Source organism: Janthinobacterium sp. GW460-12-1-14-LB5 (assembly GCF_059423585.1).
The window spans coordinates 169652-220177 of the sequence record NZ_JBWKYD010000010.1; the positions used below are offsets into that span (position 1 = coordinate 169652).

Consider the following 50526-nt stretch of genomic DNA (forward strand, 5'->3'; position numbering starts at 1 on the left):
ACCAGGTCTGACATGGAGCCTCCGATGGAAATCAAAGCCTGATGATAGCAGTGGCGCGCAGCCTTGGGCGCTGCCGTGATGGCCGGCCGCTATTGTCAATTTGCATAATGGCAATAAAGTGATATAGTTGACAAGCAATCCGGGCGAAGCAACCTGGCCAGCAATGTTTATTGATCCTTTTCTGCCGTGCCGCGTTGGTTCCGCCGGACGCCGCGCGCAGTCCTTTTGAAAGCCGTACCATGTCCAGCCAGTATCACGACGCATCGCCCCGCTTTTCCCTGCCTCCGCCGCCGGTCACCCAGACGCCGCTGGAATTCATGCCCACGCACGACCTGTCCTTCTGGGACAGCGACGTGTCGCCAGGCTGCACGGTGTCGCTCGATGCCGCCATGTCGTTCAAGGACGGTTATCCGTCCCTGCGCGTGGATTTGCCGGCAGGGTTGCCTGCCGGTACGGTCGTGCGCGTGGGCACCTCGGGCGCCGAGGGCAAAGGCCAGCCGCGCATTCCCTTCGGCTGGGACTTGCGGCGCTTTTCCTTTGCCTTGCGCTCGACCAATGCCGCCATCATGCAGATCGGCGGCATGATTTACCTGGGCGATAGCGAATGGAGTAATTACTGGTATGGCGCCCTGAATGCCTTGCATTACGGCGGCTCGGCCGGCGCGGACACGGTGATGTTCATCGACAACGAGTGGTGGGTGCCCAAGCTGGACGCGCCGCTTGATTGCGAAGGCGTGCCGACGGCAGCGACCCTGTCGCGCGGCAAATTTACGGTGCAGCTGTCGGCAGCCACCACGCAGCCGGAAACGATCTGGCTGGGCATGTTTGCGGCATTGCCGAAGCGTAAAATGCCCACCGTGATCCTGTCCTTTGACGACGGCTTCGCTTCCTGGGATACGTATCTGATGGAGCGGCTGAAGTACTATGGCTTGCCCGCCTCGTTTGCTATCGTCACGTCCCTGCTGGATACGCCCGATTACATGTCGGCAGAACGCATGAAGCTGCGCTTCGACGACCCGTCGCGCCTGTTCGACTTCATCCTGCACCAGAGCGTGCACGACAATGTTGTGGTGCAGGGTTCCGCCAACTATGTGACGGCGCTGCAGGTGGGCCGCGACCAGATGCGCACGGCCGGCATCGGCGGCGATGGGCCATCGCACCATGCCTGGGTCGAATCGCTGTGGACCGATACGGCCATTGATGCCATGCGCGCCGCCGGCTTCCTGTCGGCCCGCGCCGCCGGCTATACGGCGGAGAGCGGCTTTGACCAGGTATTTTTCACCGGCAAGGACAAGGCCGCTTTCATCCTGAACACGGCTGCCGTGAGTCTGACGAACGACGTCACCTTTGCGCAAGTGCAAGCGGCCATCGAGGCGGCGGCGGCCGACGGCAGCTTTGTGTTTGTCAACGGCCACGATATCGTCAGGACGCCCGAGTCGACGTATCAGACTTCGTATGCCGTTATCGATGAGTTGCTGGCCTGGCTGGCGGGGCAGGTGGCGGCCGGCGCGCTGCAAGTGGTGTCGCATAGCCGCTGGTTTGCCGATACGACGGGCAGGGTGACGGACCGGCGCTGATCGCCCCGGGAGCAAGGCCTGCCCCGCGCCTTACGCGTCGGCCAGCAAGTTCTTGGGCAGGGCGACCGATACCAGCTTCCAGCGCCACAGGCCGTCGCGCGCCAGGGTCAGCTCGCCGATGTGGCTTTTGCTGTGGGCGCGCTGCACCACGACGCTGTTCCACGAGGTGTAGCGCAGTTTATAGTCGGGCTTGGTATTGCGCTTGCGGCCGCTGATGTCGCTGACCTTGGCGATGGGCTTTTCGTAGCGGTCATTGAGCTTCATCAAGGCGACGATGCCTTCGGGCATCAGCATGGTATCGAGCAAAGGGTCGATGACGTCGGGGCTGATGTCGTCGGCCACTTCCGGCGCCGAGAACAGGGTGTGCAGTTGCTGCCCCAGGCTGCCGCGCAGCTGGGCCAGGTCGATCTGCGCAGCCAGCGCCTGCGTATCCTCGTCCATGGTGGCCGCGCGGATCTTGTTCATGGTGAAATACGGGCTGCCATAGAAGACGCCGGCCAGCGCGACCAGTGCCACTACAGCGAGAAGCATCATTCTTTTCATCTGCAATCTCTCGGATGCCTGGCGACCCGGTGCGCCTGAAGTGTTGGCATTCTACATAATATTTCCCAAAATCAACATAGCGGTTTAGGTAAGTGTTGTTTTAGATCAAGTTTCTTTAAAGTAATTCCGGCGGCAAGATAATGTCCGTCAGTTTCCAGTCCCAGATGCCATGCCGGCGCAGCAAAAACTGGCTGGCGGCGGGGCCGGCGCCGCTGCGCCGCAGCACCACTTCATTCCACGAACGGTACGCCATGCCGAAGTCGTGGCGCTTGCCGTCCGCTCCCTGCTTGCCGTGCAGGATCAGCACCGTGATGCCGGGCGGCGAGACGATGGTGTCGAGCATTTCCTTGAAATCATCGTCATTGGCCGTTTCGCCGCCCGCCCGCAGCTGGCGCGCCACGCTGGCGCGGATGGCGGGCAGGTCGGCCTGCTGCGCCAGGTTTTCCAGGCGCACGGATTTCGCCGCGATGCTGATGCGGTACATGGCGATGTAGGGGCTGACCCAGGTGAAGCCGATGGCGGCGACGCTAAAAATGATCGCGGTGGCGTACTTTCTTTTCATGGTCCGTGTTTTTGTATGAGCTGTGCCGCCGTGATTTTACCCGGCCAGGCACGGCGGATGGTGTAGCATTCGTGCCGGCGCGGACCATCGCGCCGCAATATTGAGGACAACCATGAATATCACTATCAATCAGGTGCTGCAGTCGTACATCGATCCGCTCACCGCCAGCGAGTACGCGGCGCTCGAGCGCAGCCTGCTGGCCGAAGGCTGCCGCGACGCGCTGGTGCTGTGGAACGACGTGCTGATCGACGGGCATAACCGCTACGCCATCTGCCGCCAGCACGGCATCGAATTCAAGACCATCCAGAACACCAGTTTTAGTTCGCTCGACGACGTCATGCTGTGGATGATCGACAATCACCTGGCGCGCCGCAGCGTGTCGGACTTCCAGCGCGGCGTGCTGGCCTTGCGCAAGAAGGAAATCGTCGCCGCGCGCAGCCCGGCGCCCGTCAGCGCCCAGGATGCGCCCGATGGCGAAAACGCGCCGAAACCGCCAATGAGCACGCGCGAGGAAGTGGCCAAGGCGGCCAGATTGAGCAGCAACCAGATCAGCCAGATCGAGAAGATCCAGAAAGCGGCCTCGCCGGAACTGGTGGAAGCCGTCCGTTCGGGCACGATCTCCATCAATGCGGCGGCCACCGTGGCATCGCTGCCGCCGGAAGAGCAGGTGGCGGCTGTCGCCGGCGGCAAGAAGTTGTTACGCCAGGCGGCCAAGGAAATCCGCGAACAGCGCGCCGCCACGCGCACGCCGCGCGAGCCGAAAGCGCCTCACGTTTCGCAGGACACGCCGGAAACGGGCAACGAGCCGTGGGCGGAAAACGCGGCCCAGGCGCCGTCCGAAGCGGAGCGCCTGCGCGGCGAGATCGCCAGTTTGAAGCAGAAGGTGGCGCAGCTGCAGGCGGAAAATGTGGAACTTAACCAGCGGATTGCAACCCTCATCGACGCATCCTGACGATTGGAGTAGTGCATGCCAGTTCGCCGTGCCCTGTTCGCCGCCATCGCCTGCGGCATCGTTGCCAGTGCTCCCGCGCTGGCGGCGCCCGCCGTTTCCGTCACGGAAATGGCCCGCTGGCAGGCGCAGGCCGCCAACGTCAGCATCGCGCGCGACACCTGGGGCATTCCCCATGTGACGGGCAAGACGGATGCCGATGCCGTCTTCGGCTTGATGTATGCGCAGGCCGAGGACGATTTTCCCCGCGTGGAATTGAACTATATCAATGCCATGGGGCGGCTGGCGGAAGTGGAGGGCGAGCGGGAACTGTACCGCGACCTGCGCATGAAGCTCTTCATCGATCCGGCCGAGCTGCAGGCGCAGTACCGCGCCAGCCCGCCGTGGCTGCAGAAACTCATGGATGCATTTGCCGACGGCCTCAATTTTTACCTGGCCACGCATCCGCACGTCAAACCTCGCTTGATTACGCATTTCGAACCGTGGATGGCCCTCAGTTTCAGCGAGGGCAGCATCGGCGGCGATATCGAATCCGTCAACCTGGCGCAGCTCGAAGCGTTTTATGGCCAGCAAGCCGCGCCTGTGGCGCTGGCCAGCGTGGAAACCGGGTTGGCGTCAGGTCTGGAGCCGGAGCCCAGCGGCTCGAACGGCTTCGCCATCGCGCCCGCCATCACGAAAAACGGCCATGCGCTGCTGATGATCAACCCGCACACCTCGTTCTACTTCCGTCCCGAAGTGCAGGTCACCAGCGGCGAAGGCCTGAACGCCTACGGCGCCGTCACCTGGGGCCAGTTCTTCGTCTACCAGGGCTTCAATGAACGCCTGGGCTGGATGCATACCTCGGGTGGCGGCGACGTGATCGACGAATACCTGGAAAGCATCGTCGACCGGGACGGTGCCTGGTTCTACCGCTATGACGGCGGGCTGCGCCCCTTGAAAGCCGTGCCGCTTACCGTGCCGTACAAGCTGGCGAACGGCGCCATGGGCTCGAAAACCATCACCGTCTACTACAGCCACCACGGCCCCATCGTGCGCGCGCAGGATGGTAAATGGGTGGGAGTACGGCTGATGCACTCGCCCTTGAAGGCGCTCATGCAGTCGTACGCGCGCACCAAGGCGCGCGATTATGCGGCGTTTTACAAGACCATGGAATTGCGCACGAATTCGTCGAACAACACCGTGTATGCGGATGCGGACGGCAATATCGCCTACTTTCACGGCAATTTCATCCCCGTGCGCGACCCGCGCTTCAACTGGAAGCAGCCCGTCGACGGCAGCGACCCGGCCACGGAATGGAAGGGGCTGCACTCGGTGGCGCAAACCATTACCCTGTTCAATCCGAAGAATGGCTGGATCCAGAACACGAACAACTGGCCGTATTCGGCTGCCGGGGCCCACAGCCCGCGCCAGCAGGACTATCCCGCCTACATGTCGGTCTACGGCGAAAACGCGCGCGGCCTGCATGCCGTCAAGGTTTTTCAGAATAAAACAGGGTTCACGCTCGACAGCCTGATCGCCGCCTCCTACGACAGCGAACTGACGGCCTTCGAAGCGCTGCTGCCGCCGCTGTTCGCGGCCTACGATGCACTGCCGGCGGGCGGCGCGCAAAGGCTGGCGCTGGCCGACAAAATCGCCTTGCTGCGGGCCTGGGACTGGCGCTATTCGCTGACGTCCACCGCCACCTCCCTGGCCGTGTTCTGGGGCCAGGAGCTGGCCGAATTGACGGGAAAGCAAGCGCGCGAGCAGGGCGTGCCCGTGGTCGATTTTCTGGCGACGGATAAAGTCAGTGGCGAACAGCGCCTGGCGGCGCTGGCGATGGCGGCCGACAAGCTGCAGCGCGATTTCGGCCACTGGCAAACGCCGTGGGGCGAGATCAGCCGCTTCCAGCGCCTGACGGGCGACATCGTGCAGCCGTTTGACGATGCGCAAGCCAGCCTGCCCGTGCCTTACGCGTCGGGCAACTGGGGCGCGCTGGCCGCGTATGGCCAGAGCAGCAAGAGCCGCACGAAGCGCATCTACGGCGAACGTGGCAACAGCTTCGTGGCGGCCGTGGAATTCGGCCCCCGCATCAGGGCGAAAAGCATCCTCGCGGGCGGCCAGAGCGGCGACCCGAAGTCACCGCATTTCCAGGACCAAGCGGCCATGTATGCGCGGGGCGAGTTCAAGGAGGTGCTGTTTTATCCGGAACAGGTGGAACGGCACCTGGAGCGCCGCTACCACCCGGGAAAATAGCCGCCGGGCCGATCAAATCGCGTCGAGCGCCGTGCGCAAGTCATGGCGCAAATCCTCGATATCCTCGATCCCCACCGACAGCCGGATCAAGCCATCGCCGATCCCCAGTGTTGCCCGCTGTTCGGCAGGGATGCTGGCATGCGTCATCAGGGCAGGGTGTTCGATCAGGCTTTCCACACCGCCCAGGCTTTCGGCCAGGGCGAACACCTCGCAGCGCTCGAGGAAGCGGCGCGCGCCCGCCAGGTCGGTATCGAGGTCGATCGAGATGATGCCGCCGAAACCGTCCATCTGGCGCTGCGCCAGCGCGTGCTGCGGGTGCGACGCCAGGCCCGGATAAAACACCTGTTTGACTTCCTTTTGCTGTTCCAGCCACTGCGCCAGCGCCAGGGCACTTTCGCAATGGCGCTGCATGCGGATGGCCAGCGTCTTGATGCCGCGCAAAGCTAAAAAGCTGTCGAACGGCCCCGCAATCGCGCCCACCGAGTTTTGCAAAAAGCCCAGCTGCTCGCGCCATTCCGCCTGGCGTGCTTCCGCGCCCACGATGGCGATGCCGCCGATGATGTCCGAGTGGCCGTTCAAATACTTGGTGGTCGAGTGCACGACGATGTCGAAACCATGTTCCAGAGGGCGCTGCACCAGCGGGCTGGCGAAGGTGTTGTCGGCCACGGCGATGATGCCCCGTTCGCGGCAGATGTCGGCAATCGCGCGCAAATCGGCCAGTTTCAGCATCGGGTTGGTCGGCGTTTCGACCCATACCATTTTCGTCTCGGGGCGCAGCGCGGCCAGCAGGTTTTCCGGATTCGTCAGGTCGACATACGTGAATTCGTGGCCGGCCGAGCGGCGGCGCACTCTTTCAAACAGTCGATACGTGCCGCCGTACATGTCGTCGCCGGCGACGATATGGCTGCCCGCGTCCAGCAATTCCAGCACGGACGAGATGGCGGCCAGGCCCGAGGCGAACGCGAACGCCGCGCTGCCGCCTTCCAGGTCGGCCACGCAGCGCTCCAGCGCCCAGCGCGTGGGATTGTGCGAGCGGCCGTAGTCCAGGCCTTTGTGCACGCCGGGGCTGTCTTGCACGAAGGTCGAGGTGGCGTAAATGGGCGGCATGATGGCGCCCGTCGACGGGTCGGGCGACTGGCCGGCGTGGATGACACGCGTGGCCAGATGGCTCTTGCGGGGGATGTCTTGGCTCAAGATAAAGTCCTGCGTAAGTGGTTGAGAAGGTCGAAGCGGGTGATCAGGCCATAGAAGCCGGTATCGTCGGCGACGACGGCCGTCAAGCCCCGGTCCAGGGTGGCCCGCAGGGCGGGCAAGCCGCTCGATGGCGCCAGGGTTTCGATCTGCGTCGTCATGGTGGCGCCCACCAGGCCCGCGAAATGCGCGGCGTCGCCGGAGACGTGCAGCAGCAAGTCCGATTCGTCGATAATGCCGACCAGCTGGCCGCCGGCGATGACGGGCAGCTGGGCCAGGTCGCTGGCGCGCATGCGGTTGAAGGCCGTGAGCAGGGTGTCGCCCGGCGCCACGCTGACGACGTCGCCCTCGTCGTAGCGGCGCCCGATCAGGTCGCGCAAGTCGCCCGAGAGCGCGCGCTGCAACAGACCCTGGTCGCGCATCCAGCCATCGTTGTAGACTTTAGATAAATAGCGCGTCCCCGTGTCGCAGACGAACGTGACGACGCGTTTCGGGCTAGTCTGTTCGCGGCAGTATTTGAGGGCGGCGGCCAGCAGGGTGCCCGTGGACGAGCCGCCCAGGATGCCTTCGGCGCGCAAGAGGGCGCGCGCCGAATCGAAACTTTCCTGGTCGCTGATGGTGTAGGCTTTCGTGACGCTGTCCATGTCGGCAATCGACGGGATAAAGTCTTCGCCGATGCCTTCGACGGCCCACGAGCCGCTCGTGTCGCTCACTTTCCCCGTGTCGATGTATTCGGTGAGGATGGAGCCTTGCGGGTCGGCCAGCACGAATTCCAGCTTCGGCTGCGCCTTGCGGAAGTAGCGCGTCAGGCCCGTCAGGGTGCCGGACGAACCGACGCCGACGACGATGGCGTCGACGTCATGGCCAGTTTGCTCCCAGATTTCGGGCGCCGTCGTCGTTTCGTGGGCCAGCGGGTTGGCGGGATTGTTGAACTGGTCGGCAAAGAAGGCGCCCGGCAGTTCGCGCGCCAGGCGCGCCGCGTAATCCTGGTAGTACTCGGGATGGCCCTTGCCCACGTCCGAGCGCGTGGTGTGGACTTCGGCGCCCAGCGCCTTCAGATGCAGCACTTTTTCCGTCGACATCTTGTCGGGCACGACGAGAATCACGCGGTAGCCCTTGATGCGGCCCACCAGGGCCAGGCCGATGCCGGTATTGCCGGCCGTGGCCTCGACGATGGTGCCGCCCGGCTGCAGGCTGCCGTCGGCTTCTGCCGCTTCGATGATGGAAAGGCCGATGCGATCCTTGATGGAACCGCCGGGATTTTGCGATTCCAGTTTCAGGAACAGCTGGCACAGGCCCGTATCGAGCCTGGTCACTTCGACCAGCGGGGTGTTGCCGATCAGCTTGTATAGCGCTGGCGGCTGGGAGGGGGATGGCATTCGATCATTCATGGTGGCTCCTGTCAGAGAAACAGCCGCTCAGGATCGTGTCCCGAGCCGCCTTCCGTGCCGCGCAGTGTAGGCGGGGGGACGAGTGCGGCGAACGAATGTTTTAATGCTTGCATATACGGCGTTTGCATATGGGGAGAGGCTTGCATCGTCCCAGTATGCGCCGTTTTTTTGCGTCATGCCGCGCTGTCGGCGCATGTATTAAGCTGCCGCAATGCCGGCAAGGCGATTTATAATCACGCCTCGAAAATAGTATTGAAAATCAACCAGACAGGGCAGGCGGCAGTGGCAAAACTTTATTTCCGGTATTCCGCGATGAACGCGGGCAAGTCGACGGCTTTGTTGCAGGTCGCGCACAACTACGAAGAGCAGGGCCAGCAGGTGCGCCTGTACACGGCCGCCATCGACAGCCGCTACGGCGTGGGCCGGGTCACTTCGCGCCTGGGTCCGCAGCGCCAGGTCGATATCTTCCATGCCGACACGAATTTCCTCACCGATATTCCTCAGGTGGCGTGCCTGCTGGTTGATGAAGCGCAATTCCTCAGCACGGAACAAGTGCAACAATTGCACCAATTGGCGCAAGTGAAGGGCGTGCCCGTCATCTGCTACGGCTTGCGCACGGATTTCAAGGGCGAACCGTTCCCCGGCTCGGCCTACCTGCTGGCGCTGGCCGACGATATTGAAGAGTTGAAGAATATTTGTACGTGCGGCAAGAAGGCCACGATGAACATCCGCGTGGACGAACAGGGTCGCCGCATCAAGGAAGGCGAGCAGATCAGCATAGGCGGCAACGAGAGTTACCGCCAGGCTTGCGGGCGCTGTTTCTACTCGTAAGCTTATTCGTTATTCGGCGGCGGGCATTCCCACGTCCGCATCGTCGGACAGCGCCAGATCGCCCCGCTCGAAGGCGGCCAGGATGTCATTCGCGCGCGCCACGTCGTGTTCGCGCACCAGCACGCGGGCGCCGCCGATGGCGGCTGCCAGCAGCATGTCGGCCTGCATGTGCTGGTCGTCCGTCAGCAGCACATCGATGCCGGCCGCTGCCAGGCAGCCGCGGATGACGTGCGCATCCGTGGGGATCATCAGCCGGGCAATTAAAACATAGTCGTCGTGCATCGTGTCTCCTGGCAAGGTGGATTCGTCCCCATCTTAGCACCAGGCTGTTGTTTGTCGTTTGAATTACAGCTTGAACACGCCCACCACCTGGTTCAGCTCCTGCGCCTGCTCCTGCAAGGCGTCGGCGGCCGCGGCCGCTTCTTCCACCAGGGCCGCATTCTGCTGGGTTACCTGGTCCATCTGGGCGATGGCCTGGTTGACTTGCTCGATGCCGCTGCGCTGCTCGTCGCTCGCCTGCGCGATTTCCGCCATGATGGTGCTCACTTGCTGCACGCTGGCCACCACCGTGTCCATGGTGGCGCTGGCCTGGCTCACTTGCGAATGGCCCAGGTCCACCGTGCCGGCCGATGCCTGGATCAGATCCTTGATGTCTTTCGCGGCGGCCGTCGAGCGCTGCGCCAGGGTGCGCACCTCGGTGGCGACGACGGCGAAGCCGCGTCCCTGTTCGCCGGCCCGGGCCGCTTCCACGGCCGCGTTCAAGGCCAGGATGTTGGTCTGGAAGGCGATGCCGTCGATGACGCCGATGATGTCGGCGATCTTGCCCGACGAGCTGCGGATGGCGTCCATGGTGCTGGCCACCTGCGCCACGGCCGCGCCGCCTTCGGCTGCCAGGCTGGCCGAGTCGTGCGCCAGCCGGCTTGCCTGCTGCGCGTGATCGACGTTCTGGCGCACGGTGGAACTGAGTTCCTCCATCGAGGCGGCCGTTTCTTCCAGCGAACTGGCTTGCTGTTCCGTCCGGCTCGACAAATCCAGGTTGCCGCTGGCGATTTCACCGGACGCCGTGGCGATTTGCCCGGCGCTGCCGCGCACCTTGCCGACCACTTGCGACAGGTTGTCGCTGATGCGGTTCATGGCGCGCAGCAGGCGGCCGATTTCGTCCAGGCTGCTGGTGTCGAGGTGCACCGTCAGGTCGCCGGCGGCAATTTGCGCGGCGGCCGTTTCGGCGGCGGCCAGCGGGCGCGAGACGAGGGTGCGCACCAGCCAGTACAGCAGCAGGGCGAAGACGAGCAGGGCGATGAAGCCGGAAATGGCCAGCTGGTTGCGCAGCTGGCGCGCTTCCAGGGTGATTTCGTCCGTGAACGTGCCGCCCGCGATGATCCATTGCCAATCCTTGAATTGACGGTAGTACAGCTGCTTTTCGCGCGCGCTGGCAGCCGTTTCGCCCGGCGCCGTCCACGTGTAGCGCATGGCGCCGTCTTTCTGCGCCAGCATTTCCTGGATGAACAGGCGGCCGTCGCTGGCCTTGAACTCGAGCGCGCTCTTGCCTTCGCTGTTCGGGTGCAGCACCATGTGGCCGTAATTGGCGCCGGGCGCCGTATCGAGGATATAGATGTAGCCCGTCTGGCCGATCTTGACCTGGCGAATCTTGTCTTTCAACATGGCCAGATTCTTGCTGATATCGAGGCCGATGAACAGCACGCCGACCACCTTGCCAGCCGCATCGCGCACGGGGTCGTACTGCGTGATGTATTGCTTGCCAAACAAGGTTGCCATGCCGACGAAACGCTGGCCCGCGCGCAGGGGAGCATAGCTGGGGTGGTTGTGGTCGAGCTGGGTGCCGATGGCCCGTTCGCCATCCTGTTTTTTCAGCGAAGTGCTGATGCGCACGAATTCATCGCCGTTGGCGGCGAAGATGGTGGCGATCACGCCCGTCTGGGCCGTGTAGCGGTCGACCACGGCCGTGTCGAGGTTGAGCACCTTGCCGCCGTTGGCCAGGGCCGGCGTGGCCTTGCCGGCCACGGCCACCATGGCGCCCGTGTCGACCGTGAACGGGCCGGGGAATTCGGCCGCGAACAGGCGCGCGAAGCTGGCCGCCTCGTTGACCATGGCGGTATGAAACACTTCCGTGGTCGTCATGACGCTATTGAGTTCGCTGGTGACGGCCGCTTCGGCCCGCTGTTCCAGCACGCGCGAGGTGTTGATACTCATCAAGGCAGTCAGGCTGGCCAGGATCAGGCTGACCAGGGCAAACGTGAAGACGGTAATCTTGCCGCCGACACTCCAGTGGCGGGGGGAGAAGGAAATTGTAGGCATAGTGTGAGTCTGGCAAAGGGTAATCAGCTCGGCCATTCCTGGTCATGACATGACACGCGGGGAGGGGATCTGGTGGGGAATGCGCTTGAAACGGAGGCGCGCCGGCTGTCGGGCCGCGCACAGGCAAGCTGAATTTCAGGGCGCGATGATAGCATGTTGCTTGTGTTTTGTTACTAAGTGTTTCCCGCAGGAATTATTTTTTTGCATAAAAACATCATCTGCATCAAGGATTGCAAAGACTGACTATTGACTTTTTTGATTTCAGTAGTGAATGTTGCTGTTCGTCACGGCCGAACGATGCGATTTTTGTCACGAATGTTTCAGTTTGTAATGAATGAGACGCCGCCTTTAATCCGCGTTTAAGCTTCCAGGAAGAAACTGATCTTCCATGGGAGACTGCCAGGCCGTATCCTGTAGAATAATATGCAGACCAGTCGTGTATTCCCCTTACTGTCTTGCTGGCTGGCGCATGAATAGCTGCGCCGCCTGGAATTGATTCAACTAATTTTCGGAGAAGCCGATGAAGAAGCAAATGATGCTGGTCACCCTGGTGCTTGCCCTGTCAGCCCACGCTGGCGCAGCCCAGACGGACAAGAGCGCCGCTCCTCCGCTCACCATGAAGCCGCTGGCCCAGCAAACGCAGGCCGCCTTGTGGGCATCGCGCGTCCTGACGCGCGTCCATTACAAGGCCATGCCGCTCGACGACGCCATGTCCGAGAAAATCTTTGACCGCTATTTCAAATCCCTGGACGCGGAGAAACTGTTCTTCGTGCAAGCCGACATCGACCGCTTCGCCCCCTTGCGCACCAAGCTGGACGACGCCATCGTCAACGAAGACCTGACGGCGCCGTTCGCCATCTACAACCTGTACCAGCAGCGCTTCGACGAGCGCATGGCGTATGCGCGTGAATTACTCAAAACCAAGTTCGACTTTGCCGCCGACGAGAGCTACCAGATCGACCGCGAAAAGGCCGCCTGGCCGAAGAACGACGAGGAAGTGCGCGACCTGTGGCGCAAGCGCGTGAAGAACGACTGGCTGCGCCTGAAACTGGCGGGCAAGGAAGACAAGGCCATCCGCGAGACGCTGGACAAGCGCTATGAAAGCTACACGACCCGTTCGCGCAAGCTCAACAGTGAAGACGTGTTCCAGATCTTCATGAATTCGTACGCCATGTCGATCGAACCGCATACCAATTACTTGGGCCCGCGCGCCTCGGACAACTTCGACATCGCCATGCGCCTGTCGCTCGAAGGCATCGGCGCCGTGCTGCAGACGCGCGACGAGTACACGGTGGTGCGCGAAGTCGTGCCGGGCAGCCCGGCCGGCTTGTCGGGCAAGCTGAAAGTGGGCGACCGCATCGTCGGCGTGGGGCAGGGCGAAAGCGGCCCCATCACCGAAGTACTGGGCATGCGCATCGACGACGTGGTGCAGCTGATCCGCGGCGCCAAGGATTCCGTCGTGCGCCTCGACATCCTGCCTGCCGACGCCGGCCCGGACGCCAAGCACGTGGTCTTGCCGCTGGTGCGCAAGAAAATCAGCATGGAAGAGCAGGCGGCGAAGAAATCGGTCATCGAAGTGCGCGACAACGGCGTCAAGCGCCGTATCGGCGTCATTTCCCTGCCGACCTTCTACCAGGACTTCGAAGCGCGCCGCCGTGGCGACAAGGATTTTAAAAGCGCCACGCGCGACGTCAGCCGTTTGCTGGCCGAGCTGAAGAAGGACAAGGTCGACAACGTCCTGATCGACTTGCGTAACAACGGCGGCGGTTCGCTGAACGAAGCCGTCGAACTGACGGGACTGTTCATCGACAAGGGCCCGGTCGTGATGCAGCGCAATGCCGAAGGCAAGGTCGACGTGGAAAGCGATACGAATGCGGGCCTGGCCTGGGATGGCCCGATGGGCGTGCTGATCAACCGCGGCTCCGCCTCCGCTTCCGAGATTTTCGCCGCCGCCGTGCAGGATTATGGCCGTGGCGTCATCATCGGCGAAGGCAGCTTCGGCAAGGGCACCGTGCAGACCCTGTTCAACCTCGACCGTTTCGGCGGCAGTGAGAAAGCCCGTTTCGGCGAGCTGAAAATGACCATCGCCCAGTTTTTCCGCATCAATGGCGGCACCACGCAGTTGCGCGGCGTCACCCCCGACATCAAGCTGCCGGCCATGTCGGACACGGAAAACTTCGGTGAATCGAGCTATGACAATGCCTTGCCATGGGTGGCCATCAAGCCGGCGCCGTACATACCGACGGGCGACCTGAAGGATATCGTGCCGCTGCTGGACAAGAAGCATGAAGCGCGCGTGGCCAAGGACAAGGATTTCCAGTACTTGCTCGATGACATCGCTCTCGTCGTCAAGCAGCGCAAGGAAAACCAGATTTCGCTCAATGAAACCGTGCGCCGCAAGGAGCGCGATGCCCAGGAAGCGCGCGCCAAGGCCCGTGAAAAACGCCTGATCGCGCAAATTTCGAATCCGGCCGACGACCTGGTGGTGATTCCCGATCCGAAAGACGTGCTGAAGGGCGCGAAAGCGGCCAGCAAGACGGCCAAGCAGATCGCCGCCGTGAAGGGCGCCTTGCGCACCGATGACGGCCTGCAGGGCGACGAGCGCGCGCTGAGCGCCGAACTGGACGCCGAAACGGCCGCCAAGAGCGCCAAGGACGTGCTGCTGAACGAAGCGGCGCGCATCCTGGCCGACGAAGTGGCGCTGATCAAGGCCGATACCCGTCTGGCATCGAAGGTCTTGCCATATGCCGCCGATGTGAAGGCGACGCCGGTGGCGGCAGCGAAGTAAGGTTTTTTACGCAGTAAAAACCGGTTCCTTGCGGAGCCGGTTTTTTTCGCCCTGATCAGTTATCTGTTTTGCGTATTTCTATCATTCCAACAATCAATTGGATTGATATGCCGCGATGCAGCATAATGCACTTGTCTCCTCTATTCTCCTCCAAGAAAATAGATTCAGCCCGCTCTCGCAGCGGGCTTTTTTTTTGCCCCGGCGGTGTGAATAAGCCGTTGGCAAGCAAATGTTGCCGCTTATGGTGCCCTCCGACTTCAATGGCGACAACTTGGTCAAGAGGTTTGCGGTAATTCTCTCAGGTAATTTATGCCCTTGAAATTGTTTCAGGCATTGCCCGGAAGTCGGTAATGTGTGTCGACGTAAGTCATTGTTATATAAGGATTAGTCTTGACAATTAGCGAGGGATTGCTATAGTCTTTGATGTGCACCCTTGGCAGGAGTGAAAATGAAACTTGAAGAGCGTATGCTTCGGTCAGTGAAACAGCGTACTGGTAATGTAATTTTGCGAACAGAAATAGCCCGTTTGGGAAGTGCATCACAGGTGACCGAGGCACTTAAATCGTTGCAGGCTAAGGGCGTGCTGGTTCGGATTGGGACTGGAGTCTACGCCAAAACACGTAAGAGTTCGGTTACAGGGGCGACTATCCCAGCCGGCAGTCTTGAGACGTTGGCGACTGAGGCGTTGAGAAAATTAGGGGTAACAGTACGCACAAGTAAGGCAGCTGCGGCTTATAATTCCGGTAAGACAACCCAACTTCCAGGGGCCTTCGTTGCCAATACGGGTGGTCGACGCATCCGCAGGAAAATTGCGGTGGGAGGCCGCTCGGTAGTATATGAGAACGATTACGGACAAGCAACAGCGAGCGCTTGAAGACCTCGCTGCTGAAGGGCTCCTTCGGGGGCTGCCGGTACAGACTGCTGAAAAAGATATCCATATCACCGAGCTTCTCAAAGGATTGAGCGAGCTCCAGGTTTCGCACGACCATTTCGGCGACCTCAACACGCGAGGGGGAGAGCTAACTCGCCATGACGTTGGCATTCAGTTAGTTTTCGCTGGTGGGACGTGCCTGTCAAAAGCGCATGGACTCATCAATCGAATGTCGGAAGACATCGATATTAAAGTTTTGCTTTCGCCAACTCCCAAACCGCTGAAGAAGGGGCGCGGAGACCGTGTCCGCTTAATCGCATTACACGAAGTTCTTCCCTCATTGTTGGCGAGGCTGGGATTCCCGTTGCTCGAGTACCCTGACGGAGGTGAAAATCCGCGAATTCGCGATGCGCACCGTTACTATGTGGTCGGGGCCGGTTATAAGTCGGCATACGACCAACTCCCAAGTCTACGGCCCGAGCTTAAGCTTGAACTGATTCAACGTCACCCTCTTTTGCCACTCGAAAAGCGAGAGTTCGGCTACCTCTATGAATCGTTGGCGGGTATTGCGCCTAGCACAACGCTCTCGATTGATTGCATTTCAGTTGCTGAGACCACGGCGGAAAAAGTTCTGTCCTTGCTGCGACGTTGCGCATACAAATGGGATGGCCACCAGATTAAAGGAGATATCGACCCCGCGCTGGTGCGACATGTCTACGATGTCGCCAGGATTTTGGAGCAGTCGGGTGATTCACTTACGGCCGCCAGGGACATCTTCCCACAGCTTGTCATGAGTGACCGAGATGAATTCAAAGGGCAAAACCCCGAATTCGATGTCGATCCCGTGTCTGTGCTTAAGCGGACTTTGATTGCAGCGAAAGAAAATGGCGAGCTGAAAGAGCGCTACATGCGAAACCTCATGCCACTTGTCTATGACCTTGACCCGCCGAGTTTCGAAAATTCCTTCGCTTCCTTTGAGGCCGTTGCGCACTATTTTCTGGCCGCTTGCTAATAGTTTGCGGGTGGCTTCCTAATTCCCCAGTCTAGCTGGAGAAAGCCACGATTGATGCCGACTATTGGGTAAAAATTCCGTGCATGAGCCCGGCCTTTTCATCGGCGCCATATCCACTCTGTCGAGTCAGCACGGTTGCGATCCAAAGGTAGAAGGACCTCGTGTAACACTGGAATTCTTCAAGAATTGGGTCTCCTGCTTATTGACGCCTTGCCCCGGATTCCATATGCCCGCCTTGCACATCCGTATTTTCCGCCAGCAGTGCCGTGATCCAGCCGGCAAACGCCTGCAGCTTGGGCGTGGCCAGGCGGCCTTGTGGCGTCAGCAGCGACATCGGCATGGGCGTGGGCGGGTGGTCGGCCAGCACGGCGACCAGCGCGCCGCTGTCGAGGTGCTGGCGCACCTGGTACACGGCTGCCTGTGCCAGTCCCAGCCCCTGCAGCGCGCAAGCAACGCTGGCGTCCGCGTCGTTGACGGCGATGGGGCCGGCCATCTGCACGCGCAGCACTTCCTTGCCTTGTTGAAAATCCCAATCGAAGGCGCGGCCCGTGCGGCCCGAGTAATGCATGATGCCCTGGTGCGTGGCCAGGTCGGCCAGGGTGTGCGGCGTGCCGTGCCGCGCCAGGTAGGCGGGCGCGGCGCACGTGACGAAGCGCATCAGGCCGATCTGCTTGCCGATGAAGGCGGAATCTTGCAAGGTGCCCACGCGCAAGGCGCAATCGATGCCTTCCTGCGTCAGGTCGACCAGGCGGTCCGTCAGGCTCAGCTGCAATTGCACGTCCGGCCAGGCGGCGTGGAAGTGCGCGATATGGGGGATGATCAGGCGCCGTCCCACCGTATTGGGTAGATTGATGCGCAGCAAGCCGCGCGGCTTTGTCGCGTCGGGGCCGCGAAACGCCAGTTCCGCCGTATCGACGGCCTTCAAAATATCAATGCAATGGCGAAAGTAATCTGCCCCTTCCGGCGTTAGCGACAAGCGGCGCGTGGTTCGTTGCAGCAATTGCGTGCCCAGGTAGGCTTCCAGCTTTTGCAGGGTGGCCGTCAGCGCGGCACGGGGCAAATTCAAGGTTTCGGCCGCCTTGGAAAAACTGTTGGCTTCGACGATGCGCACGAAGGTCTGCATGGCCTTGATCTTGTCCATAGGATAGCTTTCATTCTCATTGTTCATTTTATGTGAAAAGTATAAGTGGATTATGCCCTGATTATCTTAGGCCCGGTTTTGCCTAGAATGGCAACATCCCTATCGAACCGAGGAAACAACATGAACAAGGCCTCATCTTCCACTCCCCACGACATTGCGCCCGCCATGGTGCTGCTGCTGGCCATCGCTTCCGGCCTGATCGTCGCCAATCTGTACTACGCGCAAACCCTCGTCGGGCCCATCAGCGCCTCGACGGGCCTGTCGGCCAAGGCGGCCGGGCTGATCGTCACGCTGACGCAAGTGGGCTATACCCTGGGCCTGCTGTTTGTCGTGCCGCTGGGCGACTTGCTGGAAAACCGCCGCCTGATCGTCACGGCCTTGCTGGTGACGGCCACGGCCCTCGTGGCTGCGGCCCTCTCCACGGGCGCCATTGTCTTCCTCGCCGCCGCACTGGCCATCGGCCTCGGTTCCGTGGCGGCGCAAGTGATCGTGCCGTTTGCCGCCCACCTGTCGCAGGAAGCGACGCGGGGGCAAACGGTGGGCAAGGTGGTCAGCGGCTTGCTGCTGGGCATCATGCTGGCCCGCCCCGTGGCCTCGCTGGTGGCCGCGCACGCCAGCTGGCACGTGGTGTTTGGCGGCGCCGCCGTGCTGATGGTGCTGCTGGCGCTGGTGCTGCGCCGCGCCTTGCCCATGCGTCAGCCCGTGTCCAGCATGAAATATTCTGCGCTGATGGCGTCGCTGTGGCACTTGCTGCTGGGCACGCCCGTGCTGCGCCGCCGCGCCGCCTATCACGCGGGCCTGTTTGGCGCCTTCAGCCTGTTCTGGACCGTCACGCCGCTGGTGCTGGCCAGCCCCGCGTTCGGCCTGTCGCAAACGGGCATCGCCATCTTTGCCTTGGTGGGCATGGCGGGCGCCGTCGCTTCGCCCATCGCCGGCCGCTTGGCCGATGCGGGCCACACCTTGCCGGCCACGGCCGCCGCGCTGGCGCTGGGCATCGCCGCGTTTGCCTTGCCGATGTTCGCGCCGGAGTCGAAACACGTGGCGCTGGGCTTGCTGGTGGCGGCGTCCATCGTGCTCGACATGGGCGTGGCGGCGAATCTTGTGCTGGGCCAGCGCGCCATCTTCAGCCTGGGCGCGGAAGTGCGGGGCCGCCTGAACGGCCTGTATTTCGCGCTGTTCTTCGCGGGCGGCGCGGCCGGCTCGGCCGTCGGCGCCTGGGTGTACGCGAGCTATGGCTGGCCAGCGACTTTGCTGACCGGTATGGCGTTTCCGGGCCTGGCCCTGCTGGTGTGGCTGGGCGAATTTTTACCGCTGGCCACGCGCCGCACGGCTTGAAACCCTGATGGGGCCTCATTATCACTGATGGATATTTCTATCATCATGAAGATAAAGTGGCGTGATATGCCGCGATGCCGCAAGATGCACTTGTCTCCTCTATCTCCTCCAAGGAAATAGATTCAGCCCGCTTCCATAGCGGGCTTTTTTTTGCCTGTGTTTTTTAAATGACCACCAGGTCCAGCGCGCGCATGAAGTTGGCCGCCTGCGCATGCGTGATGACGGCGCCTTTCAGCAAGGATGCTTCGCTCAGCCTGAAACCATCGATATCGGCGCCGCGCAAGTCCGCGCCCTGGAACTTCGCCAGCTTGATGGTGGCGTTGCGCAGGCTGCCCCCTTCGAAGACGGCCTCGCGGAAGTCGCAGCCGGCCAGGTAGGCGTCGGAAAAATCCAGCTGTTTCAGTATTGCCTTGCGGAACGAGAAGCCGCGCAGGTCGGCGCCTACCAGCAGGCTGTCTTCGAACGTCAAGCCCAGGTGGGCCGCTTCCTCGAACGAGGCGCCCGTCAGCTTGCAGCCACGGTAGGTGGCCGAGGCCAGCTTGGCGCGCCGCCATTTCGTGTTGTTCAGGTCGCAGCCTTCGAAGCTGGCATCGACGGCATCGACGGATTCGAAGTCGGCGCTGCCGGCGCGGCAGCGGCGCCAGGTGCTGCGCGCCAGTTTGCTGGCGAACAAGTTGGTGTCGGCAAAGGTGCAGCGCTCGAAGGTGCAGCCCTGCAAATCGAGGCGCGACAGGTCTTCGCCGTCGAAGGCGCAATCGATGAAGTGGCGCACAGGCAGGGCCAGCTGCTGCTCGATGCCGGCGCGGTCCAGGGTCATGCCAGTTACTGCGGTGTCGTGTGTTGCCATCCGTTTATTATTCCTAATCAAAGCAGGGGAGGGATGGCGCGGCGGGAAAATGCACGAACCAGAACACCTCCCCGGCTGGTGTAACAGCCAAGGGTCAGCGCCGTGGGTCCGCGTGGGCGGGAGCATGCCGGACGGTGCCGGGCACTTACCGGGTTACCAACCGGTGCGCTCATTTTCGATCAGCGCGTATTGTAGCTTGTCCGAATCGGCCTTGCCAGTTCTTGCGAAGCCGGGTTAGTATCGTTGCAGGCGCAGCCACTGCGCCAACGTCGCTCGGACGGATCCGGGCGCTTACGTATAGAGATAACCATGACCGACAGCCAAGCTCCGCGCAGCTTTTCGCGCATCAATCGTCTTCCCCCCTACGTTTTCAACATCACCGCCGAACTCAAGATGGCCGCGCGCCGCCGTGGCGAGGACATCATCGACATGTCGATGGGCAATCCCGATGGCGCCACGCCGGCCCACATCGTGGACAAGCTGGTCGAGACGGTGAAACGCCCCGACACGCATGGCTATTCCGCCTCCAAGGGTATTCCTCGCCTGCGCCGCGCGATTGCACATTGGTACAAGAAGCGCTACGAGGTCGACATCGACCCGGACAGTGAAGCCATCGTCACCATCGGCTCGAAGGAGGGCCTGGCCCACCTGATGCTGGCGACGCTGGACCGGGGCGACACGGTGCTGGTGCCCAATCCCAGCTACCCGATCCACATCTGGGGCGCCGTGATCGCGGGCGCCGATATCCGCTCCGTGCGCATGGGGCCGGGCGTGGATTTCTTTGCCGAACTGGAGCGGGCGATCCGCGAAAGCTACCCGAAACCGAAGATGATGGTGCTGGGCTTCCCGTCGAATCCCACGGCGCAATGCGTGGAACTGGAATTCTTTGAAAGAGTCGTGGCACTGGCGAAACAGCACAATATCCTCGTGGTGCATGACCTGGCGTATGCCGACATCACCTTCGATGGCTGGAAGGCGCCGTCCATCATGCAGGTGCCGGGCGCGCGCGACGTGGCCGTGGAATTTTTCACCATGTCGAAAAGCTACAACATGGCGGGCTGGCGCATCGGCTTCATGGTGGGCAATGCGGAACTGGTGGCGGCCCTGGCGCGCATCAAGAGCTACCACGACTATGGCAGTTTTACCCCGGTGCAAGTGGCGGCCATTGCCGCGCTGGAAGGCGACCAGAGTTGCGTGACGGAAATCTGCGCGCAATACCAGCGCCGCCGCGACGTGCTGGTGAAAGGGTTGCATGAAGCGGGCTGGATGGTGGAAAAGCCGAAGGCCTCGATGTATATCTGGGCGCATATCCCCGAGGCTTATCGCCACCTGGGCTCGCTGGAATTTGCCAAGCTGCTGCTGCAAAAAGCGAAAGTGAGCGTATCGCCCGGCATCGGCTTCGGCGAATACGGCGATGAATACGTGCGCTTCGCCCTGATCGAAAACGAGGCGCGGGTACGGCAAGCCTTGCGTGGCATCAAGAATATGTTGCGTTCCGGCGACGGGAAAGCGGAAGCGGCCGCATAAAAGTTGCCACATGGAATTCTTCGTTGCCCTTAATATCACTGCCGCGTATTTCTGACATCACGAATATAAAGTGGTTTTATATGCTGCAACGCGGCATCATGCATCTGTCTCCTCTATCTTCCTCCAAGAAAATAGATTCAGCCCGCTCCCGCAGCGGGCTTTTTTTTGCCCGGCCGGGCCTAAGGTTCAGCGATGCGCAAACGGCGCATGTCGCTCAAGGATTGTGGCGGCGCCGCAGCACCCAGGCCATGCCCAGCAGCATGGGCGCCAGCAGCACCAGCGTGCCCGGTTCCGTGACCACCGCGATCGGCGCGGGCAATGGCGCAACGAAGGCGATGTCTGCCAGGTTCGAATCGAGCAGGATGATGTCCGACAGCTTGAGCGTCGCAATGCCGCTGGCGTTGCGCGACCGGAACTCGATGCCCGCCAGGGCACCGGTGCCATTCACGCCGGGCAGGCTGCCGGTCAGCGTGCCCAGCGTGAACGAGATGCGTCCCGCCACATTGTCTATCATGCCGGGAAAGAAGATGGTGGGGCCGCCGATGGACAGCAGGCCGCCTTCGGCGACGCTGGTGGCCGAGAGCAGCCTGGGATCGAACGACAGATCGAACTGAAAGGCGAACAGGTCGGCGGCGTCATGAATCACGATATTGACGCCAAAGCTTTGGTCGTGCCCGACGAACAGGGTCTCGGGCTCGATGTCGATGACCGGGGTGGCACGGGCCTGGAGGCTACAGGCCAGCAAGGCGCCCAGGGCCCAGAGGCAAATCGATGTCAGTCGGGTGGCCATGTCGTGCTCCTCTTCAGGTCAGGTTCGGTGTGGATCAAAGCGGGCAAGCGGCGCCTGCCGGCAGCTTCTGCGCGATCAAGGCCAGGTCCCGCACGTCGACCACGCCATCGTTGTTGACGTCGCCGTTCACCCGGGGACCGCGCTGTCCCAGCCAGAGGCGGACCAGCGCCACGTCGGCACAGTTGACTTCGCCGACCGTAATGCGCAACACGTGGTTTTGCTCGGCTAACTCTCCGCGCAAGATGAGTTTGCCTGGAAGCAGGGGCAGGCGCAGCACGCCCGGCACGGGCGAGATGCCACCGCCCGCGCGCAGGATGTCGGTGCTGTCGCCCGGCCGGAGCGTGACGCCGGGTGCCAGCGTCACGTAGATCTCGCCCTCCAGTTCCGCGCCGGCCGCGACCTCGAGCCGCGTCGGGTTGCTGCTGGCAAAGGCGTCCGGCAGCTGGATCTGGCCGTTCAACGGCAGGAACAGGTCGCCCTTGATCTGGCGTATGCCCCGCAGCCGCAACACGCCGTTGTTGACGAACTGGGCTTGGAGTGTGCCGCCGGTGTAGTCGAAGGTGCCGTTGTTGTAGATAAAGAGCGCGCTCAGGGCGCCGCGCGCCAGCGTGTAGGCGCTATGGCCGCCGCCGATCGACAGCGTGCCCTCGAAGCCGCTGACGATCGGCCCCTTGGCTTCGATCTGGTGGCTGCCGCCATTCTGGATGAACACGCCAGTGCCATCCATGCCTACCCATTCTTCGTTGCTGGACAGGATGCCCTGGTTCAAGGTGTAGCTGCCGACACCGCTGGCGCCGTAGCCCAGGGTCAGGCGGCGCAGCACCTCGTTGCTGCCATTGTCTTGCGTAAAGCTGCCGCTGCCTTTAAACCCGAGGTCCGCCACCTCGGACCTGAGCGTGGCGTCCTCGCCGTCGAGCACCCAGGTGCCGGCGCTGCCCGCTTCCGCACCGAGCAGCAGGGTCGGCGTAATCAGGGTCCCGCCGGTCTGTTCCAGCCGCCCCTTGCCGCCGATGCCGATGGCGGTCAGCATGGCTTCCAGGTCCGCCTGCGCGCGCAGCGTCATGTTGCCGGTGCCGCTGGCATCGATCCTGAGGTCGAGCAGCTGGGCCGGCGCGGCGGCGCTGTCGCGCGTCACGGTCCGGTCGATATCGTCATGCTGCAGCAGATACACCGTACCGCTCGTCGGCTGGCCAATGCCGCCCGTCCCGTCCGGGGTTGCGGACCAGTTGTCGCCGTCTTCCCAGAAACCGCTGCCATTGATCCAGTAATGCGTATTGCTCGCGAAAAATGCCTGCAGGGCGACGAACCAGGCGGGCGCCAGCTTGTCGTAACCGTGCTGGGTGGCCGGATGGGTGCCGTCCGTGAAGTCCGCCAGCGTCAGCTGCGCGCCGGCGTCCACAAAGTGCGTATTGTTGTACTGCAATGCCAGCGTGCGGACATTGTTGTTGTAGTCGCCAATATATTTGTTCAGGATGTATTCGCCCAGCAAGCGCAGCGCAAGCTCGTACTCGCTCGCCGTCAGGGCGGCATCACCGTCCGCATCAGCCGCTTTGAAGATGCCGCCCGGGTCAGGGTTCAGTTTCCTGCGAGCCACGAAAGCGTTCACCGCGCTGGTGAACTTCGCCTGATCGACCGCGCCGCTTTGGCCGCCGACTATGTCAAACAAGAGTCCTTGTGATTTCAGGTAAGCGAGCAGGGTGTGCGTTACCTTTGGCCCGGTGCCGTCGAGGGGATAGCCGATCGGCGGGATGGACGAGACAAAGATCTCCACCTTCTCGCCGCGGTCCTGATAGTCCTTGTTGATTTTCCCGATCAGCGTGTCAAGCTCGCCGGCCGAGGCGACCAGGCCCAGGGCGCCGAGACCGGAGCGGACGTCGACTTGCCTGAAATCGTTGGCGCCGGCCATCAGCAGGATGATGGCCGGATGGAAGGTGTTCCATGCTGCCGTGCCCGTGATATTGGCGACCGTGGCGCCCACAGTGCCTTGATGGGCAAGGTAGTTGGGCGGGTCGGAGGGGTCATGGCCGGCGCCCACGTAGTCGATTTTCTTGCCGGCCGCGAGCAGGTCGCTGAGCAGCTTCAGCCGGTAGCTGCGCTCGGGCCTCAAGGGATAGCCGGCCGTCAGCGAATCGCCCAGCGGCATCACTTTGATCTGCAGTGGCGGCTCGTCCGCGCAGGCGAGCGATGCCGCGCCCAGCCACCACAGCAAGATGAAGGTGCGCAGGATCTGCCGCGTCCATGAAAACAGGCTGGCGTTGCGTGGGGAAGTGCAGGACATAAATCCTCCGGACGGGCTGCATGGCATCGACATGGCGACTAGTCCGCGATCTGCCGGGCTGCTGCCTCAGGCCGAGCCACGCAAATCATGTGCCAGGCGCCGCAAGAGCTTGATTTTTCACTGTATTTATTTGGCTCAACGGACCAGTCCGGAGGGAATGTAAAAAAATCCGGCAGCGTGCGCCCGGGCGAGCGGGCGCGCTCGAATGTCTTGTGCGCACTGCACAGTGCGCATTCGATCGATGCCTGGCCGTGCCGATCCGCGGCTGGAGCGCCGCTGCGCGTTCGCCGCCGCAGCCTGCCGGAAACGAGATATTGATAAACTATATTTCTATCATCACAACATGCAATTGGATAACTATGCTGCGATGCGGCATCATGCATCTGTCTCCTCTATCTTCCTCCAAGGAAATAGATTCAGCCCGCTCCCGCAGCGGGCTTTTTTTTGCCCGTGAGCCGTCCTGGAATACGTTGACACTTTTTCGATGCCGCGCAAGACGGCCGGATGGATTCTGGAATTCACATGAGTATTAATAATGGATATATGAAGTTTTACCATTATTTTTCATGGATGAAAGCCTCTATGATGACTCCATACTTCACTGGGAGGCAATCACCATGACCGTCACGACACACAATCTGGGTTACCCGCGCATCGGCGCCCAACGCGAACTGAAATTCGCCCTGGAAGACTACTGGAAGGGCCAAAGCAGCCTGGACGCGCTGGAAGGCCAGGGCGCCGAGTTGCGCCAGCGTCACTGGCAAGACCAGCACGCGCTGGACTTCGCGCCCGTGGGCGACTTTTCCTTCTATGACCAGGTGCTGGACCTGAGTTTTACGCTGGGCAACCTGCCGCAGCGCGTGCGCGGCCTGGCAGGTGCCGCGCTCGACAACTATTTCCGCGTGGCCCGTGGCCGCTCCGCCAGCGACAGCGATTGCAGCTGCGTCCACGCCGGCGAAATGACGAAATGGTTCGACACCAATTACCACTACATCGTGCCGGAATTTTCGGCCGAGACGCAATTCAAGCTCGACAGCAGCCGCCTGCTGCGGCAACTGGCGCAAGCGCGCCAGCTGAACGTGAAAGCCAAGCCCGTGCTGATCGGCCCCGTCACCTACTTGTGGCTGGGCAAGGCCAAGGACGACTCCGACAAGCTGGCGCTGCTGCAAGGCTTGCTGCCCGTCTACGTGCAATTGCTGCAGGAACTGGCCGCGCAAGGCGTGGAATGGGTGCAGATCGATGAACCGGTCCTCGTCACGGAACTCGACGGCGCGTGGCAGCAGGCCCTCGTCACGGCCTATGATGCCTTGAGCAAGGTCAAGCACGTCAAACTGTTGCTGGCCACGTATTTCGGCAAGCTGCAAGACAATTTGCCGCTGGCGTGCAAGCTGCCCGTGCAAGGCTTGCACCTGGACGCGATCAATGCCCGCGATGAAGTGGAAGAAGTCATCGCCCAATTGCCCGCCAGCAGCGTGCTGTCGCTGGGCGTCGTAAATGGCCGCAATATCTGGAAGACGGATTTGAATGCAGTGCTGGCATGGCTGGAACCCGTGCACGCCAGCCTGCAATCGCGTCTGTGGATCGCGCCGTCGTGCTCGCTGCTGCACGTGCCCGTCGACCTGAACAGCGAACAAAAGCTCGACGCCGACATTCAATCCTGGCTGGCCTTCGCCCGCCAGAAGCTCGATGAAGTGCACACCATCGCCGGCGCCCTGAATAAGGGCCGCGCCGCCGTGCAGGCGGCGCTGGACGCCAATCATGCCGCCGTGCAAGCGCGCCAGCAGTCGACCCGCGTGCACAATCCGGCAGTGAAGGCGGCCGTGGCGCGCATCGATGCGAGGCTGGGCCAGCGCGCCAGCGGCTATGCCGAGCGTGCCGCCAAGCAAGCTGCGCTGCTGCAACTGCCGCTGTATCCGACGACGACCATCGGCTCCTTCCCGCAGACGGCGGAAATCCGCCAGGCGCGCAGCCAGTTCCGCAGCGGCCAGCTCGATGCAGCCGCCTACAAGCAGCTGATGCAGGCGGAAATCGCCCATTGTGTGCAGGAACAGGAAACCCTGGGCCTGGACGTGTTCGTGCACGGCGAAGCGGAACGCAACGACATGGTGGAATACTTCGGCGAACAGCTGGACGGCTACGCCTTCAGCCAGTTCGGCTGGGTGCAATCGTACGGTTCGCGCTGCGTCAAACCGCCCATCTTGTTCGGCGACATCAGCCGCCCGCGCGCCATGACGGTCGAGTGGAGCACCTATGCCCAGTCGCTGACGGACAAGCCGATGAAAGGCATGCTGACGGGCCCCGTCACCATCCTGAACTGGTCTTTCGTGCGCGACGACCAGCCCCGCAGCGTGTCGTGCTACCAGCTGGCGCTGGCCATGCGCGCCGAAGTGCAGGACCTGGAGCGGGCCGGTATCCGCGTGATCCAGATCGACGAGGCGGCCTTGCGCGAAGGCTTGCCACTGCGCAAGTCGCAATGGGCCGAGTACCTGCGCTGGGCCGTGGAATCGTTCCGCATCACGGCCAATGGCGTGGCCGATGAAACGCAGATCCACACGCACATGTGCTATTCGGAATTCAACGACATCATCGCGCAGATCGCCGGCATGGATGCGGACGTCATCACCATTGAAACGTCGCGTTCCGACATGGAATTGCTCGACGCCTTCGATGATTTTAATTACCCGAACGCAATCGGCCCCGGCGTCTACGACATTCACTCGCCCAACATTCCAAGCCAGGAACAGATGGTGAGCCTGATGCGCAAGGCGGCCGAACGCATTCCCGCGCAGCGCCTGTGGGTCAACCCCGACTGCGGCCTGAAGACGCGCGGCTGGAAGGAAGTCATTCCCGCGCTGGCGAATATGGTGGCGGCAGCGAAAACCTTGCGTGGCGATAACGTTGCCTGAGGACGGCAGGGGAGAGGGCAGATATAGAGAATAGCTATTTCTATCATCACAACATGCAATTGGATTTGTATGTTGCGATGCGGCATCATTGCACCTGTCTCCTCTACTTCCTCACAGGAATTAGATTCAGCCCGCTCCCGCAGCGGGCTTTTTTTTGCCGTTGCACCTTATCGCGCGGGCCGCCACGGCTGCATCGCTTAAGATACCCTTGCTAAACCATGCACAAGGAGACAAGTTGATGACACCTTTGTTTTACGCAGCCGGCATGCTGGCGCTGATGGCGCTCGGCGCATGCTCGGAGGAGCGGCATCCGCTTGATCGCCACTTGGGCCAGTTGCGTCCGGAGACGGTCGCCGCGCTGCCTGATATGGGGTGGCCGCCCGGCACGCTGCTGTGCCCGCTGACCATGTATCAGAGCGAGCTGCCCGGTTCGGCGCCTCCTGCGGACAGGGTCAACGCCTTCCTTAAGCAAAAGCAATTCCTGGGGGATGAAGGCCTTTGGTCGCTCATCGTTGTCAAACCGATGCCCGAAGGGGACGCCGGCATCGAACAGTTGCTTTTCAAGCGCGCGGACTATGACGTGTTCAATGAGCCGGAAATGCTCAAGCGCGATGGAGGGACATTGCCGACGGGGTTTGTGCCGCAGACTTGCGTATCGGTGGAACGCGCCCGCGTGCTGGTCACTCGCCCGCAAAGATCGGATCGAACGCTGATCGTTTTTGGAGCGGCCTGAACGAGATATTGATAGACGCTATTTCTGTCATCACAACATACAATTGGATAGCTATGTTGCGATGCGGCATCATTGCACCTGTCTCCTCTACTTCCTCACAGGAATTAGATTCAGCCCGCTCCCGCAGCGGGCTTTTTTTTGCCCGTTTTTAAGGCGCAAACCTGCGCACGCTTGCTTGTCATCATCGCCATCGTGTTGCTTTTGTGCATGCTAAACTGGGCCTTCCCCAGACCAAGGTTTCTGATGCTTCAATTATTTCGCCACACGCTGGAGTCCACCCCCATCCTCGCCCTGTTTCTCGTCATCGGCGCCGGTTATGCGCTGGGGCGCATCAGCGTGTTCGGTTTTTCGCTGGGCGTGGGCGGCGTGCTGTTTGCGGGGCTGGCGCTGGGCGCCTTTGCGCCCGGCTCCGTGCCGCCGCCCATGGTCGGCTCCATCGGCCTGCTACTGTTCCTGTATGGCATCGGCGTGCAGTACGGCGTGCAGTTTTTCGCCGGCTTGCGCGGCGCGGGGCAGAAACATAACCTGATCGCCTTTGCCGCCGTCATGGGCGGCCTGGCCGTGTCCGTCTGGGGCGGGCAGTGGATCGATATCTCGCTGCGCATGGCCAGCGGCGTGTTTGCCGGCGCCATGACCAGCACGGCCGCCCTGCAGGCGGCGCTGGAAGCGTCGCACGGCAATGGCGACGCGGCCGTCGGCTATGCGGTGGCGTATCCGTTCGGCGTCGTCGGCCCCATGCTGGGCCTGTACCTGGCCGGGCGCATATTAAAACCCGTGCTGACGCCGCCACCGGCGCCCATCGTCGTGTCGGAAATTACCATCGACGAAGCGAAACTGGCGGGCGCGGCCCTGTCCGAACTGGCCGATGGCCCGCTGGCGGGCGTGCAAGTGATCGGCGTGCGCCAGGGCCACCAGAACCGCTTGCCCGACCCATCGCTGGTACTTGGCGTGGGCGACGCGCTGATGGTGTCGGGCACGGTGGCGGGCGTGGAAGCGGCGCGCACGGCGCTGGGCCACCTGGACCCGGGCCGGCTGATGAAGGACCGCAGCGCGTTCGACGGCACGGAAGTGTTCGTGTCGGACGCGGAAATCGTCGGCGTGCCGCTGGGCGAGTTGAACCTGGCAAAAGACTTCCCCCTGCAGATCGCCTTCATCCGGCGTGGCGACGCCATGATCTTGCCGCACCCGTTCCTGACGCTGGAATTCGGCGACCGGGTGATGGCGATTGCGCCAGCGAAACATGCGGCCGACGTGCGCAAGCTGTTCGGCAATTCCATCACGGCCACGGCCGAGTTCAGCTATGTTTCGCTGGGCATGGGCATGGTGCTGGGCGTGCTGCTGGGCCTGGTGCCTATCCCCTTGCCGTGGATAGGTTCGTTCAGCCTGGGCCTGGCGGGCGGCCCCCTGGTGATGGCGCTGATCCTGGGCCGCCTGGGCAGGGTCGGCAAGATCAGCTGGCGTTTGCCGCTGTCGGCCAACCTGGTGATGCGCAACTACGGCTTGACGATTTTCCTCGCTTCCGTCGGCATGGCCTCCGGTTTGCCTTTCGTGCAGCAGGTGGGCGCCGACGGCTTGCCCATGCTGGCGCTGGGTGCCGTGACGGTGCTGGTGGTGGTGGCATTGGTGGTGATTCTGGGCAAGATCTTCCTGCGCCTGCCGTTCCCCGAGTTGCTCGGCATCGCGGCCGGCGCCACGGGCAACCCGGCCGTGCTGGTGTTCGCCAACCGCCTGGCCAGGTCGGACCGCCCGAACCTCGGCTACGCGATGATTTTTCCCAGCATGACCATCGTCAAGATCGTTGCGGTGCAGGTGTTGCTGCATTTGTATGGGTGATTGCGGCCTGGATTTCTATCTAAACTTCAGCTTACCGCCGTCTTTCAACACAATAGGCCAACAGCAGATATTCGCACCGATGTGACAATGTGTGAATTTTTCTTATTGGCAATTCGTTAAGCTCTGGTGGCGCTACTGAGATAGGAACGAAATTGATGAGCAATAATTTATGGTTGGGTACCGTTGTTTTGGTATCCTTCATTTCAGGATGTACCGAATCTCCGCCAGCGAAGAGCCCGGAAGAAATTGAAAAAATTGCGTTAGATTGTGGTGCGACAAAGCCACAAATTGAGGCATGGTTTGCAACGCATAAAATGGGTTGGGCGGAGCACGTCGCCGAAGGCGTGAAGTGCATTCAAGATCATCCTTAGGCTGCGAGAGAATATTGCCGAAATACCCATGTTTGCGATGATTTTTTCGGCTATCGATCGACAATAAAGCAGTAAATACCGACACACGTGGGCGAGGCTCCTTGGCGCTTCGACTCATGGCCAAAAGCAGGCTGTAATGAACACCTACTGAAGGAATAAATTTGCCACCGATGCGTTTCTTCATCTTCATTGTGGTTTCCTTGCTTGTATTCATCGGCATCCTGCGCTGGACCTTGCGCGCCAGGCCGGTCATGCCGACCGCTGGCCTGACTTGCGGCATTGCTTTCGTCGTCGTCGTTGTCGGCATGTGTTTTGCCAAGTTCGGTGCGACCGCCGGGTTTCCATGGCCGGTCTACTATGGCGTCCCGGCCGCCGCAACACTTGCGCTTCCTCCGCTGACATTCCGCATGCAGCGCAGCGAGTTCGCCTGGTATGTGTTGCTGGCCTTTGCCTCGTCGCCGGCAATCCACGCAGTCTTCTCATTGTTCGTGGGTTGGCATGAGTACATGCCATTTTGGCCTATTCCTTCACTCTGGGAGATGCACTCCTGACTGTGTCGCGAAGCTATGGCGGCTGTGTCTGCCATTACATTCGGGCATGCACTCACTGGTAGCCGTCGGCGGCGGCTGGCCAATTCCAGTCAACTCCCTCTTCGCGCCAGCCATTGTAAAACCCCTGGCGCCGCTCCCAATCTGTTGTACAATCCTTGAGAACGGTCGTGCTTTTTTGTGCGCTGAACTTCCTTGCGTGCAGTTATCACGGCAACCGACAAGAACAAGGAGACAGACATGGACTTGCATTACACGGCCGAGGAGACGGCTTTCCGCGACACGGTGCGCGCCTTCCTCGACACCCATCTGCCGGCGGACTTGCAGCGCAAGGTGCGCCAGCATTTGCGCCTGGTCAAGAACGATTACGTGCGCTGGCATAAGATTGTCGCGCAACAAGGCTGGGCCGCGCCGGCCTGGCCCGTCGAATACGGCGGCACGGGCTGGACGTCCGTGCAGCGCCACATCTGGGAAGACGAGTGCGCGCGCGCCGCAACGCCGCCGATTTTGCCGTTTGGCATCAACATGGTGGCGCCCGTCATCATGGCCTTCGCCAACGCCGAACAAAAAGCATATTATTTGCCGCGCATCTTGAATTGCGACGACTGGTGGTGCCAGGGATACTCGGAGCCCGGTGCCGGTTCCGACCTCGCCTCGCTGAAAACCACGGCCGAGCGCGACGGCGACCATTACATTGTCAATGGCCAGAAAACCTGGACCACCCTGGGCCAGCACGCGGACATGATCTTTTGCCTGGTGCGCACGGATAGCACGGTGCGCAAGCAGGAAGGCATCAGTTTCCTGTTGATCGACATGAAAACGCCGGGCATCACCGTGCGCCCCATCATCATGCTCGATGAAGAGCACGAAGTGAACGAAGTCTTTTTCGACAACGTGCGCGTGCCCGTCAGCAATCTGGTCGGCCAGGAAAACAAGGGCTGGACCTACGCCAAGTATCTGCTGGGCCACGAGCGCACGGGCATCGCCGCCGTGGGCCGCTCGAAGCGCGAATTGACTTTCCTCAAACAGCTGGCCATGCAGCAGAGCAAACGCGGTGCGCCGCTGCTGCACGATCCCGCGTTTGCCGCCAAGGTCGCTACCCTGGAAATCGAATTGATGGCGCTGGAAATGACGGTCTTGCGCGTCATCAGCGAAGAGGGCAAGGGGCCGGGGCCGCAGGCCTCGATGTTGAAGGTGCGCGGCTCCGAGTTGCAGCAGCAGCTGACGGAACTGATGGTCGAAGCCATCGGCCCGCAAGCCTTGCCTTTCGATCCGGACTTCCTCGATGGCGGCGCGCCCCACAGCGCAGGCGGCGACGACCTGGCCGCGCCGCTGGCCGCGTATTACTTCAATTACCGCAAGACATCGATCTATGGCGGCTCGAATGAAATCCAGAAAAACATCATCACGCAGATGATCCTGGGCCTGTAAGGCGACAAGGAGACGACATGGACTTCCATTTTAATCAGGAACAGCAGCAATTCGCCGACGCGCTCAAGCGCTGGGTCGACAAAGATTACCCGTTTGAAACGCGGCAAAAAATCATCCATTCGGCCACGGGCACGTCCGATGCCGCCTGGGCCACCCTGGCCGAGCTGGGCATGACGGCCTTGCCGCTGCCGGCCGGCGCGGGCGGCTTCGACGGCACGGCCGTCGACATGCTGCTGGTGATGCAGGAACTGGGCCGTGGCCTGGTGGTCGAACCATACCTGGCCACCGTGCTTGGGGCGCGCTTTTTGACCCTGGCGGGCGGCCATGATGCGGTGCTGGAACAGGTTGCCAGCGGCAGCCTGAAGCTCGCCTGCGCGCTGGGCGAGCGCCAGTCGCGCCACGACATGCACGATATCGCCACCACGGCCAACGCCAGCGGCGACGGTTTCGTGCTCGACGGCGAGAAAACCGTCGTCATCCATGGCGCCCAGGCGGATTCTCTGATCGTCTCGGCGCGCAGCGGCGGCGGACAGGATGACACGGATGGCATTTCGCTGTTCCTCGTGCCCGTTGACGCGCCCGGTGTTTCCGTGCGCGACTACCGCACCATCGACGGCCAGCGCGCCGCCACCGTGACCCTCGTGCAAGTGGTGCTGGGGCATGACGCGCTGGTCGGACAAAAGGGGCAGGGCTGGCCCGTGCTGGACGCGGCGCTCGACTATGGCGCCGCCCTGCTGTGCGCGGAAGCCGTGGGCGCCATGGATGCCATCTTTGCCGCCACGCTCGAATACTTGAAGACGCGCCAGCAGTTCGGCGCGCCGATCGGCAAGTTCCAGGCCTTGCAGCATCGCATGGCCGACATGTTCATCCACCTGGAGCAAGCCCGGTCGATGGCCATGCTGGCCGCCGCCAAGGCCGGCAGCGAGGATGCGTCCGAGCGCCGCCGCACCGTGTCCGCCGCCAAGGCGAGGGTGGGACTGGCCGCCACCTTTGTGGGCCAGCAAGCCGTGCAATTGCATGGCGGCATGGGCGTCACCGATGAATTGCCTGCCGCCCACCATTTCAAGCGCCTCTCGATGATCGCCCTGACCCTGGGCGACGTGGAGCACCATATCGAGCGCTTTATCGCCCAGCCGGGCTTTTTGCCGACGGAGACCGCATGACCGCATTGACCGAAATCAAACCCAAGCATTGGTATTTCGAAGATTTTACGCAAGGCTTGGAAATCGACCTGGGCCAGCGCCACGTGACGGAGCGGGAAATCATCGCCTTCGCCACGGATTTCGACCCGCAGCCGTTCCACGTCGACCATGCGGCGGCCGAAAAGACCATCTTCAAGGGCGTCATCGCCAGCGGCTGGCACACGTGCGGCATGATGATGCGCCTGGTGGTGGACAATTTGCTCAAGCATTCGTCCAGCATGGGCTCGCCCGGCCTGGACAGCATCCGCTGGCTCAAACCCGTGCGCGCCGGCGACACCCTGCACCTGACCTACCAGGTCAAGGAAGTGCGGCCGTCGACGTCAAAGCCGGACCGCGGCATCGTCATTTCCGTGTGGAGCGTGCGCAACCAGCATGGCGACGTGGTGACGACGGTGGAGGGCATGGGCATGTTCGGCCGCCGCCCCGTGGCGCAAGAGGAGCAGGCCCGTGCGTGATATCGCCGGCATCGCCGGTTTCCAGGCCTTGTCGGGGCAGCACGTGGCCGTGTCGGACTGGCTCACCATCACCCAGCAGCGCATCGACACCTTTGCCGATGCCACGGACGACCACCAGTGGATCCACGTGGACGCGGAGCGCTGCGCGCGCGAGTCGCCGTACGGCTGCACCGTGGCGCACGGTTTCCTCACTTTGTCGCTGCTGCCCGCCATGCTGCAGGGTGCGCTGCACATGGCCGGCATCCGCATGGCCATCAACTATGGCCTCAATAAAGTGCGCTTTCCCGCCCCCGTGCCCGTCGGCAGCCGCCTGCGCGCGCGGCTCGACATCCTCTCCGTCGAGGACGTGCCGGACGGGGCGCAAGTGAACTGGGCCGTCACCATGGAGCGCGAGGGCGACACGAAACCCGTGTGCGTGGCGGAGTTTTTGATGCGTTGCTATCCCTAGTTAGCCGGCTTCACTCTTCGCCCTCCGACGCGCAATACCTGTCCCGCCCCGTTTGCTTGGCGCGGTACAGCAGGGCGTCGGCGGCGCGGATCAGGGCGCTGGGGTCCATGCCTTCCGTGGGCATGACGCTGGCCATGCCCAGGCTGACGGTGACGTGGGGGCCGGCGCTCGATCTGGCGTGGGGAATTTGCAGCGCGCGCACTTCGTCGAGGATGCGCTGGGCCACCACTTCGGCGCCGTCGCGCGTTTCCTGCGGCAGCAGGATGATGAATTCCTCGCCGCCGTAGCGGGCCAGCAGGTCGGGCGGGCGCACGGCGCAGCGGCGCAGGGCGGCGCTCACCTGCTGCAGGCACAGGTCGCCCGCCTGGTGGCCATACGTGTCGTTGTAATCCTTGAAATGGTCGATATCGGCCATGATGAGGGCCATCGGCACGCCGTCGCGCGCGCAGCGCCGCCATTCGCTGTCCATCGCCTCGTTGAAGCTGCGCCGGTTGGCCACGCCCGTCAGCGAGTCCGTCAGCGACAGTTCGCGCATGGCATCGGCCTGCCGCTTGATGGTCAGCTGGCTGCGCACGCGGGCGCGCACGACGGCCGCGTTGAACGGCTTCGTGATGAAATCGACGGCGCCCGCTTCCAGCGCCCGCGTTTCGTCTTCGGGCTGGTTCAGGGCCGTGACGAAAATGACGGGAATGGCGCTGAGGATGGCCGATGCGCGCAGCGCGCTGCACACGGCATAGCCATCCATGCCGGGCATGACGGCGTCGAGCAGGATCAAATCCGGCAGCTGATTATGCGCAATTTCCAGCGCCTTTTCTCCGCTCAGGGCGAACAGCACGTCGTGTTCCTCGCGCAGCAGCTGGTGCAGGATCTGGATGTTTTCCATGGCGTCATCGACGATGAGGATGCGCCCGTTCATGGCAAGGTTAGTCCAGCTCACTTGTTTTCCTCTCGTTTCAGCTGATCGAGCACGAGTTTTTCCGCCTCGGCAAAATTCAGCGTTTCAATCGCATGTGCCATCGCCAGCGCCGCTTCCCGGTCTGACTGTTGCAGGGCGGGGTGCAGGGCGTGGAATTGCGCCAGCGCTTTCAGGTTGTTGTTGCGGATCAAGACGAGCAGCTCGGCCAGGCCGGCGTACAGGTCGACCGGTGCGCTGCCGGCCGCGTCTGCCGCCGGCTGGCTGCGCCGCAGGGGCGAAGGCAGGGTGCGCGCCGCCACGATGACTTCCGCCATCGCCAGTTCCAGCTGTCCCAGCAAGGCGGCCGTGGCGTGCGCCTGTCCCGTTTTCAGCGCTTTTTCCGCCGCGCCGGCCAGGCTGGCGACGTGGGAGGCGCCCAGGTTGGCCGCCACGCCGCACACGCGGTGCAGCAACTGCGCCGCCTGCGGCGCCTGGCCGGCGTCCAGCAGGCGGCGTGTTTCCTCGACGGCGTCGCCTTGCGAATTCTCAAAGCGCTTGAGCAGCGCCAGGAAGGCGCCGTAGTCGCCGCCGAAGCGGTGCAGGGCCGCTGCCAGGTCGATGCCGGGCACCGCGGCAGGCAGATCCGGCGTGTGCGGGACGGCATTGCCGGCCTGCCCGGCGCTGCTGCCGCCATCCGCGGGCGCCGGCACCAGCCGGGTCAAGGTCTCGATCATTTCGTCGACATCGATGGGCTTGGCCACGTGCGCGTTCATGCCGCTGGCGATGGCGCGCAGGCGGTCTTCGTCCATGGCATTGGCCGTCATGGCGATGATGGGCAAGTCCGGCAAGCCCAGCGCGCGGATGGCCAGGGTGGCTTCATAGCCATTCATGACGGGCATCTGCAAATCCATCAGCACCACGTCCCAGGCGTCCGGTGTGCTCGTGAGCAAGTCGACGGCCAGCCGGCCGTTGGCGGCCACGGCCACGCGCGCGCCCGAGTGCAGCAAAATGTATTGGGCCACTTCCTGGTTGATTTCATTGTCTTCCACCAGCAGCACGCGCATGCCGGCCAGCAAGCCCGACAGGGGCGTGGAAACGGGCAGCACGGATGGCGCGCTGCGGCCATTGCGTCCATCCCGCACGGCGGTCACGGCCGCCAGCAGGCGCGCCGGGGTGGCCGGTTTCGAGACGATGCCGGCCAGCATCAGGCTGTCGGCCAGGCGTTCGAGGTTTTCGCTGTCCTGGTCGGCCACCAGCATGATCACGGGCGGCAGCGCCAGGAGCGCATCGGCGCGCGCCTCGGTGAGCATGGAAATGCCGTCCATGCCGGGCATGGCGGCGTCGAGCAGCACCAGGTCGGCCGGCGGCAAGCCGTCCGGGCCACCGGCCTGGCGCAGCAAGGCCAGGCCGGCCGCGCCGCTGCCAGCGCTGCGGCTGTGCCAGCCCTGCGCCGCGCACCAGCCTTCCAGCATGGCGCGGACGCTGGCGTTGTCGTCGATGATCAGCAGCGACAGGGCCCGGGGCGCCGTCCTGAGCGGCGGCTCGGGCGGCGGCGCGACCTTGCCGAAGCGGCAGCTGAAGCGGAATTCCGAACCCTGGCCCAGCGCGCTAGTCACGCTGAGCTTGCCACCCATCAATTCCACCATGCGCCGGCAGATGGCCAGCCCCAGTCCCGTGCCGCCGTATTTGCGGCTGGTGCCGCTGTCGCCCTGGGAAAACGCGTCGAAGATGCGTTCCTGTTCGGCCGCGCCGATGCCGATGCCCGTGTCGCGCACGGAAAACTCCAGCGTGGCGCCGGCCGCATCCTCGGCCACCATGGCGATGGACAGCACCACTTCGCCCTGCTTGGTGAACTTGACGGCGTTGCCCACCAGGTTGATCAGGATCTGTTCCACGCGCAGGGCGTCGCCGATCAGTTCGTCCGGCACGCCCGGGTCGAGCACGAACACGGGTTCCACGCCGCGCGCCCAGGCGCTGCTGGCCAGCAAGACGCCTACGCTGCCCAGCATGCGTTCGAGCTGGAAGCGGCGCTGTTCCAGCACCATCTGTCCCGCCTCGATCTTGGAAAAATCGAGCACGTCATTGACGATATGCAGCAGCGACTGCGTGGCCATCTGGATCTTGCCGACATAGCTGCGCTCGCGCCGCTCCAGCGGCGACTCTTCCAGCAGGCGCGCCAGGCCGATGATGGCGTTCATCGGCGTGCGGATTTCATGGCTCATGTTGGCGACGAATTCGCTCTTCGCCGTGCTGGCCGCCTCGGCCTTGTCGCGCGCGCGCACCATTTGCTCGTTCAGCTCGTGCAGGCGCAATTCCGTGCGCTTGAGTTCGGAAACGTCCGAGGCCAGCACGAAGAAGCCGCGCACGCCGCCGCTGTCGTCGACGTCGGGGATGTAGTTGGTCCACGTGTGGCATACCTGGCCGCCGGGATCGAGCAGGTCGCGCTCGAAGCTTTGCGGCCGGCCCGCCAGCACGCCTTCGACATGGGGCGCATACACGTCGAACAGTTCCTGCCCCAGCAATTCGCTCATGTGGATGCCGGCCAGCTCGGCGCTGCTGCGGCCAAACCATTCGTTATAGAATTTATTTGCAAATCGGCAACGCAAATCGGCGCCCCAGTACGACACCATGCCGGGCAGGTTGTCGGTGACGGTGCGGATGAAGCGCTCGTTCTGCTCCAGGCGCCAGGTGGCGGCGTGCAGCACCTCGGTGGCGCGCTTGCGTTCCGTGATATCGATCGATACCCCCAGCACATGGCTGGCGCGCCCCGCATCGTCGCGCAAGACCACCTTGCGCGTGGTGAAGTGGCGCGTGGTGCCGTCGGCCGTATTGATCGCCTCCTGTTCGATTTCCACCATCTGCCCCGTGGCCAGCAGCTTGCGGTCGGCGCTGACGAAGGCTGCCGCCTGCTGCGGCGGGAAGAAATCGTGGTCGGTCTTGCCCAGCAATTGCTCGCGCGAGCGTCCCAGGGTCAGTTCCGCGTGGCGGTTGACCATTTCAAAGCTCAGCTTGTCGGCGCGCTTGACGAAGACCATGGCCGGGATGTTTTCGATGATGGTGCCGAACAGGTGCTTCGAACGGCGGAATTCCGCTTCGCTGCGCTTGCGATCGCTGATATCGAGCCACAGGCCCGAGACGCCCAGCAACTCTTGCTCGGGACCGAAAATCGGGTGATACGAGACGATCCAGTGGCTCAGCTGCTCGCGCTGCCGGCCGCTGTGGCCCTTCAGTTCGATGTCGACGATGGGAGTGCCCGTTTCCAGCACCTGGCGCACGCAGCGTTCCACGTCCGCGCGCACGGCATCGTCGAACAGCATGGCGCCCACGGGACGGCCCAGGTGTTGCGCCACGCTGGCCCCGTTGATGGCGGCCAGGTAGTGGTTGATCATGACGATGCGCAAGTCCAGGCCCAGGAACAGCATGCCGATCGGCGCCGTCGCGTACACGGTTTCCAGCAGGCGCGTGGATTTTTCCAGGGCCAGCGTGCGTTCGGCCACCAGGCTTTCCAGTTGCGTGCGGTGGCGCCGCAGGTCGCGTTCCAGCGCGCCCAGGGCGCTGGCCATGTCAGCCGATTCGCGGTCCGCGTGCTTGTTCGACAGCAAGGGTTTGTCCTGCGCCAGCGCCTGTATCTGCTGTGTCAGTTCCTGCAGGGTGCGGGCCAGGCGGCCGCCCACGCGCCAGGCCAGGGCGAAGCCGGCGGCCAGCAGCAGGGCCAGGATGACGGAACCCGTGACTACCGAGCGCAGCAGGGCATCGGCCACCGTGCTGGTGCGTATGGTGACGGCCACCGTCCAGGCGGCGTCCGGGGCGCGGCGAAAGCCCGTATACACGTCGATGCCTTCCAGCGTGGCATGGCGCACCACGCCTTCGCGCGCCCGGCGTATCTGTTCCAGCAGGGGCGCCGCGCTGCGCTGGCCCACATAGCGCTGCGGCGCCAGGGTGCGCGCCACGTTGATGCCGTCGGCATTGATGATGGCCGCGCCCAGGTAGGCTGGCAAGTGCAGCTCGCGCAGCAGCACGGGCAGGTAGTCGGGCGGGTACAGGGCCGTCAGCACATAGGCGGCGGCCGCCGCGTCCGGATGGCGCGGCAGCGGCAGCGGCAGGTTCAGGGCCAGTTGCGGCACGCTGTCGGGCGCCGTGGCCAGGCTGGTCAGGCGCGGCTTGCCGTAGTCGCGCGTGCGTTCCATGCTGGCCGCCCATTTTTGCGGCAAGGGCGGCGGCGCCTGGCTGGCGGGCAGGGTCGTATTGACCAGCTGGCGGCCCTTGGCGTCGGACACGATGAAGGCACTGACGGCCAGGCCAGGCTGCAGCAGGCTGGCGGCCAGGATCCGCAGGGCGCCGATGTCCCCGGCTTGCAGGGCGGGCGAGTCGGCCAGGATGCGCGCGGCCATCTGGGCGCCGCTCAGGTCGCGTTCGACGGCGGCGGAGACGGCGCGCGCCGCCTGTGCCGTTTCGCTGACGACGTGGTCGCGTTCGCGCGTATAGCTTTGCGCCACGAGCAGGAGAAACACGAGCGCCGTCGGAATGACCCAGGCGAGCACCAGCCATGAAATTCTTGAGCGTATCGAAGGCAAATCTTGCACCCGGAAAGCTCCCAGAATGGATGAGTCGACAGGCAGGCTTGCGCTGGCGCTGGCTGACCTTGAATGAAAAGATGCTAGACGAAATTGATTGTTCTGACAAGCCTAGTTTCTGGAATGGAAAAAAGGTTGCGCAAGGCATACAGAGGAGGGGGATGCCCTCCCGCCGTGGCGGCGGGAGGGTAAGGCAGCTTACGGCACTACGGTCAGCACGTCGACGTCGATTTCCGGGCTTTCCAAGAAATCCTTTTCCACTTCGCCGCGGATTTCCACCAGTGTTTTGGCGTCGATCTTGCGGTTCATGAAGACCTTGTCGTCGATGTCCACGCGGATTTCCGCCGTGCCGTCGGAGAAGGTGTATTTTTCCTTGCCCACCTTGCGCAGCAAATGGCCGCGCAGCACGACGGCCTGGTCGTCGACGGGATTTTTCAGGATGGCGGCCACATTGCCGGGTGCGCTGGGGCCGGCCGTCGGACCCACGTACTGGGCGTGCGCGCCACCGGCCAGCAAGGCGCAGGCGGCGGCCAGGGAGACGATGAATTTACGGTGCAATGGCATGGTATTCCTTCGATAGTAACTTGCGGCTCAGAAAAAGACGGCGGTGCGGGGAATGATAGCACCGGTATTGCCGTAGGGTACGTTCGCCCGGACGCTGCCCGTGCTGGCCACGCCATCGTCGAGTTTGCTGTCGATCTGCTCCGCGTAGCTCTCGGGCAGGTTGTCGAAACGGATGCCGTTGCCGGCGCGGCCGCCCACTTCATCGTTGTACAGGTAGACGGCGCCGCCCTGGGCGCTGGTCATGAATTGCGAAGTGCCGTTGTAGGAGCCCGTGATGAAGCCGCCCAGCGCCAGGTGCTGCGGCGCCAGCGTGAATTCGCGCGGCTGGCCGTCGCCGATCTGGCCGTCGCCATTGCCGTTGCCGGCCGAATTGGGCACGTGGGTGGTGCCCTGGATATCGTCGCCGGGCAGGGCGCGGAACTTGTCCTGGTAGGCGTTGACGGCGGCCGTCAGCGCATTCGACTGCTGGATGATGTTTTTCACCTTGGCGCTGTCGATCAAGCCTTGCCCCTTGAGCACGCCGCCGAGCAGCAAGCCGATGATGACCAGGACGATGGCGATTTCTACGAGCGTAAAGCCGTGCTGGCGGCGTGGGGGCATGGGGAATTCCTTGGGAAAAAGTGCAGGGGTCTGGGATGGCAGTTTACTGCAAATGTTATCGGGCGGGCATGGCATTTCGGATGGCGGCTCATGGCGCCGCCTTTGCTTTCTTTTGGGCAAGTTCGTCGAGCCGGCGCGCGAGGAAAGCCAGCTCGTGGGGGTCGCTGATCTGGCCGCTGGCGATCAGGCCGCCGGTCACCAGGCGGGCGCTGTCGAGCTGGTCCATGTCTTCCAGGATGAACGCTTCCATCTCGCGCACCCAGGCTGGCACGTGCGGCCCCGTCGCCAGCCGGCGCAGCTGCCGTGCATAGCCGAGCGCCAGCGGCAGGTCGTGCAGCTGGTGTTTTGCCACCAGCACGGCCTGCGCCATGGCGGGCCAGCGGCGCTGCGGGTCGGCGGCGAAGCTGGCGGCGACAAAATCGAGCATGCGGCGCGCGCGTTGCGGGTCGGCCACGCCCGCGTATACCTCGCCGGCGGCCACCAGCGGGTACTGGCTGCGCGGGTCCAGCGTTTGCGCCGTCTCCAGCCAGCTAGCCAGGCGGTCATAGTCGAGCTCGCGCCACGGCAGGCTGACGCCGGGCTGGTCTTCGAACGCTTGCAGGTACAGCAGCATGGCCTTAGCCATGGCCAGCGGCTCGCCCAGGCTGGCCAGGCGCGCCACGCCGGCCGGCGGCGCGGCGGGCAGGGGCCGCGCCTGTGGCGGTGCCTGCTGCTGCGCCAGGCGCCAGCCCAGCTGCAGCAGCAGGCAGGCCGCCAGCAGCCAGCACACGGGGCGCGGCACGCTGGTCCACGGACGCTGGGCGGCCGCCATCAGATGTTCCTGCGGTAAAAGTCGCACAGCGCGCAGCTGGCCAGCAAGCCGACATAGATGGCCGTTTGCGCCGCCACGCCGGCCAGGGCTTGCCAGTCGCCGGTGCCGTACAGCAGCCACTCCGTGCGCGCAAAGGCGTCGAGGCGGGGCAAGAGCAGGGCCAGCACGTCGATGGCGCCTGCCGTGGCCCGTTGCACCAGGGAATCGCCCGCCTGCGGGCCGTGCGCGAGTAACTGCAGGCTGCCCAGCATGCGCGCCAGCACATAGAAACCGCCAGTGGCGGCCAGCGCGGGCAAGGCCTGCTGCAGGCTGGCCGCGCACAGCAGGCTGAAGGCGGCGACGATCCACAATTCCCCCAGCAGCGACAGCGCCCACAGCGCGCTGTGCGCGGGCGCGGCAAACAGCGCCATCAGCAGGCCGAACAGTACGGCGGGCACGGCCGCCAGCGCTGCATAGCCCAGCAGTTTGCCCAGCAGGTAGGCGGCGCGCGGCATGGGCAAGGCCAGCAGCAATTCCAGGCCCCGGTCGGCCGCCTCGCGCGCCATGCTGGTGATGATAAAAGTGGCCAGCAGGAAGACGCCGGCCAGGCGCAAGGCGGCCGCCAGCAGCGCCGCCTGCACGGCGCCGCTTTCCGTCAGCGCCAGTTGCTGCAGGAAGCCGGCCAGGCCGGCGCCGGCGCAGGCGGCCAGCACGAATAGCCACGGCAGGCGGCTGCGCAGCGCTTCGAGCAGCGTGTAGCGGGCGATGGTGAGGGCGGGACGGAACATGGCCATCAGCGGGGCAGCCTTTGCGCCGCCACCATGCGGTTGAACAGGATGTTCGGCGACAGCCAGGCGACGATGTCGTCGTACTCGCCGCCGGGCTGCTGCGGGCCGCTGGCGGCGCGGCTGATGAAGGTGGTGGCGTTCGATGCATTGTTGCGCTCGTCGACATTGTTGTTGAAAGGCACAGCCTGGCGCTGGCCCTGCACGCTGGTGGCGCCAAAGCCGTTCTTGCCGTGCGACATGATCATCGCGGGGATGTCCTGCAACGCCGTCGCCTGCAGCAGCGTGCCGCCATTGCGCGTGACGATGCTGATGTCGCGCGGCGTGGACAGGCTGAAGAGCTGGCCGCTGTCGCTGAAGGCCGGCGTCACGCTGTAGCGGAACAGCTTGTTCCAGCTGTCGCCCTGGCGTAGTCCCAGGGCGGCCCAGGGCAGGAAACCGGCGCGCTTTTCGCCCGTGCAGCGCGTGCCGCGCCGGTCTTCCAGGCCATTGGCGGCGGAAATGGCGGGACACGGCAGGTAGCCGTAGCGCAAGGCGTAGCCCGTCAGCGCTTCCTTCGCTTCGTTGAGCGCCTGTTGCGTCTCGGCCACCTTGCGCTGTTCCAGCTGCACCGTCAAGGGCGTGACCAGGCCGCCTATCATCAGGCCCACGATGACGAGCACGATGGCGATCTCGATCAGGGAAAAACCGTGCTGGCGGCGCGAAGGGTGCGGGCGGGCGCTCATGGCAGATTGCGCGCGGCGCGCATGCGTTGGTACAGGGTGGGCAAGGTGATCCAGGTCAGCATGTCGTCGAAGGCGCCGCCGGGCAGCGCGGCAAGTTCGGTGGCGGGGCGGGCGATGAAGCTGCGGCTGGCGCGGTCGTTGGCCGCCTCGTCGAGATTGCCGCGTGCGGTATTGATCTGCGTCACACCGCTGGCGGCCGTGCCGTGATGATTCTTGCCTTGCGAGAACAGCACCAGGGGCAGGCACTGGGCGCTGACGTCGCATTGCTCCTGTCCCGCCACGAAGGCCAGTTCGCCGCGGGCGTTGCGATCAAGCACGACCCGGTTGGCGACGGCGGCCGACGAGACGATGGGCGCGCGCGCCATTTCGGGCGTGACGCTGTAGCGCAGCAGCTTGCCCCAGGCGTCGACGCCGTCCACGCCCAGCGCCACCCACGGCAAGAAGCCGCTGCATTCGGCGTCGCCGGCGCAGTCGGCGGCCCGCTCGCGCCCGTCGAGGGCGGAAGCGGCCGGACGGGGCAGGCGGCCATTGGCCGCCGCAAAACCCAGCAAGGCGTCGCGCGCCTGCGCCAGGGTGGCCAGGGTGCGCTGCTGGCGTTCGGCCTCGCCCGTGTTGCGCCCGAAGGCGCCGATCAGCAGGCTGGCCGCGCCCAGGCCCAGCACGGCGACCAGCAGCAACAGGGCCGCGCCGCGCTGGCGCCGAGGTTGGCGATGAGCTCGTCGTGGCGTCATGGCGGCGCCTCCTGCGCTTCGGCGACCGTGCCGCTGGCCGGGTCGTAGCGCTGGCCGGGTTGCAGCAGCACCACCTGGCCGTTCGACAGGCGCAAGGTCAGTGTGCCGGGTTTGCCACGCGCAAGGCGGTTGTGCGGCTCGTTCTGCGCTTCCTGGTTCAGCCAGACGGTGGAGCGGCCGCTGCTGCGCAGCACCAGGCCATTCAATTCCACGGGCGGGGCGGGAGGCGGCGGTGGCTGGGGCGCAGCCAGGGCGGGATCGGGCGGTGGCGGCCCGTAGCGCTGCGCGTCGAGCTGGGCGCGCTGTGCGGGCGACAGGAACAAGCGCCCCAGCTGCGGTGCCGGTGCTTGTGCCTGGGCCGTGAGCACAGTGCCGGCCAGGGACAGGCACAGGACGACGGCGCGCAGGATGGGGGGGAACCTCATGGCCGCCCCAGCACGGGCACGCTGTTGACGGTCAGCCACAGCAGCTCGCATTCGGCGCCCAGGGCGGGCGCTTGCGCGCCGCCGGCCGCGCCCGTTGCATGGCGCTTGAGCGTGCATTCCTGCACGGCGAAATAGCCGGCCTGGCGCAAATCGTCCAGCAGGTTCAGCAAATCCATCTCGTGCAGCAAATCCATCTGCAGGCGCATGCGGCTGCCGCGCAGGTGATATTGTCCCATCACCATGGGCAACGGCACTGGCAGCGCTTGCTGCGGGCTGATGTCATAGCTGATCGGCAGCAATTTGCGCTGTTCCTGGCTGCGGCGGATGGCGTCGATCCAGGCCAGGCGGTTTTCCTCGCCGATCAGGCCGCGCTGGCGCAGGGCGAGAAATTGCGGTTCGTAGGCGCGGATTTCCTGTTTTTCCGCTTCCACGTGGTTGAACAGGGTAGCCGCCGCCGCGCGCGTGTGCCGGGCCAGTTCCAGCGCTTGCGCTGCGCGCGTGCGATAGGCGGCGCTCAGGCTGAGCAGCACCACGCTGGCCAGCAGGGTCAGGACAAAGCACAGCAGGGCGCCGCGCACCAGGTGCAATTCTCCCAGCCAGGCGGGCAGGGTGCGCGCGGGCGTGGCAGTCCGCTGCATGCCGGGCAGGGGCGGCTGCTTGACGGGGCCGCTCATGGCTGCCACGCGAGCAAGAGGGTAAAGCGGGCCTGGCTGTCCGGCGCCGGCGCGGCGCTCTTGCCGGACAGGGCCGCGCTGGAACGCAAGTCGAGCGGTGTTTCCTCGATCGTCACCTGCATGCCCGGCTGGCGCGCCAGGGTTTGCGCGAAGGCCGTGATGGCGGCCAGGGCGGCGCGGTAATCGTTGTTCGGCATGGCCACGTCCGCTTCCAGGCGCAGCGCCTGCGGCGGCGCTGTCGGAATGCCGGCCAGGGCGCTGCCGGGCGCCGCCGCATTTTGCTGCTGCGCTGGCTGGCCGCCGGCCGCGCGCGCGGGCGCCTGGCCCGCGCGCCAGTGCAGCTGGCCCAGCGCAACCTGCGGCGCCTGGTCCAGCGCGGCGCTCAGCATGCCCAGCAACCGGCCCGGCTCCGGCGCCTGGGTGGCGATCATCTGGCCCAGGGTCACGGCCACTTTCATGTTCTGCGTCTTGGCCGGCGCCGGCGGCTGCGTCGACATGACGCTGCGGTAGCGTTCCTGGTAGGACGCCGTTTCCTGCGCCAGGCGCTGCGTGCTGGCGCCATCGGTAATGCCTCCGAGCAAGTTGATCGCGCACCACAGGGCTGCCGACGTGCCGATCAGCGCGCTGGCGCCGTACAGCGTCTTGCGCGCGCGCTGGAAGTGGTAGTAGCGGGCCAGCGCGCCGGGCGGATAGTGGCTGGGCGGCGGATGCTTGCCCAGCAAGGTCAGCAGCAATTCGTCGGCCAGCGCCGGCGTCTGCTTCAAGCCCACGCGTGCGCCGGCCAGCTGCAGGTCGATGAAGTGGTAAGCCACTTCCAGTCCGTTGTCGCACAGCAATTCGAGCTTGGCGATCTGCGCGGCCGGCGCCAGGATGACGGTATTCAAGACATCGCCGCGCGCCAGCATGCGCGTACTGGTGAGAAATTGCCGCGTCTTTTCCGTTTCCAGGGCGATATTCACGGCCACGCCGTCGAGCGCGATGGTCGCCGTCTGGCGCGAAAAGCGCAACTGGCCCTTTTCGTAATAACTTTGCCGCAAGCCGCCCGATTGCTGCGTCACCAGCAGCAGGTGTTCGTGCGCGATCGACAGCTTTCTGACCAGCGCGATACTGAGCAGGCTGGTCGAATAGATGCCGGCCACGGGCACGCGCAAGTGTTCGAGCGCCTCCGTCCATGGCTGCAGCAAGGTGGGGTTGGTCAGGGCGAAAAACAGCACCTGGTCGTCATGCCGGCCTTCACTTTCGCGGCCCAGCAGGGTGCTGCCCCGGTAGGGCGTGTCGCGGTGCAATTGCTGCTTGCGCCGTTCCAGCAGTGCGCGGCCCGCCTTGCCGCGCACGTGGGGCAGCAGCTGGCGCTGGAAATCTTCTTCGATGAGGTCGGTCAGCAGGTAGGCGGGCACGCCCGACCGCTGCGCTTGCGGGTCTTCCAGCCACGCGGCGAAATCGTCCAGCCCGGCCGCGCTGGCGGGGAAGACGTGGCCCTGGCCCAGCACGCCGTGGTCCCAGTCGTAGGCGCACAGGGCGTCGCTGGTGATGTAGAGTAATTGTTTGCGGAACACGGCGGCCTCAGGTCTTGAGTGTGCTGATGGTGTCGTAGATCGGCCCCAGCACCGACAGCATGATCCAGCCCAGCAGCAAGCCCAGGATGACCGTCATGGCCGGCTCGATCATGGCTTGCACTTTTTCAATCAATTCCTTCACTTCGCGGTTGTAAAAGTAACTGACATTGCGCAAGGCCGTGTCCAGCGAGCCCGTCGCTTCGCCCACCTTCAGCATGCGGATGACCAGCGGCGGGAAGATGCCCGTGTGCTGGAAAGCGGCCGTCACGCCATGGCCTTCGCTGATCAGCTGCGCGGCGCGGCGCAGGCCGGCCGCCACCACCTGGTTGCCGGCGATGCCTTCGGACAGGCGGATGCATTCGAGGATCGTGATGCCGGAAGCATACATCAGGGCAAAAAACGTGGCGAAGCGGGCCAGGATGATCTTGTGCAGCACGGGGCCGACCAGCCACAGGCGCAGCTTCAGGCCATCCCAGGCATAGCGGGCCGCGCCGCTCCTGCGGATCAGCGCGCGCAAGCCGAAAAACAGCAGCACGGGCAAGGCCAGCAGCCCATACCAGTAATCGATGAAGACATTCGACACGGCAATCAACACGCGCGTGTGCAGCGGCAACTCGCCGCCCATGTTGCGGATGAAGGCCGTCAGCTGGGGTACTAAATAGATCATCAGGAAAAACGTCACGCCCGCCACGACGATGGCGACGATGATGGGGTACATGACGATCTTGCGCGTCTGCGAGGCCAGCTCGTCCTGCCATTTCAAGCTTTCCGACAGGTTCTTGAACACCTCGGCGATCCTGCCGCTTTGTTCTCCCGCAAGGATCAGGCTGGTAAACGTGGCATCGAAGATGTCGCCATGCTGGGCCAGCGCGCCCGACAGGGGCAGGCCGCCCTCGATGCTTTCAATCAGGTCCGTGACGACTTCGCGCAGACGCGGGTGATCCGTGCTTTCGCGCAAGTCGTTCAAGCCTTCCAGGATGGGCACGCCTGCGCCCGTCAATTGTTCCATGTGGAAACAGAAATTGATCAGGTCGCGGCGGTGGATGACGCGCTTGCCCAGCAGCACCAGATATTGGCCCGTGATCTTGCAATCGATCAAGTCGAGCTGCATGCGGTGCAAACGCGCTTCCAGGTCCGGCACGTTGGCCGCCTCCATGCTGCCGGGAATCAGGGCGCCGGCGGCATCCATGGCGCGGTAGACATATTGCGGCATCAGGCCAGCCTTTCCGTCAGGTCGACCACGCGGCCCACTTCTTCCAGCGTGGTCACGCCTTCCAGCACGCGGCGCATGCCGTCGTCGACGATGGCCTTGAAGCCGGCCGCGCGCGCGGCGGCCTTGAGTTCGCGCACACCGGCGCGGCGGGCCGTCAATTCATCGAGTTCGGCCGTCATCTTGAGGATTTCCATGATGGCCAGCCGGCCCCTGTAGCCCTGGTGCGCGCAGCGCTCGCAGCCGACGGCGCGGCAGATGGACACGGGCGCGGCGTCTGCCGCCAGGCCCAGCAGGCGGCGCTCGACGTCGTCGGCGATCACGGTTTCCTTGCAATGCGGACACAAACGGCGCACCAGGCGCTGCGCCACGATGCCGATGATGTTGCCGGCCATGATGTCGGGCAAGATGCCGATGTCGAGCAGGCGCGCCACGGAACCGATGGCTGAGCTCGTATGCAGGGTGGAATACACCTGGTGGCCCGTCATGGCGGCGGCAAACGCCATTTCCGCCGTTTCGCGGTCGCGGATCTCGCCCACGAGGATGATGTCCGGGTCTTGCCGCATCATCGAGCGGATGCCGTCGGCAAAGCCCAGCTTGACGGATTCGTTGACGGAGGTCTGGCGTATCATGTTCATCGGATACTCGACCGGGTCCTCCAGGGTCATGATGTTGACGCTTTCCGTATTGATATGGTTGAGTATCGAATACAGGGTGGTGGTCTTGCCGCTGCCCGTCGGGCCCGTCACGAGAATCACGCCATCGGGCCGCGCGATCATGAGTTTCAACAAGTTCAATTCCGCCTCGGCCAGGCCCAGCGCATCGAGCGGGACGATGCCTTTTTGCCGGTCCAGCACGCGCAGCACGACGTTTTCGCCATGCGTGGTGGGTTGCGCCGAGGCGCGGAAGTCGATTTGCCGCCCGGAAAACTTGATGCTGATGCGCCCATCCTGCGGCGCGCGCGCCTCGGCGATATTCATGTTCGACATCACCTTCAGGCGCACGGCCATGGCCGGCCAGTACGATTTGTGCAGGCTGCGGATTTGCCGCAGGATGCCGTCGATGCGGTAGCGGATGCGCAGGAACGACTGTTCCGGCTCGAAATGGATGTCCGAGGCGCCGTTCTGCACGGCGTCGGCCAGCAGCGCGTCGATCAGGCGCACCATGGGCTGGCTGTATTCGTCCGACGGCGAGGCCATGCTTTGATAGCTGACTTCGCCCGTTTCGATCTCGTGCAGGATGCCGTCGATCGACAATTCGAAGCCATAGTACTGGTCGATGGCGCGCGAAATGTCCGATTCGTTGACGAGCACGGTGGAAATCGTGATGCCCTTGACCAGCATGGCGCTGATTTGATCGAGCGCAACGATGTTGCTGGTGTCGGCCATGGCCAGGATCAGATTGTCCGCCTGCCGCTCGTAGACGATGGGAAACACGCGGTAGCGCTTGGCCACGTCCTTCGGGATCAGTTTTAAGGCAATGGCATCGACCACCAGGCTGGACAGGTCCGCGCTGACCTGTTTCAGGTTTTCGCTGAGCGCCTCGCGCACGGTCGCTTCCGTGACGAAACCCAGGGTGATCAGCAGCTTGCCCAGCGGTTCGCTGCTGCGCCGCTGCTCGATCAGGGCGATGCGCAACTGGTCTTCGCTGATCACGCCTTTCTGGATCAATAGCTTGCCCAGCGGAAGTTTTGCCTGTTCTGCCATGTAGTGCTTATTCCTGACGGGGTGGGATGGTGGCCGGCTCGGCCGCGGCCGGCGCTGCTGGCGCGGGGGCCGCCAGTTCGCGCAAACGCGCTTGCGCCACGGCCTGGTCGAAGGCGGCCGGCGTGGCTTGCGCCAGCGTCAAGGCGCGCTGGTAATACGTGGCGGCCAGACGGGGCTGGTTCAGCCGGTCCAGGCCCACGGCCAGGTTGAAGGCATAGTCGGGATTGCCGGGTGCGGCGCCATAGGCGCGGAAAAATTGCTGCTGTGCTTCGTTCCAGCGCCGCTGCTTGGCATACACATTGCCCAGTGCAAACAGCACGGGGCCGCTGTCGGGGTTGCGCGCCAGGATGGCCTTCAGTTTTGCCTCGCTCTGCACCACGTCGCCCTGGCGCAGACCGATCAGGCCGGCCAACGCCTCGCCATCATCGGGATTGATTTCCAGCAAACGCACGTACAGGGCCGCCGCCTGCGCGCCCTGGTTCTCGCGCAGGGCCACGGCCGCCAGGCCCAGCAGCGCGTCGCGGTTGTTCGCATCCTGCCGCAGCACGGTTTCATATTGCTGACGAGCAAGGCCCAGCTGGCCCCCGTTGTAAGCCTGGTAGGCTTGCTGCACGCCGGGGTTGATTTGCGGGGCGGCAATGCTGCGCTGCACCTGGATCTGGCTATTCTCGGGCGCGGCCACGGGCGGCAGGCTGGGCGGCGCGGGCGGCGCCATGTGCGCCAGCTGCGCCGCGACGGCGGCCTGGGCAGCCGCTTGTATCATGGCTTGCTGGTCCGGTGCCGCCGCCGGCTGGCGCGCGTCGCGCGGATAGTCGGGCGGCAAGGTCGCGGGCGAGGGCAGGGCGTCCTGCGGCGCGGCACCCGTTGCCGGCAGCACCACGACGGGGCCGGCAACGCCGGCCGTGCCCGGGGCATCCGTCAGCGGCATGGGCACGCCGGGCAGGCTGGCGCCCGCGCCGGGGCTGGTGCTGGCGCGCCAGTACCAGTACGCCATGGAAGCGGCCACCAGCAGCAGGATCGCCAGCAGCACGGCCAGGCGCACGGTGGCCGGATCGACGCTGATGGGGCCAGCAGGACCTTTCGGCGGCGGATTGCTGCGGCTGGCGCGGGGCCGGGCGGGTGGCGGTTCCGGTGGCGCGCGCGGCGGCTCGGGAGGCGGGCCGGGTGGTGGGCCTGGCTGCGC

43 protein-coding genes (1 of these 43 running past the window's edge) are annotated in these 50526 nt (G+C 63.7%); 17 read left to right on the plus strand and 26 right to left on the minus strand.

All coding sequences use genetic code 11. From position 1 onward, the window contains the following. Positions 1-14, minus strand: the start of a protein-coding gene (locus tag AC07X6_RS12655) for a hypothetical protein (RefSeq protein ID WP_010399127.1). 199 nt of this gene lie to the left of the window's left edge; only the first 14 of its 213 coding nucleotides appear in the window; it begins with the start codon at positions 12-14; its stop codon lies beyond the left edge, outside the window. A gap of 225 nt (positions 15-239) precedes the next feature. On the opposite strand from AC07X6_RS12655, the gene AC07X6_RS12660 reads away from it, so the two are divergent. After that, a complete protein-coding gene (locus tag AC07X6_RS12660; RefSeq protein ID WP_494791189.1) occupies positions 240-1577 on the plus strand; it encodes a polysaccharide deacetylase family protein in 1338 nt (445 codons plus the stop codon). A gap of 30 nt (positions 1578-1607) precedes the next feature. On the opposite strand, the gene AC07X6_RS12665 is transcribed toward AC07X6_RS12660, so the two are convergent. Both AC07X6_RS12665 and AC07X6_RS12670 read right to left on the minus strand, forming a co-directional pair. Next, the gene (locus AC07X6_RS12665; protein WP_494791190.1) at positions 1608-2111 is read right to left on the minus strand and encodes a DUF2939 domain-containing protein; all 504 of its coding nucleotides are present in this window, start codon (positions 2109-2111) and stop codon (positions 1608-1610) included. Positions 2112-2235: 124 nt separating this feature from the next. Further along, positions 2236-2682 (minus strand): DUF2939 domain-containing protein, encoded by a 447-nt coding sequence (locus AC07X6_RS12670; protein WP_474291779.1) that lies wholly within the window; start codon positions 2680-2682, stop codon positions 2236-2238. A 112-nt stretch (positions 2683-2794) separates the two neighbouring features. Between AC07X6_RS12670 and AC07X6_RS12675 the strand changes: the two genes are divergently transcribed. Both AC07X6_RS12675 and AC07X6_RS12680 read left to right on the plus strand, forming a co-directional pair. After that, positions 2795-3634 carry a hypothetical protein gene (locus AC07X6_RS12675; RefSeq protein WP_474291778.1) on the plus strand — a complete coding sequence of 280 codons (840 nt, stop codon included), beginning with the start codon at positions 2795-2797 and terminating at the stop codon, positions 3632-3634. A 15-nt stretch (positions 3635-3649) separates the two neighbouring features. Beyond that, positions 3650-5863, plus strand: coding sequence for a penicillin acylase family protein (locus tag AC07X6_RS12680; protein ID WP_494791191.1), 2214 nt, complete (start codon positions 3650-3652; stop codon positions 5861-5863). A gap of 12 nt (positions 5864-5875) precedes the next feature. Here the strand turns inward: AC07X6_RS12680 and AC07X6_RS12685 are convergent, their stop codons facing one another. Together AC07X6_RS12685 and AC07X6_RS12690 are read right to left on the minus strand one after the other, a co-directional pair. Further along, a complete protein-coding gene (locus tag AC07X6_RS12685) occupies positions 5876-7057 on the minus strand; it encodes a trans-sulfuration enzyme family protein (RefSeq protein ID WP_494791192.1) in 1182 nt (393 codons plus the stop codon). Beyond that, positions 7054-8433 (minus strand): pyridoxal-phosphate dependent enzyme, encoded by a 1380-nt coding sequence (locus AC07X6_RS12690; protein ID WP_494791193.1) that lies wholly within the window; start codon positions 8431-8433, stop codon positions 7054-7056. The genes AC07X6_RS12685 and AC07X6_RS12690 overlap by 4 nt, the downstream gene beginning before the upstream one ends. Before the next feature lie 294 nt (positions 8434-8727). Here AC07X6_RS12690 and AC07X6_RS12695 point away from each other — a divergent pair, with 294 nt between their 5' ends. Beyond that, positions 8728-9276, plus strand: a complete 549-nt coding sequence (locus tag AC07X6_RS12695) for a thymidine kinase (protein WP_494791194.1) — start codon at positions 8728-8730, stop codon at positions 9274-9276. A gap of 9 nt (positions 9277-9285) precedes the next feature. On the opposite strand, the gene AC07X6_RS12700 is transcribed toward AC07X6_RS12695, so the two are convergent. Beyond that, positions 9286-9558 (minus strand): putative signal transducing protein, encoded by a 273-nt coding sequence (locus tag AC07X6_RS12700; protein ID WP_494791195.1) that lies wholly within the window; start codon positions 9556-9558, stop codon positions 9286-9288. Positions 9559-9621: 63 nt separating this feature from the next. Further along, positions 9622-11592, minus strand: a complete 1971-nt coding sequence (locus AC07X6_RS12705; protein WP_494791196.1) for a methyl-accepting chemotaxis protein — start codon at positions 11590-11592, stop codon at positions 9622-9624. A 520-nt stretch (positions 11593-12112) separates the two neighbouring features. Here AC07X6_RS12705 and AC07X6_RS12710 point away from each other — a divergent pair. From AC07X6_RS12710 to AC07X6_RS12720, 3 genes are all read left to right on the plus strand, one after another. Further along, a complete protein-coding gene (locus AC07X6_RS12710; protein ID WP_494791197.1) occupies positions 12113-14380 on the plus strand; it encodes a carboxy terminal-processing peptidase in 2268 nt (755 codons plus the stop codon). A gap of 448 nt (positions 14381-14828) precedes the next feature. Beyond that, entirely contained in the window at positions 14829-15254 is a 426-nt protein-coding gene (locus AC07X6_RS12715) for a DUF6088 family protein (protein WP_494791198.1), read from the plus strand. Beyond that, positions 15217-16263 carry a nucleotidyl transferase AbiEii/AbiGii toxin family protein gene (locus AC07X6_RS12720; RefSeq protein WP_494791199.1) on the plus strand — a complete coding sequence of 349 codons (1047 nt, stop codon included), beginning with the start codon at positions 15217-15219 and terminating at the stop codon, positions 16261-16263. The genes AC07X6_RS12715 and AC07X6_RS12720 overlap by 38 nt, the downstream gene beginning before the upstream one ends. Positions 16264-16462: 199 nt before the next feature. Here AC07X6_RS12720 and AC07X6_RS12725 read toward each other — a convergent pair whose 3' ends face one another. Beyond that, on the minus strand, positions 16463-17404 hold the full coding sequence (locus AC07X6_RS12725; protein ID WP_494791200.1) for a LysR family transcriptional regulator: 942 nt from the start codon (positions 17402-17404) through the stop codon (positions 16463-16465). Positions 17405-17524: 120 nt separating this feature from the next. Between AC07X6_RS12725 and AC07X6_RS12730 the strand changes: the two genes are divergently transcribed. Then, the gene (locus tag AC07X6_RS12730; protein WP_494791201.1) at positions 17525-18739 is read left to right on the plus strand and encodes an MFS transporter; all 1215 of its coding nucleotides are present in this window, start codon (positions 17525-17527) and stop codon (positions 18737-18739) included. 163 nt (positions 18740-18902) lie between these two features. Here AC07X6_RS12730 and AC07X6_RS12735 read toward each other — a convergent pair whose 3' ends face one another. Continuing rightward, the gene (locus AC07X6_RS12735) at positions 18903-19586 is read right to left on the minus strand and encodes a pentapeptide repeat-containing protein (RefSeq protein WP_494791202.1); all 684 of its coding nucleotides are present in this window, start codon (positions 19584-19586) and stop codon (positions 18903-18905) included. A gap of 309 nt (positions 19587-19895) precedes the next feature. Here AC07X6_RS12735 and alaC point away from each other — a divergent pair, with 309 nt between their 5' ends. Beyond that, a complete protein-coding gene (gene alaC / locus AC07X6_RS12740) occupies positions 19896-21113 on the plus strand; it encodes an alanine transaminase (protein WP_230539416.1) in 1218 nt (405 codons plus the stop codon). Positions 21114-21327: 214 nt separating this feature from the next. Here the strand turns inward: alaC and AC07X6_RS12745 are convergent, their stop codons facing one another. Together AC07X6_RS12745 and AC07X6_RS12750 are read right to left on the minus strand one after the other, a co-directional pair. After that, positions 21328-21903, minus strand: a complete 576-nt coding sequence (locus tag AC07X6_RS12745; RefSeq protein WP_494791203.1) for a cohesin domain-containing protein — start codon at positions 21901-21903, stop codon at positions 21328-21330. 34 nt (positions 21904-21937) lie between these two features. Then, positions 21938-24181: an SGNH/GDSL hydrolase family protein gene (locus tag AC07X6_RS12750; protein WP_494791204.1), complete on the minus strand. Its 2244-nt coding sequence runs from the start codon at positions 24179-24181 to the stop codon at positions 21938-21940. 617 nt (positions 24182-24798) lie between these two features. On the opposite strand from AC07X6_RS12750, the gene metE reads away from it, so the two are divergent. The 3 genes from metE to AC07X6_RS12765 all read left to right on the plus strand — a co-directional run bounded on the left by metE (position 24799) and on the right by AC07X6_RS12765 (position 29653). Then, the gene (gene metE / locus AC07X6_RS12755) at positions 24799-27087 is read left to right on the plus strand and encodes a 5-methyltetrahydropteroyltriglutamate--homocysteine S-methyltransferase (RefSeq protein WP_494791205.1); all 2289 of its coding nucleotides are present in this window, start codon (positions 24799-24801) and stop codon (positions 27085-27087) included. A 238-nt stretch (positions 27088-27325) separates the two neighbouring features. Beyond that, on the plus strand, positions 27326-27820 hold the full coding sequence (locus AC07X6_RS12760) for a hypothetical protein (protein ID WP_494787119.1): 495 nt from the start codon (positions 27326-27328) through the stop codon (positions 27818-27820). A gap of 243 nt (positions 27821-28063) precedes the next feature. Next, positions 28064-29653: an aspartate:alanine exchanger family transporter gene (locus AC07X6_RS12765; protein WP_494791206.1), complete on the plus strand. Its 1590-nt coding sequence runs from the start codon at positions 28064-28066 to the stop codon at positions 29651-29653. 198 nt (positions 29654-29851) lie between these two features. Here the strand turns inward: AC07X6_RS12765 and AC07X6_RS12770 are convergent, their stop codons facing one another. Beyond that, the gene (locus tag AC07X6_RS12770; protein ID WP_494791207.1) at positions 29852-30214 is read right to left on the minus strand and encodes a hypothetical protein; all 363 of its coding nucleotides are present in this window, start codon (positions 30212-30214) and stop codon (positions 29852-29854) included. Between AC07X6_RS12770 and AC07X6_RS12775 the strand changes: the two genes are divergently transcribed. From AC07X6_RS12775 to AC07X6_RS12795, 5 genes are all read left to right on the plus strand, one after another. Next, on the plus strand, positions 30195-30575 hold the full coding sequence (locus AC07X6_RS12775) for a hypothetical protein (RefSeq protein ID WP_494791208.1): 381 nt from the start codon (positions 30195-30197) through the stop codon (positions 30573-30575). The two genes, AC07X6_RS12770 and AC07X6_RS12775, sit on opposite strands and share 20 nt — an antisense overlap. Before the next feature lie 237 nt (positions 30576-30812). Next, positions 30813-32003: an acyl-CoA dehydrogenase family protein gene (locus AC07X6_RS12780; protein WP_494791209.1), complete on the plus strand. Its 1191-nt coding sequence runs from the start codon at positions 30813-30815 to the stop codon at positions 32001-32003. Positions 32004-32020: 17 nt separating this feature from the next. After that, positions 32021-33166, plus strand: a complete 1146-nt coding sequence (locus AC07X6_RS12785; RefSeq protein WP_494791210.1) for an acyl-CoA dehydrogenase family protein — start codon at positions 32021-32023, stop codon at positions 33164-33166. Then, on the plus strand, positions 33163-33660 hold the full coding sequence (locus AC07X6_RS12790; protein ID WP_494791211.1) for a MaoC family dehydratase: 498 nt from the start codon (positions 33163-33165) through the stop codon (positions 33658-33660). Before AC07X6_RS12785 ends, AC07X6_RS12790 begins: the two co-directional genes overlap by 4 nt. Then, positions 33653-34108: a MaoC family dehydratase gene (locus AC07X6_RS12795; RefSeq protein WP_494791212.1), complete on the plus strand. Its 456-nt coding sequence runs from the start codon at positions 33653-33655 to the stop codon at positions 34106-34108. The genes AC07X6_RS12790 and AC07X6_RS12795 overlap by 8 nt, the downstream gene beginning before the upstream one ends. A gap of 10 nt (positions 34109-34118) precedes the next feature. Here the strand turns inward: AC07X6_RS12795 and AC07X6_RS12800 are convergent, their stop codons facing one another. The 14 genes from AC07X6_RS12800 to AC07X6_RS12865 form a co-directional block, all read right to left on the minus strand. Beyond that, positions 34119-35045 (minus strand): diguanylate cyclase domain-containing protein, encoded by a 927-nt coding sequence (locus AC07X6_RS12800; protein WP_230539425.1) that lies wholly within the window; start codon positions 35043-35045, stop codon positions 34119-34121. Next, positions 35042-39544, minus strand: a complete 4503-nt coding sequence (locus AC07X6_RS12805) for a PAS domain-containing protein (RefSeq protein ID WP_494791213.1) — start codon at positions 39542-39544, stop codon at positions 35042-35044. The genes AC07X6_RS12800 and AC07X6_RS12805 overlap by 4 nt, the downstream gene beginning before the upstream one ends. 231 nt (positions 39545-39775) lie before the next feature. Further along, positions 39776-40141: a YgiW/YdeI family stress tolerance OB fold protein gene (locus AC07X6_RS12810; RefSeq protein WP_230539427.1), complete on the minus strand. Its 366-nt coding sequence runs from the start codon at positions 40139-40141 to the stop codon at positions 39776-39778. Positions 40142-40168: 27 nt separating this feature from the next. Beyond that, positions 40169-40741 carry a prepilin-type N-terminal cleavage/methylation domain-containing protein gene (locus AC07X6_RS12815; RefSeq protein ID WP_230539428.1) on the minus strand — a complete coding sequence of 191 codons (573 nt, stop codon included), beginning with the start codon at positions 40739-40741 and terminating at the stop codon, positions 40169-40171. Positions 40742-40829: 88 nt separating this feature from the next. Further along, complete coding sequence (locus tag AC07X6_RS12820; protein ID WP_494791214.1) at positions 40830-41552, minus strand: hypothetical protein; 723 nt, start codon at positions 41550-41552, stop codon at positions 40830-40832. Next, on the minus strand, positions 41552-42319 hold the full coding sequence (locus AC07X6_RS12825) for an ABC transporter permease subunit (protein ID WP_474291759.1): 768 nt from the start codon (positions 42317-42319) through the stop codon (positions 41552-41554). Before AC07X6_RS12825 ends, AC07X6_RS12820 begins: the two co-directional genes overlap by 1 nt. Positions 42320-42324: 5 nt before the next feature. After that, positions 42325-43041, minus strand: a complete 717-nt coding sequence (locus AC07X6_RS12830) for a type II secretion system protein (protein WP_494791215.1) — start codon at positions 43039-43041, stop codon at positions 42325-42327. Next, positions 43038-43772, minus strand: coding sequence for a hypothetical protein (locus AC07X6_RS12835; RefSeq protein ID WP_494791216.1), 735 nt, complete (start codon positions 43770-43772; stop codon positions 43038-43040). Before AC07X6_RS12835 ends, AC07X6_RS12830 begins: the two co-directional genes overlap by 4 nt. Further along, a complete protein-coding gene (locus AC07X6_RS12840; protein WP_494791217.1) occupies positions 43769-44197 on the minus strand; it encodes a hypothetical protein in 429 nt (142 codons plus the stop codon). Before AC07X6_RS12840 ends, AC07X6_RS12835 begins: the two co-directional genes overlap by 4 nt. Further along, entirely contained in the window at positions 44194-44871 is a 678-nt protein-coding gene (locus tag AC07X6_RS12845; protein WP_494791218.1) for a hypothetical protein, read from the minus strand. Before AC07X6_RS12845 ends, AC07X6_RS12840 begins: the two co-directional genes overlap by 4 nt. After that, positions 44868-46427 (minus strand): hypothetical protein, encoded by a 1560-nt coding sequence (locus tag AC07X6_RS12850; protein ID WP_494791219.1) that lies wholly within the window; start codon positions 46425-46427, stop codon positions 44868-44870. The genes AC07X6_RS12845 and AC07X6_RS12850 overlap by 4 nt, the downstream gene beginning before the upstream one ends. 7 nt (positions 46428-46434) lie before the next feature. Continuing rightward, complete coding sequence (locus tag AC07X6_RS12855; RefSeq protein ID WP_474291753.1) at positions 46435-47640, minus strand: type II secretion system F family protein; 1206 nt, start codon at positions 47638-47640, stop codon at positions 46435-46437. Then, positions 47640-49343: a GspE/PulE family protein gene (locus tag AC07X6_RS12860; protein ID WP_230539437.1), complete on the minus strand. Its 1704-nt coding sequence runs from the start codon at positions 49341-49343 to the stop codon at positions 47640-47642. Before AC07X6_RS12860 ends, AC07X6_RS12855 begins: the two co-directional genes overlap by 1 nt. A gap of 7 nt (positions 49344-49350) precedes the next feature. Then, positions 49351-50526: tetratricopeptide repeat protein (locus AC07X6_RS12865; RefSeq protein ID WP_494791220.1), on the minus strand; the 1176-nt coding region annotated here is incomplete at its 5' end.

Bases quoted from the DNA above. Each gene is read 5' to 3' on its own strand.
- AC07X6_RS12840 (WP_494791217.1), bottom strand. From the start codon at position 44,197: ATGAGGTTCCCCCCCATCCTGCGCGCCGTCGTCCTGTGCCTGTCCCTG.
- AC07X6_RS12725 (WP_494791200.1), bottom strand. From the start codon at position 17,404: ATGGACAAGATCAAGGCCATGCAGACCTTCGTGCGCATCGTCGAAGCC.
- alaC (WP_230539416.1), top strand. From the start codon at position 19,896: ATGACCGACAGCCAAGCTCCGCGCAGCTTTTCGCGCATCAATCGTCTT.
- AC07X6_RS12665 (WP_494791190.1), bottom strand. From the start codon at position 2,111: ATGATGCTTCTCGCTGTAGTGGCACTGGTCGCGCTGGCCGGCGTCTTC.
- AC07X6_RS12750 (WP_494791204.1), bottom strand. From the start codon at position 24,181: ATGTCCTGCACTTCCCCACGCAACGCCAGCCTGTTTTCATGGACGCGG.
- AC07X6_RS12710 (WP_494791197.1), top strand. From the start codon at position 12,113: ATGAAGAAGCAAATGATGCTGGTCACCCTGGTGCTTGCCCTGTCAGCC.
- AC07X6_RS12855 (WP_474291753.1), bottom strand. From the start codon at position 47,640: ATGCCGCAATATGTCTACCGCGCCATGGATGCCGCCGGCGCCCTGATT.
- AC07X6_RS12705 (WP_494791196.1), bottom strand. From the start codon at position 11,592: ATGCCTACAATTTCCTTCTCCCCCCGCCACTGGAGTGTCGGCGGCAAG.
- AC07X6_RS12780 (WP_494791209.1), top strand. From the start codon at position 30,813: ATGGACTTGCATTACACGGCCGAGGAGACGGCTTTCCGCGACACGGTG.
- AC07X6_RS12700 (WP_494791195.1), bottom strand. From the start codon at position 9,558: ATGCACGACGACTATGTTTTAATTGCCCGGCTGATGATCCCCACGGAT.
- AC07X6_RS12790 (WP_494791211.1), top strand. From the start codon at position 33,163: ATGACCGCATTGACCGAAATCAAACCCAAGCATTGGTATTTCGAAGAT.
- AC07X6_RS12690 (WP_494791193.1), bottom strand. From the start codon at position 8,433: ATGCCATCCCCCTCCCAGCCGCCAGCGCTATACAAGCTGATCGGCAAC.
- AC07X6_RS12675 (WP_474291778.1), top strand. From the start codon at position 2,795: ATGAATATCACTATCAATCAGGTGCTGCAGTCGTACATCGATCCGCTC.
- metE (WP_494791205.1), top strand. From the start codon at position 24,799: ATGACCGTCACGACACACAATCTGGGTTACCCGCGCATCGGCGCCCAA.
- AC07X6_RS12860 (WP_230539437.1), bottom strand. From the start codon at position 49,343: ATGGCAGAACAGGCAAAACTTCCGCTGGGCAAGCTATTGATCCAGAAA.
- AC07X6_RS12825 (WP_474291759.1), bottom strand. From the start codon at position 42,319: ATGTTCCGTCCCGCCCTCACCATCGCCCGCTACACGCTGCTCGAAGCG.
- AC07X6_RS12720 (WP_494791199.1), top strand. From the start codon at position 15,217: ATGAGAACGATTACGGACAAGCAACAGCGAGCGCTTGAAGACCTCGCT.
- AC07X6_RS12715 (WP_494791198.1), top strand. From the start codon at position 14,829: ATGAAACTTGAAGAGCGTATGCTTCGGTCAGTGAAACAGCGTACTGGT.
- AC07X6_RS12810 (WP_230539427.1), bottom strand. From the start codon at position 40,141: ATGCCATTGCACCGTAAATTCATCGTCTCCCTGGCCGCCGCCTGCGCC.
- AC07X6_RS12835 (WP_494791216.1), bottom strand. From the start codon at position 43,772: ATGACGCCACGACGAGCTCATCGCCAACCTCGGCGCCAGCGCGGCGCG.
- AC07X6_RS12845 (WP_494791218.1), bottom strand. From the start codon at position 44,871: ATGAGCGGCCCCGTCAAGCAGCCGCCCCTGCCCGGCATGCAGCGGACT.
- AC07X6_RS12775 (WP_494791208.1), top strand. From the start codon at position 30,195: ATGCGTTTCTTCATCTTCATTGTGGTTTCCTTGCTTGTATTCATCGGC.
- AC07X6_RS12680 (WP_494791191.1), top strand. From the start codon at position 3,650: ATGCCAGTTCGCCGTGCCCTGTTCGCCGCCATCGCCTGCGGCATCGTT.
- AC07X6_RS12760 (WP_494787119.1), top strand. From the start codon at position 27,326: ATGACACCTTTGTTTTACGCAGCCGGCATGCTGGCGCTGATGGCGCTC.
- AC07X6_RS12735 (WP_494791202.1), bottom strand. From the start codon at position 19,586: ATGGCAACACACGACACCGCAGTAACTGGCATGACCCTGGACCGCGCC.
- AC07X6_RS12660 (WP_494791189.1), top strand. From the start codon at position 240: ATGTCCAGCCAGTATCACGACGCATCGCCCCGCTTTTCCCTGCCTCCG.
- AC07X6_RS12670 (WP_474291779.1), bottom strand. From the start codon at position 2,682: ATGAAAAGAAAGTACGCCACCGCGATCATTTTTAGCGTCGCCGCCATC.
- AC07X6_RS12820 (WP_494791214.1), bottom strand. From the start codon at position 41,552: ATGGCGGCCGCCCAGCGTCCGTGGACCAGCGTGCCGCGCCCCGTGTGC.
- AC07X6_RS12785 (WP_494791210.1), top strand. From the start codon at position 32,021: ATGGACTTCCATTTTAATCAGGAACAGCAGCAATTCGCCGACGCGCTC.
- AC07X6_RS12730 (WP_494791201.1), top strand. From the start codon at position 17,525: ATGAACAAGGCCTCATCTTCCACTCCCCACGACATTGCGCCCGCCATG.
- AC07X6_RS12815 (WP_230539428.1), bottom strand. From the start codon at position 40,741: ATGCCCCCACGCCGCCAGCACGGCTTTACGCTCGTAGAAATCGCCATC.
- AC07X6_RS12830 (WP_494791215.1), bottom strand. From the start codon at position 43,041: ATGAGCGCCCGCCCGCACCCTTCGCGCCGCCAGCACGGTTTTTCCCTG.
- AC07X6_RS12745 (WP_494791203.1), bottom strand. From the start codon at position 21,903: ATGGCCACCCGACTGACATCGATTTGCCTCTGGGCCCTGGGCGCCTTG.
- AC07X6_RS12770 (WP_494791207.1), bottom strand. From the start codon at position 30,214: ATGAAGATGAAGAAACGCATCGGTGGCAAATTTATTCCTTCAGTAGGT.
- AC07X6_RS12765 (WP_494791206.1), top strand. From the start codon at position 28,064: ATGCTTCAATTATTTCGCCACACGCTGGAGTCCACCCCCATCCTCGCC.